Source organism: Hanstruepera marina (genome assembly GCF_019880635.1).
GTDB classification, from domain to species: Bacteria; Bacteroidota; Bacteroidia; order Flavobacteriales; family Flavobacteriaceae; genus Hanstruepera; species Hanstruepera marina.
The window spans coordinates 288,358-346,028 of record NZ_JAINVX010000004.1; the positions used below are offsets into that span (position 1 = coordinate 288,358).

Sequence of the window (57,671 nt, forward strand, 5' to 3'; positions counted from 1 at the left end):
TAAGAAAGTATTATTGGTAGAAACAGATATTAGAGTACCAAAAGCTACAAATTACTTAAATGTTAAAAATGAAATTGGTCTAACAAACTATATTAGTGATCCACATTTAACCCTAAAGGATGTTATAAAAAATCTAGAAGGCAACGAGTTTCTTGATGTTATTCCATCAGGTGTTATACCTCCAAACCCAGCAGAATTGCTCATGAGTGACCGTATGCAGGAATTATTTGATGAGGTTAAGAACAAGTACGATTATATTATTGTAGATACTGCTGCAGTAGGTTTAGTAACCGATACAATGCTTATTGGCCATCATGCCGATTTATTTATTTACGTAGTACGTGCCAATTATATTGATAAGCGTCAATTACACCTGGCGGAAAACATTTATAATGAAAAACGCCTTCCAAATATGACCATACTTTTAAATGCCGTTAATCACAAAAAAGGAAATGGATATGGCTATGGCTACGGAAAGAATCCGAATAAAAGAAAATGGTGGAAATTTTCTTAACCCTACTTAAGCTTGCGTCTTTCTTTTTCTCGTTTAATCAAAGCCAGTTCTCTTCCTGTTTGTCCAGCCACAGATGTGTTTTCTTCTGCTCTCCTAATTAAATAGGGCATAACATCCTTTACAGGGCCAAAAGGGACATATTTTGCAACATTATAACCGTAGTGTGCTAAATTAAAGCTAATATTATCACTCATACCGAACAATTGACCAAACCAAACACGATTGTCATTTTTTGCTATTCCTTTTTCATCCATCATATCCATTATGAGATAACTACTTTCTTCATTATGAGTGCCAGCAAAAAGTGAAATAGTATCTAAATGATCTAAAATATATTTAGCTGCAGCATTGAAGTTAATATCAGTAGCTTGTTTAGATTCACAAATTGGAGTTGGATAACCTTTTTCAAGTGCCCTGTCGTTTTCCTTTTCCATATAGGCTCCTCTAACAATTTTATAACCTAATGAAAAACTTTCTTTCTTTGCTAACTCGTGCTGCTGTTTTAAAAAGTCCATACGGTCATGCCTATACATTTGTAGCGTATTATACACTATAGTTTGATCTGTATTATACTTTCTCATCATATCGGTAACCAAATCATCTGCGGCATCTTGCATCCAGCTTTCTTCAGCATCAATTAAAATCTCAACATCGTTTTCTTTAGCTAACTTACAAACCGCATCATATCGCGCTACTACTCTGTCCCATTCTACTTGTTCAGCTTCGGTAAATGGCTTGCCTTCTCCTTTCTTCTCATACAAATAAAACCGTCCAAAACCAGTAGGTTTAAACACAGCAATTGGCATAGCGTCTTTTTCAGCAGCAAAACGAATGATCTTTAAAGTCGTTTCCATTGCAGCATCAAAATGCGATTCCGTTTCCTTACCTTCAACTGAAAAATCTAATACAGAACTTACACCTTTTGAATACATGGCATCAATAACATCCAAACAATCTTCTTCATTTACGCCACCACAAAAATGATCAAAAACCGTAGAACGGATAAGTCCTTCAACAGGTAAACTAGCCTTAATAGCAAAATTGGTAACTGCAGTTCCTATACGAACAAGTGGTTCTATTGAAATCATTTTAAATAAAAAATGAGCTCTTTCTAACTCGGTATCACTCTTTAACTCAAAAGCGATTTCAGTATTGTCAAATATTTTTTCACTTGCCATTAGCACTAGGTTTATTGTTACAAATATAATTATGATTCAGCTACTTTTTTATAAAAAAAACCTCTTATTTTTACATCGATATTTAAAATATTTAATGGACTCTATACGAACTTCAGATTACGACATTCATTTTAATTCCACATGCTATAAAAAGCTCAATATACATTTAGCCGAACGCAACTATTCCATAATTTTTGTTTTAGTAGATGAAAACACACATAACTATTGTCTTCCTTCTTTTTTAAGTCAAGTTGTAACAAACTCTCATATCGAGATAATTGAAATTGAGCCAGGAGAACACCATAAAAACATTGATACTTGTGTTGGGGTTTGGAATGCTTTATCTGAATTGGGTGCTGATAGAAAAAGCTTACTTATTAATTTAGGCGGTGGTGTTATAACTGATATTGGAGGTTTTATAGCCTCTACTTTTAAACGCGGAATTAATTACATTAACGTTCCCACATCCTTATTAGCCATGGTTGATGCCTCTGTTGGAGGTAAAACTGGAATAGATTTAGGGCATTTAAAAAATCAAATTGGTGTAATAAACACTAGTGAAATGGTATTGATTGATACAGCCTATTTACAAACACTTCCACAAAACCAACTAAACTCTGGAATGGCCGAAATGCTAAAACACGGTTTAATAGCAGATAAATCCTATTGGGATGAGTTTAAAAACCCTAATGAAATAAATGCCAATAATTTAAATTCATTAATCTATGATTCGGTTTTAATCAAAAAAAATATAGTAGAAGAAGACCCTAATGAAAATGGATTGAGAAAAACGCTTAATTACGGCCATACTTTAGGACATGCTATTGAATCCTATTGTCTATCTCATCCAGATAAAAATAGTTTGCTGCACGGAGAAGCTATTGCTATTGGTATGATTTTAGCTACTTATATATCAGTTAAAATTAGTAGGTTTTCAATGGAACAATGTGAAAACGTTAAGCGAACCATACTAAACTACTTCCCTAAAGAAACCATTCAGGATTCTGATTACCTACCAATCATTGAGCTTTTAAAATTTGACAAGAAAAACGAGCATGGTAATATAAATTTTGTTTTACTTGAAGAAATAGGTAAACCCAAAGTTGATTGTAAAGTTTCCAATGAAATAATAATAGAGGCATTTAATTATTATAAAGCATAAATTAAATTAAGAATTAATTTGTAACTTTAAGACATTGCATGAAAGGAAATAATTAAGGGATTATTACAATCAAATAGTTATGAATCATGAAACGCGTTATAGTTGACTACAAAAAACTAACTCCTAACCTGTTACAACTTCTTACCGAAAAATATCCTGATGGGTATGGAGATGATGATATCATTGTTTTTGACAATCATAAAAATGAAACCATTGAAGCTGTTGAAATTAAAACAGAAGAAGCCATATATCTGGTTAAAGTAAGTAGTAAATTACATTATACAATGGCTAATTTTGATGTTAATGATGATTTAGAACTAAACGACCTTGGCCATATTATTGTAAATGAAGATATAAGAAGTGAAAAACTAACAGATGAAGAAGAATAATTAAAGATAACGCTCTTTAATAATTTCAACATGATGTTTTTCATGACCTATAATTACAAAGCCTATTGCACGTACAGACATATCAGAACCACTAGCCTTACCTACCTGTAGCAACATATCAGTTGTAAAACTTTCAAACAAACTAATGGTTGATACCCTTAATGCTTTATAAGATTTCAACAATGCTTCCATATTAAGACTATTAGCATTACTATAACGAACATAATCATTCTCATCAAAACCGGGTAGTGCAGTGAGATCTTGACGCGCAAAGCGCAATGCCCTGTAAGCAAAAACACGTTCAGCATCAATTAAATGGAGTAAAAGCTCTTTAATAGTCCATTTATCCTTTAAATATGCATATTCAAGTTTTTCATTTGGAACAGCCTTAAAAAATGTCAAAGTGTCTTCGCCACTTTGCTTTAATCCTGTTAGAAGATTCAAATCATTTGCCCTATTTATGTAACCACTGTAATAGTCTGCAAACTCATTGGTCTTTAAATCAGAAATTGTCATAATATATGGATATAAAAAAAACCTTAATTTTTTAAGGCTTTACAGTATTTTAAGTTACATATTATTGAATATGGAATGCATTAAACGTTTCTTATCATTAATGCTTTCCTCTAATGAAATCATGGTTTCAGTTCTGTAAACACCCTCTATATCATCAATCATAAAAATCACGTCTTTAGCATGTTCTGTATTGCGAGCTCTAATTTTACAAAACACATTAAACTTACCTGTAGTTATATGGGCAACAGTAACAAATGGTATTTCATTAATCCTTTCGATTACAAATTTAGTTTGAGAAGTTTTATTTAAAAACACACCTACGTAAGCAATGAAAGAATACCCTAACTTTTTATAGTCTAAAGTTAAAGAAGAGCCTTTTATAATTCCAGCCTCTTCCATTTTCTTTACTCTTACATGTACAGTGCCTGCTGAAATCACCAACTTTTTGGCTATATCTGTAAAAGGAACTCGTGTATTATCAATCAGCATATCAAGGATTTGGTGATCAATCTCGTCTAATTTAAACTTTCCCATTTGTTAATTTTATTTAGATAAAAATCAAAAATAATACAATTTTGTTGAATTATATCTATCTAAAATCAAGATTCACTCAATAAAAGTGAATATTTTTCATTGTTTATTAAAACGAAATCGTTTGCGAAACCCAATTTTATCTCCTGTGAATTTGGCGACGAAACAAGACTACCATTGGCGTTGTATTCCTTGTGCCCAAAAAAATCATCTAATTTTTCAATTTTTTCTAAAATGGGCTTGAAAATTATGGTATTATCAACCAATTGTTCCTGATATTGAAAAGCCAAATCCACAACATGTTCATTTTCAATGACTTTAGCATTCCGAATTATAATATCAAAAAAACATTTTTCATTTTGAGGAATATCAAAGTATAACTCATAATTATTACCACTAACCTCTTTTGTCGCTATGTTATGCAAGGCAACCATTAAAGATTGGTAAATAAGTTCACGCGTATATTCCCTGGCATAATCATTTGGGAAATGTCCAGCCTCATAAAGGATTGTTGGCACGTTTAGGCTTTGAAATGTGTCTCCAACACAGTTTTCGTTATAAGTGTCGTCATATCGCCCTATTTGATTTGGAATAACTTGTTGCATATAATTATTTACAAGAGAAATGACTTCCATGGCTTTTTTACGTGTATCTGTAACCAATCTAGATGTTTCTTCTGCTGGTGACAAAAATGATAGTGTAGCGACGTTATCGTCATTACCTGCCGAAAATATAGTGCGTTGCCCGTGTAAATTAAAACAGAAATGTGGTTTAAACTCATCAAATAACTCCCGTAATACAACACTTTCTGGCTGCGACAAAGCTTTTGCATCACGATTTAAATCAACTGAATTGGCATTAACACGCGTATAAGCGTGTGCACCGTCAGGATTAAGAATAGGCACAAACAACAATGTACACGTGTTCAATATATCAAAACAAGCACGATCTGAACTTTGAATGGCATTAAAAACGTCAAAAATGGCTTTTGTTGTTGTTGATTCGTTTCCATGCATTTGAGACCATAACAAAACGCGTTTATTTCCATGACCTATTTTAACAGTATAAATCGGTCTATCCAAAACGGATTTCCCAATACTATTTAGATCAAAGTTTTTAGGTAGGTTTTTTAACAAAGGAAGTATCATTTCATTATGAATATACCTATGAAATAATTGACTTTCCTTATAATTTTTATAGGCTGAAAAAAGCGTATGTAATGCCATAGTTTTTGTTTGCAGTTACAAAGGTAAACAAATCAATATTTACAAATGTAAACATGAAATTGTATTCGAAAATACACATTTGTATACCGCAGATCATGAAATAGTTGTAAAGCAATCGATGAATTAACCCTCTGCTTTTGAATTTAAATTTAATTATTTATTTTTCAGTCTATTACATCGTATAGTGTAAACTATATATTTAAATAAATAATAGCAATTTATTTGTTTTTTTAAATTAATAATATATTTTATTTACATTTGTAACATTAATAACGCCTGCTTTTAGTTTACAATGATAAACGCCGAAGATTTCTCCAAACGCCTACAAAAAGTGATTAAATTCTACGATGAATCTGCTGCATCTTTTGCAGAAAAAATTGGTGTGCAACGCTCTAGTATTTCTCATATTCTTTCAGGAAGAAATAAACCCAGTTTAGACTTTGTTTTAAAAGTACTTTCTGCCTACCCTGAAGTTGAATTGTATTGGTTACTAAATGGCAAAGGAACTTTTCCTAAACAAAAGGAAACCGTAAAAACTATCAATCCTGAGCTTACTATTCCAAATAGTCCAGAAAATACTTCTACACATAAGGAAATTGACAGAATTGTTGTTTTTTATAAAGATGGAACTTTTAAAAATTATAACGAGACTTAATATTTAGACAAAAAATTATGACGGCAACTATATGTTAGAGTTTTAGTTTATTAATTTTGTAAAAATTAATTTATTCAATGAGAGTTATTTTTGTGTGTGTTATTTTGTTCATGTTTGTTGGCTGTTATGAAGTTGAACGTAATTGTAAAGATTACCAAACTGGAACATTTAAAAGCGAAATAAAGATTAACGATTCCACATATATCTCACTTTTTGTTAGAACGAACAACCTTCAAATTGAAACATATAACAATAAAGTTGATAGCTCTGAAGTACGATGGATAAACGATTGTGAGGTTGTTTTTAAAACCATAAATCCTAAAAACAGAATAGAACGAAAAGATATTCACTTAAAAATTTTAACTACTACAGATTCATCGTATACCTTTGAATACTCTTATGTAGGCGACAAAACAAAACAAAAAGGTATTGCTAAAAAAATAGATTAACATGCTAGATTTTTTACTTACTAGCGACGCAATAATGGCATTGCTAACATTGACCTTTCTTGAAATAATTTTAGGGATTGACAATATTGTATTCATATCTATAGCAGCCAACAAACTCCCTGAATCACAACGCAGCAAAGCCACTAATATTGGTTTATTGTTAGCAATGGTACAGCGCATAATATTATTATTTTTTGTATCATTCTTAATAAGTCTCAAGGATCCTTTTTATACCATTGAAACAGAATGGCTATATGTTGGTGTTAGCTGGCAAGCTTTAATACTATTTTCTGGTGGCTTATTTTTAATTTACAAAAGCACTTCAGAAATTCGTGAGAAAGTTGAGGAGCCTACTCATGATGAGGATTCTGTAAAACAGAAAAAAATTAAATCGTTTTCACAAGCTATTACTCAAATTCTAATTATCGATTTTATTTTTTCAATAGACTCTATATTGACAGCTGTTGGAATGACAAATGGTTTACACGAAAATCACAATTATAATCTTTTACTTATGATAATAGCTGTGGTAATATCTATTGCGATTATGATTGGTTTTGCTAACCCAATACGCAAATTTATTGATACACACCCCAGCATTCAAATGCTTGGCTTGGCGTTTTTAATTCTTATTGGCTTTATGCTAGTTACAGAGGCTGCGCACTTATCTGAAACTGAATTATTTGGTAAATCTGTAGGCGCTATTCCTAAAGGATATTTATACTTTGCAATAGCATTTTCACTATTTGTTGAATTTTTAAATTATAGAATAACTAGAAAACAAAAATAGCTAGAGCTAGTTCTTTAGAAATTCTATCATTTTGGCATTTACTGCATCTGCTTGGTCTATTGAAAGAAAATGGCCTGCATTAGAGATCACTTCAGCTTGCCCACTTCCAATAAGTTCTTTTGTCAGCCGTATTGACTTATCGTTATTAATCATATCATCATCGCCAATTAAAACCAAAACCGGCATTTTTAAAGACTTTAAATCGTTTTTGCTAAATGGTGTCATGTCTAAAGTAAATTCGTTTAAAGAGTCTCGTTTAGTTGCTAGATAGTATTGATCCAGATATTTTTTTTCAATATTGGCTGGGTTTATAGACATTGTTTTCAAACTGGTTTCAAATTGTTTGTCATCTGAAGAAAACAAACTCACAATGTTTTCAAATAAATTGGCACTGGGCCTAATCCAAATAAACGTTTGGGCAGGACTTAATAATACCATTTTTTTAATCTTATCCTGATTGTATAAAGCTAAATTAACAGCCATCCACCCGCCTTTTGATGCACCAATAATACTATATTCTTTAAGCTTTAATTTTTTAATAACTTCAAAATACCAAGCAGAAATCTGCTCTATTTCATTAATCTCGGCTTCTTTATACGATTTCCCTGGCTCTAACAGAAAGTCTATGGCAAATACCTGAAAATCTTCAGATAGCGCTTTTATATTTGGATACCACATAGTACTACTAGCATTCATACCATGCAACAATACCAGTGATTCTGAATTTCCTATGCCACTAGCTACAACATGAGCAGTACCATATTGAGTGGGAATATACAATTCTTGATAAGCAACATCCCAAAGCTCAAGGGCATCATTATAAGCATCAAAATATTTTTTGTCTGCAGGCGGCATATTGTTGACATATTTTGGTACTTGGCTGTATTTTGAATAGTCTTCATTGCAACTAACAAAAACAGATATTAGCAAAATAGAGATGATTAATTTATATAGTTTCATAATTTAATCTATAAAATTCCAAATCTACATATTATAAAAATATCAAAACAATAAATTAGCCATTTTACTTTAAGTATTATACTTAAATTTGTACGTTAGTAAGAAGCAATACATGATAAACATTCATAAAAAAACACTTCAAGATTTAGAGTTTGCTACTGTTTTAGAACAAGTAAGCGAACTTTGCATTACAAATCTTGGCCATCAAAAAGCACTACAAATAACACCTTATAAATCTAAACATGAGGTTATTGATGCTTTGAGCTTAACCAATGAATACGTCTCCTCTTTTTTTAATGACAACCGCATACCAAATCATGGTTTTGAAAGCATTGCCAAGGAATTACAACTTTTAAAAATAGAAAACACATTTTTAGAAACCCATAGTCTTAAAAAAATTGCTTCAACTTCTTTGACCGTAAACGAAATCCTTCAGTTTTTTAAGAAGTTTAAAGAATATTATCCAAACTTACAAGCTTATTCTGAAACAGTAGATTACACCAAAGTTATTATTGAAAAAATAGATAGTATTGTCGATAGGTTTGGAGATGTAAAGGATGAAGCATCTGTCTTGCTTTCTGAACTGCGCTTACAGATAAACAAACTTAAAGGCAAAATAAATCAAAGTTTTGCAACAGCATTGAATATGTACCATGGCCTAGAATACCTAGATGATATCCGGGAGTCTGTTGTAGACAACAAACGTGTTTTAGCCGTAAAAGCTATGTACAGGCGTAAAGTTAAAGGCGCTATCATGGGTGGCAGTAAAACTGGAAGTATAGTTTATATTGAACCGGAAACTACGTTACAACACACTCGAGAACTTAACAATTTAGAGTATGAAGAGCACGAAGAAGTAATTCGGATCCTCAAAGAAGTTACTAATTTTATTCGTCCATATCGCAATTTATTGATACAGTATCAAGATTTTTTAACTGAATTGGATGTCATTTCATCAAAAGCCAAATATGCAAAAGCCCTGAATGCTATACTGCCAGAATTCACAGACGATAGATCAATGTATTTGCGGGATGCCTTTCATCCGCTGTTGTTATTAAGCAATCAAAAGAAAAAAGAAAAAACATACCCGCAGACTATAGAACTTAACCAAGACAATAGAATTATTGTTATTTCCGGTCCTAATGCTGGCGGAAAGAGTATTACACTAAAAACTGTTGGCCTATTGCAACTTATGCTTCAGGCCGGCTTTTTAATACCGGTTCATGAGCGTAGTAAAGTGTTTTTGTTTGATAGGGTTATATCAGATATTGGCGATAACCAATCAATTGAAAATCATTTAAGCACGTATAGCTATCGTTTAAAACAAATGAACTATTTTTTAAAAAAGTGTAATAAAAACACCTTGTTTCTAATTGATGAATTTGGAACTGGAAGTGACCCAGAATTGGGTGGGGCTTTAGCTGAAACCTTTTTAGAAGAATTTTACCACAGAGAAGCTTTTGGCATTATAACAACGCACTACTCCAATCTTAAGATTTTGGCTAATGAGCTGCCCTACATGCAAAATGCCAATATGATGTTTGATGAAAAAACATTAGAGCCTATGTATAAACTGGCTTTAGGTCAAGCAGGTAGCTCTTTCACTTTTGAAGTGGCACAAAAAAACGGCATTCCCTATAGCTTAATTAATCGCGCTAAAAAGAAAATTGAACGTGGTAAAGTGCGTTTCGACAGAACAATTGCCAAGCTGCAAAAAGAACGCTCAAAGCTTGAAAAAACAGAACAATCCCTAAAAGTCAATGAGCGTAAAAAACAAGATGAAGCAGAAAAACTTGAAGAGATTAACAACAAAATTCAAAAAAAATTGGAAAGCTACCAGGAATTGTACGATAGCAACCAACGATTAATTTATTTGGGACAAAAAGTAAACGATTTAGCAGAAAGATACTTTAACAACAAACAGAAACGTGAGTTAATGAACGAACTATTTAAATTAGTTCAAATTGAAAACTCTAAACGCAAAAAAGTTTCAATAAAACAACAAAAGGCAGAAAAAGCGAAAGTTCAACAAGTCAAACAAGAAGCAGAAAAAAAGGTAGACGTAATTAGAAAAAAGAAAAAAGAAGCCAAAAGAAAAGAAGCTTTAAAGCCTCCTGCGCCAAAACCAACACTCAAAATTGGAGATCGGGTTCGTTTAGAAGATGGACGTGCCATAGGTAGCATTGACAAAATTGAGAAAAACAAAGCCACAGTTAACTATGGCTTGTTTACCACAAATGTAAGCTTAGAACAGTTAGAACTGGTTGAAGCGAAAAAGTAAATTGCCATTTAACGAAATTTTTAAATTCCATTAAAGTTTATAGCTTATTTTTGTTATATGCTAAACCTGATACCAACAGAAAAAAGTCTTATTTTATTTGATGGTGTTTGCAATTTATGCAACTCGAGTGTTCAGTATGTTATAAAACATGATAAAAAAGACCATTTTCTATTCGCACCACTACAAAGTGAGATTGGGCAAAATATAATAAACCATTATAATCTAGACACTTCAAAAGTCGATTCTATCCTAGTTTATTCTGAAGAAAAGGGAATTTCTTATAAGTCGACAGCAGCGCTTAAAATAGCTTCAAAATTAGGTTTTCCAATTAACACCTTATCAATATTTTTTATTGTGCCTCTATTTATTAGAAATTGGGTATACGATTTTATAGCCAAGAACCGCTATAAATGGTTTGGCAAACAAAATGAATGCATGATACCCACACCTGAATTAAAATCGAAATTTTTGAACTAGCCCTAAAAATATTTCTTATTTTTATACTACATTTGAATATATATGAAAACTACAATCAACCTATTGTTATTCGTTCTTGTTTTATTCATGTCCTTTTCATCTTTTGGACAGGAATTAGAAGATGATAATACAACTCGAAATGTAAAGAATGAATTTTCTTTTGAACTTTTACAAATAGTTAATGGTGTTTATCAAGTTTCATACGAACGCCATATTTGGAACAATTTTTCTGCCGCAATTGCATTTGGCTATAAAGGAAAAGAAGGGTTGATAAAACTTTCAGGAATTGATGGGGAAAAAATAAAAACTGGTGATGTTTACTATACAGGCTTTCAAATTGTACCAGAAATTCGCTATTATATAAATGGTACCAATAAGTTTAACCAAAAGCTTAATGGGTTTTATTTAGGCCTCTATTACAAATATTCGAGTTATACATCTGAATTAACAGGTAGGTATATTGCTTCAGACAATACCAATTACGACTTGGCTTTTGATATGGATTTAGACATATCTTCTGTTGGCTTGCTTATTGGTTATAAATTAGCCATTACTAAACGATTTACTATAGATTTTATGATTGCTGGACCTGGAAGTGGTGATTATAAATTCAAAATTGTCAATAAAAAAGATTTACCTGAAGAGTTTTATGATGACTTAAATGAAGCTTTAGAGAATTATAATTTACTGGATTTTATTAATGGCGACTTTAGGTTTTCTGATGTTAATAACAAATCTCAATTTAATGCCTTTTCATTTCGATATGGCATAGCTGTAGGATATACTTTTTAATCAATAAATAACAATAAAATTAATTATGAAAAAAACTTTTAAATTATTCACTTTATTATTCATGGTGCTATTTGCATTTGGTTGCTCCGGTGTCAAAGTACTAGATTCATGGAAATCAGATAATCTTGCCGATATAAAAGATAATAATATTTTGGTTATAGCCAGAACAGAAAATAAGCAAGCGAGAATTGCTTTTGAACAACAAATATCAGAACAGTTAAGAGCAAATGGTGTTAAAGCCACTGAAAGTTTTAGAGAGTTACCGGATTTTAATCATGACAATAAGGAAATAACTGAACAGCAAAAGAAAAACTTTCAAGATTTTCTAAAAAATGAAGGTTACAATGGTATAATATTGACTGTTCTTAAGGATTACCAAGAACGTACTGAAACAACTCAAGATGGTGGTTATTATGCTGGTGCTACCTATATGCCAGCTTACTATCCTGGGTATTATGGTGGTTTTTACGGTTATTATTACCATCCATTGTCGTATTCAACGTATGGGAGCTATGTGCCAACTTCAACTACTACACGAACTGTAAAAACTTTCATACTAGAAACTGTTATCTACGATTTAACTAAAGATGAAAAACAACAATTAGCAGCAGTGGTTACAACACAAATTGAAGACCCTCAAGATGTTACTAAAAATGCTACAGAATACACACAAAAGGTTACTAAAGCTTTAACTGAATAAAAACACACACTTTGTATATACAAAAAAAGGTCTTGATTTTCTCAAGACCTTTTTTCATAACTTAACTAACCAAAAAAATTAAACAAACAAAATTTGTGCTGATATTTAAGCATTTAGCACTTTATTTTGATATTTAAATTTAGTAATACTTATTAATCAATCCCCTTTTAATCGATAAACAGGTAAAATTAATTGTTAACCTATAATTTTTTGTAAAAAAACTCCATGAAATACATAAATAACTCATATTTAATAGGTTACAAAAAAATAGTATTGATTATTTTAAGCTCTTTAGAATAAAATCTAAATTCTTATTAACGTTGGCATCATTACGATAAGAATCCGTATAATATTTCGAAACATTTGCAAGCCCTAAATTTTGCAGCTTGTCTATGGTTTTTATATACTCCAGAGACACCTTTCCTGTTAACAACGGATTTAGATCCTTACCTTTTTGGGCGTATTTATAAACCTTTTTTAAACCTGAAAGGTATAAATGGTCTTTTGTGAATCCGCCTCCTCTATGCACGCGTAATGTTATTGCAAAAGCTTTATCACGATCTAACTTATATTGGCTGTATAGCAAATCAAATGTATCTGAAAATGTATATCCTTTTATCAAGCTATCTACAGCTATAACACGGTATGATAATTCTTTTAAACGTGATAAGGTTAAACAACCCGACATATATTCAGAATAAACCGCTAACCCCTCTTGAGTTTCAACATTATTAGGAAAACCATTTGAAAAAATATGCAATGGTTGATTTGCCGCATTAAAAGTTGTAACCAAATGAACACCTATTTCATGATTGGCAAGAACTTGCAATTGATTCCTACTGTATTTATGATTTTTTCTTAAAACTAATGTTCTAGCGTGGTTTTGAACCATTGCTGCTGCAGAAATATTGGTTGAAAACTTGATATTATAATCAAAATCATAACGTTTTGAAAAGTCTTCAAAATATGCTTTTGCATCTTGCGCGTTATATAATGGCAACATATCCTGATCAAAATCACCATCATCAAAACGCAAAATAAATTTGGCGTTATCTAAACTTTTCTCTGTTGGAGTTCCAAAACTTTTTAAGCTATTATAATAAAACTTTCTCCCTTGATTAATGGTTTCAATACACTCTATCAATCCAGAGTATTCATAAATTATATCTTCATACAAATTTCGAATATCCTCATCCTCAATTCGTTCAAGACGTTGGGAAAAAAATAGCCTATGTAATTTATAACCGTTGAATTTTAACTTTGGATAATGAAAATTAGGCTCATAATTAAACTTCGAAGTATAAAATTGTTTTTTCTCACTTTCAATATTAAGCGGATTAATATAATTAAGCAATTCTATTTTTTTTACCAGTCGGTTTAAATTCGCATCAATATCAAATAGGTCTTGATATTTATTCGTTAACTTTTCTGAAATCATTTACCTTGAAATGTTTTATAAAATGCATTAGCATGTTGTGGCAATCGCTGCTTTAGTTCATATTCAACTGCAGCAACTACTTCTGGATATATAACTTGTTTGTATTCATCGCAGTAAACTTTAGCAATTTCTGTTGCCAAAACTAATGTATTTTTAAAGGTATTGGTTATGTATCTTAAAAAATAGCCGTTACCGTAAAATGTGTCGTTAATTTTAGCTGTTGATTTAATACCATTAGGTAATTTAATCTCTTCAAGATTTTGTCTCCAAGACTCAATAATATCTGCAAACCGCTCGTTGTCAACATTGCTCGTGCCTAAATTCCAAGTTGGAACTTCCCTATCCCAACGCTGCCAATTGTAACTATGCATATCATAAACAATACACACGCCAAACTTTTCTTCAATTTTTGATATTAATGCATGAACAACCTTATAAAAATCTCTATGCTTTTTTAAGCTTCTTTGTTTTTCTCCTTCCATTAAAGGCTCTCTCCATAATTGTTTTCCCCAAGCAGTGTCAAAAATAGCATCTTCAGGAAAACGGTTTAAATCGTATTCAAAACGAGAATCACATCCAGCAATTACAATGGGATGCGAGCATACCATGTTTTTTGTTTCCGGATCTTCCTCATACCATCTATCATACTCACTGTGCAAACAATTACCCCATAATTCTTTTCGAAACTGATGGCCATCATGAACAGCACCACATACATAATGCACATAACTGTCAATTTTTAACGTAAAGCTATAATCATCAGAAACAGCATGAAAAATCTCTTCCGCCTCTATTTTTTCAATAATTTTACTAACGGATAACTTTATCATGCTGCATCGTTTATAATTCGTTTTAACCAATTGAATACAACATGCTCTACCTGATCAAATTCACCATCGGCAAAAAATAGAATTTTTATATCCAAAAACAGTTGTTTTAGATCTAATTTCGAATAATCATGTGTTTCGAGACCTTTAATAATTTTTTGAATGCATTGATAATCATTGTCATTTTTAAACTCATCATAAACCATTTGATACGTATCCATGTCTACTTTAGATAAAATAACATTACGCTCCATATTTGTTTCTGATAAATTTGAATTTGCAGCATAAAACAAAATATATACTAACAATTCCTCTTTCGACCAACTTTGAACACTATCCATATCTTTTTGTTAAGTTAAAGTGCCATATTCAGTCCATGAGCCATCATAAACAGACACATTGTTTTCTCCTATTAATTCTGCTCCCAATGCCAAAACGCAAGCTGTAATTCCAGAACCGCACGAAAAAACCATTGGTTTTTTTGCGATTTGAAAGCCTTGAAAAATATCGCGAATTTCATTTTCTGACTTCATCTTTCCATCATTCAACACATGTTTAAATGGCAAATTTTTTGAATTAGGGATGCTTCCACTTCTTAAACCTTCACGTGGCTCTGCTTCCATACCCCTAAAACGTGATTCAGAACGTGCATCTATAATTAGATGTGACTTTTCTTCAATGTTTTTTTGTATGTCATCGAAAAAGAACATGTTACCCTGTCTTTCTAAAGCTGAAAAATTTCCATTTGGGCCATTATAAGTTGTTTTTCTGCTAACTGGGTAAAACGCTTCTATCCATGCTGGCAAGCCTCCATCCAGAACCGCAACATTATTAAAACCAAACGATTTAAACAGCCACCAAGCTCTTGGGCTTGAATAAATTCCCTTATCATCATAAACAACAATAAAACTATCATTGTTGATGCCTAAATTTTGAGCTTCTTTTTCAAATTGTTCTTTAGATGGGTATGTTGTAGGAAAAGGCGCTGATGTATTACTAAACTTGTTTTTTAAATCAAAAAAACGTGCTTCAGGAATACATAAATCGCTAATTTTATTATCTATCTCAGTAACTTTTGGAATAGAGGCGTCTAGTACTATTAAATTGGTTGCGTCTAAATTTTGATTTAACCATTCCACAGAAACAATGGGCTTATGGAATTTTGTTATCACCATGGTACATATCTAGTTAGGCATCTTCAACAGTTTTTCGTAATCTAGAACGTCTGTTAAAAGCTTCTAAATTATCTAAAACCTTACTTTCAAGAAAATCAATAACCCGCTCTTCTACCCTGTATTTATTCTTATAAACCTTATTGATATAGGTTATACCGCCAGGCGACATAACATTTACCTCTACAAGCTTACCACCAATAACATCAATACCCACAAAGTACAATCCGTCTTTCACTAATTTTGGCCCAATTTGTTTACAAAGGGCCTTTTCAGCTTTTGTTAGCGAATGTTTTTGAACCGACCCTCCTGCCGAAACATTAGAGCGATGATCATCAGTGCCAGGAACACGCTTCATAGCTCCAATTGGCTCGCCATTAAGCATTAAAATTCTAACATCACCTTCATCTGCACCTTCTATATAATCTTGTAGAATAACATAATTTGATGTGCCATCACCGCTGTTAATATAGAAATCCAACAGTGAATTAATATTACTCATCGCAGATTTTTCAATTAAAATAACTCCGGAACCACCAAAACCATTTAATGGCTTTAGTATCATTCTATCGGCTTTAGACTCTTTTATCTGCCTAATAAGGTAGTTCTTGTTTTTAGAAACATGCGTATTCGGAATTATATTACTGTGGGCATCGCCAAAAGCTGCAGTATATAGCTTATTATTTGCCTCACGCATACCTTGCAAAGAGTTGATAATAAACACATCATCTTTTACAGAATCTAAAAAATTAAGCATTAACGGGTCTAAAGGTGGATTAGCTCTAAAAAAGATAGCATCAAAGCCCGCTAAAGGCAGCATTTCTTCTCGCAATTGAGCTTTTTTATAAAATGCTTTTAATGAAGAAGGTACTTTTTCCATACGCCCAATAACTGTACAAAACGCATTTGTAACGCTATCTCTAATGGTTAAATTTGCTGGCGTGCAAATGGCAACACCATGGCCTCTTTTAACACACTCTTTTATCAGCGCTAAACTCGTATCGTTTTCAGGATCAATATTCTCCCACGGATACATTAAAAAACAAACATTCATACTATAGGGTTTTGTACGATTACTATACTACTAAAAGTAATTATTTTATTTGACTTCATCATAGTGGTCATCCCAATTCTTAACTTTTGGATCCCCTAACTTACCTACAGATTTTGCTACTAACATAGATACTGTAGCATCTCCTGTAACATTAACAACAGTTCTACACATATCCAAAGGTCTATCTACTGCAAAAATCAAAGCTAAACCAATAGGCAATAATTCTGCAGGCATCCCAACAGATTCAAGAACAATAACTAGCATAACCATACCTGCTCCAGGTACGGCAGCACTTCCTATTGAAGCTAATAATGCAGTTAAAACAATGGTAATCTGGTCGGCAAAAGTTAATTCTAATCCCAAAGCTTGAAAAATAAAAACAGCGGCTACAGCTTGATATAAGCTAGTGCCATCCATATTTATGGTAGCACCAACGGGTAAAACAAAACTTGAAACTTCCTTATCAACACCTATGTGTTCTTCAACACGCTCCATAGTTACAGGCAATGTTGCTGCACTACTACTTGTTGAAAAGGCCAGTAACTGCGCTGGGCTAATCTGTTGCAAAAACCAAAATGGATTCTTCTTTGTTATGGTGCCAACCAAAACACAATAAAAAACTATCATTAAAACCAAACCTAATAACACCACACCAGCATATTTTATTAAAGCCAATAAAATATCTGGATCATCTGAACTCACAACAACATTAGCCAATAACGCAAAAACAGCTACTGGTGCTGTTAGCATAATTAAATCGACCATTTTGAGTACGACATCATTTAGGGAATCAAATATATCCTTTAGCGGTTTTGATTTCTCTTCTCCAATCAACAGCATAGAAATACCAAGAAAAATTGAAAAGAAAATTACTTGAAGCATTAATCCATTATCACTTAATGCTGAAAATGCATTATCTGGAACCATATCCTCTAAAAACTGTAATGGCCCACTCTCTTTTTGTTTCGAAGCTTCTGCAATTTTACCTTGAACACTACTATTCGTCGAGTAAGTTTGTGTTAACTTCTCAATTGTTTCGTCAGAAACACCATTACCTGGGTTAAAAGTATTAACCAAAAGTAAACCGATACTTATGGCTATTACAGTGGTAAATACATAAGTCACTATGGTTCTTAAGCCAATATTCTTGAACTTCGAAATATCTTTTAAATCTGAAATCCCTTTAATTAAAGAGGCAAGAATTAAAGGAATGGCAATTAACTTCAAAAGCTTTACAAAAATACTTCCTATTGGCTTTATCCAATCAACTGTAAAATCTTTTCCTCCAACTTGAAGCATGATAAATCCGAAAACCAGACCTAAAACCATGCCTATCAATATTTGCCAATGTAATGCGAGTTTTTTCATAATCTTATATTACAATCCTAAAGGATTTATATTAGTTATATATTTTGTTTAACAGATAAAAATCAGCTAAAACCAAAGCGGCCATAGCTTCCACTATTGGGATAGCTCTTGGAACCACACAAGGGTCATGACGTCCTTTTCCTTGCATTTCTACAATGTTTCCAAATTTATCCAATGTATTTTGTTTTTGAATAACTGTAGCTACTGGTTTAAAAGCTACACGGAAGTAAATATCCATTCCATTGCTTATACCGCCTTGAATACCTCCTGATAAATTGGTTTTGGTACTGCCATCTTCATTAAACAAATCATTATGCTCACTACCCATCATTTTAGCACCACAAAATCCACTGCCATATTCAAACCCTTTAACGGCGTTTATAGACAACATAGCTTTTCCTAATTCGGCGTGCAACTTATCAAAAACCGGCTCACCTAGCCCTACTGGTACATTTTGAAGTGCACAGGTAACGGTTCCGCCAATTGTGTCACCAGCTTTACGAACATCTTTGATGCGATTTATCATTTCATCAGCCACTTCAGCATCAGGGCAACGTACGATGTTGGATTCTATTTTTGAAAAATCTAAATCTTGATACGGTCTTTCTAAAAATATATCTCCTACCGAAGACGTATAAGCGTTTATTTTAATGTCAGAAATTATTTGCTTGGCTAATGCCCCAGCAACTACGCGACATGCTGTTTCACGTGCCGAACTACGGCCACCACCTCTATAATCGCGAATTCCATATTTTTCTTCATAAGTATAATCTGCATGGCTAGGCCTATAGACATCTTTTATATGCGAATAATCTTTTGACTTCTGATTCGTATTTTTAATTACAAAACCAATTGGAGTACCTGTAGTAACACCTTCAAAAATACCAGACAAGAATTCAACCGTATCGGGTTCTTTGCGTTGAGTTACAATTTCAGATTGACCAGGTTTTCGTCTATTTAGCTCATTTTGAATAGCTTGAAAATCAACTTTTAAACCCGAAGGGCAACCGTCAATAACGCCTCCTATTGCAATACCATGCGATTCTCCAAATGTGGTTAATTTAAAAATGTTTCCAAAGCTATTTCCAGCCATACTTTTGATTTTAATGCTAATGTAATTGTAATATTACAGAAACAAAAATAGAATTCTTTCAACTCATACTATTTATCACTGTTTCTAGTAACAATTAATTAACAAACTCCTCACAGTTAATTAATTAGTCCTTAATGTTCAAATAACATTAGCAAGCGACTTTTGTATCGATAAATTATGTCTTATTTGAAAAATAAAAGAAAAATAGAGATTGCCGTAATCTCAGATGTCCATTTAGGAACCTATGGTTGCCATGCCAAACCGCTACTAACTTACTTAAACAGTATTCAGCCCAAAAAACTGATTTTAAATGGTGATATCATTGATATTTGGCAATTTAGCAAACGGTATTTCCCCAAATCACATATGAAAGTTATTAAACGTATCATGGATATGGCTTCAAACGGTGTTGAAGTCATTTACATTACCGGAAACCACGACGAGATGCTACGAAAATTTAGTGATACTTCTATTGGTAATATTTCAATTGTAGATAAAGCGGTTATTGAATTGCATGGCAAGCGTGCCTGGTTCTTTCATGGTGATGTTTTTGATTTATCAATCCAAAACGCAAAATGGCTGGCCAAATTAGGAGGTTACGGTTACGACACGCTTATTCTTTTAAACCGAATGGTTAATTGGTGTTTGGAAAAATTAGGACGTGAGCGTTATTCGTTGGCCAAACGCATTAAAAACCGTGTAAAAGGTGCTGTGAAATATATAAGTGATTTTGAAAATGTTATAACAGATTTAGCCATAGAAAATGGCTACGATTATGTGGTTTGTGGACATATACATCAGCCAAAAATGCTTATAAAGTCTAACAAACACGGTAAAACCCAATATTTGAATTCAGGTGATTGGGTTGAAAACTTTACGGCTTTAGAATATCAATTTAAACGTTGGAAATTATACCGCTATAGTGAAGACAAGCTCTCTCCATTTTTTGCAGACGAAGATATAAAGGAAATGGAAATGAAAGACCTCATTGCCGCTATTACTATTGTCGACCAAAAGAAATCAAAGTAAAGCTTCTTTTAAAATACTAATTGGATGTTTAGCCTCATGTCCAGTTCCATCTTTTATTTGATGTCTGCAACTGGTTCCATTGGCTGCAATAGTAACCGCCGTATCTGCTTTTCTAATTGCTGGAAACAAGGTTTGCTCACCAATGGTCATACTTATATCATAATGTTCTTTTTCGTATCCAAAACTACCAGCCATTCCACAACAGCCGCTTGGTATAATGGTAACTTTGTAGTTTTTAGGGAGGTTTAAAATATCAAAAGTGGATTTTTGATTGCTCAAAGCTTTTTGATGGCAATGTCCATGAAATTTAATAGTTTTAGATTCTGAAGTGAATTGTTCTGCACGAATGTTACCTAATTCTATTTCACTCTGAATAAATTCTTCAATAAGATATGTGTGAGCTGCTATTGACCGCGCTGCATTTTTATCATCTACTAATTTTAAATATTCATCCTTAAAAGTTAATATTGCAGAAGGCTCAATACCTATTAAAGGTGATTCGCTTGATATTAAACCTTTATAAATCCAAACATTCTCATTAGCAACTCGCTTGGCTTGTTCTAAAAAGCCTTTAGACAAAAACGCCCGACCAGACTCCTTATTAGGCAACACATTTATCTTATAGTTTAGTTGTTCTAAAAGGTTAATTGTATCCTGACCAATATCATTATCTAAATAGTTAGTAAACTCATCAACAAATAAATACACTTCTTTTATATATTTGTTTCTAACTAATTGTTTTTCTTTTGATTTGAACCAATTATATAAACTATTACTTGATAAATTGGGTATTGTCCGTTTTGATGCAATTCCCAGTGTTTTTTTTATTAGAGATCCAAAAAAAGGATTGGAAAACATAAAGTTGGTCAAACCAGAAAAAGAGCTTCCTATAGCATTTAGTTTATTATTGTATGCAAATACTTTGGTACGCAAATTCGTGCCGTTTGCTTTTTGGTATTGATATTCAAATTCTGCTTTTAATGCTGAAATATTCACACTACTTGGACATTCACTAGCACATGCTTTACAACTTAAGCACAAATCGAAAACCTCAACTAATTCCTGATGATTGAATTTGTTAATCTTATCAGATTGAGTTAAAAACTCCCGCAAAGCATTTGCCCTAGCTCGTGTTGTGTCCTTTTCGTTTCTTGTAGCTCGATAACTTGGACACATAGTCCCTCCAAATTCAGGCAGCTTCCTGCAATCCCCAGAACCATTACATTTTTCTGCTTCACGCAAAATGCCCAATGATTCTGAAAAATCCAAAAGCGTTTCTATTTCAGGCTCCACTCTATCTGACACATATCGCAAGGATTCATCCATGGGGAGTGCATCTACAATTTTTCCTGGATTGAAAATATTGTTAGGGTCAAAGGCTTTTTTTATTTGCTTAACAATTTCATAATTTTTTTCACCAATCATTAACGGAATAAATTCGGCTCGTACAATACCATCGCCATGTTCGCCACTCATAGAGCCGCCATACTTTTTAACTAAATGCGCGACATCGGTTGTTATTTTTCGAAATAATTCAACATCTGCTTTCTTTTTTAAATTCAGAATCGGTCGTAAGTGCAGCTCACCAGCTCCAGCATGTGCATAATAAACTGCCTTTTGTTGGTAACCATCCATAATTACCGTAAAGTCATTGATGTAATTACTTAAGTCGGGTATAGCTACCGCAGTGTCTTCAATACAAGGGGCTGTTTTTTTATCTCCAATCATATTACCTAATAAACCCAAGCCTGCTTTTCGCAAATCCATAGCCTTTTCTATATCGTCATCAATCAATATTGGATGGGCATAACTCAAACCATTAGACTTCAACGTTTGCACCAATGCAATAGCTTTTGTATTTGCCGCATCAAAGCTAACATCGCGAACTTCACACATTAAAATCGCTTTAGGATCACCTTGTATAAACTGTCGGTTTGCCTCTTGTGTTTTATTGTGTTTCGTAAGGTCCAAAATGGTTTTATCCATCATTTCACAAGTATATAAATCATGTTGCATAACCGACTGAACAGTATTTAAGCAATCATCAATACTTGAAAAATGCGCAGCGACCATAATACTGTAATTTGGCGGTAAACTATCTAACTTTAAAGTGATTTCAGTTGTAAAAGCTAGAGTCCCTTCACTACCGGATAAGAGTTTACACACGTTTAAAGGTGTGTCAAAGTCTGAAAACGGCTCTGTTTTAATGATTTCATCAATGGCGTATCCTGTATTACGCCTATGAATCGTTTCTTTTGGAAATTGGGTTCTAATTTCGCTTTGAACATCTTCTGAATGCAACTCTTGATAAATTGCCCTATATATACTACCCTCTAAACTTTTTAAGTTTAATTTTTCTTGAAATTCTAACTTGTTGATATTACTAAAGGCAACCTGACTACCGTCAGACAACAGGGTTTTTAAAGCCAAAACTTTATCACGTGTCACACCATACTTAATAGATGTTGTTCCTGACGAATTATTGCCTACCATACCACCAATCATACAGCGGTTCGAGGTTGAAGTATTTGGTCCAAAAAACAGTCCGTATGGCTTTAAAAAGTTATTAAGTTCGTCACGAACCACACCTGGTTGTACAGTTATAGTTTTGTTGACTTCATCAAAACTTAAAATCCTATTAAAATACTTTGAAACATCAACAATAATACCTTTACCAACACATTGCCCTGCCAACGAGGTCCCTGCAGTTCTAGGAATTAAAGACGTATTATGTTGGTTTGCAAAATCTATAAGACATTTTAAATCGTTTTCGTTTTTTGGAACGGCAACAGCCAGCGGCAACATTCTATAAACTGAAGCATCCGTAGCATAGAGTGTTTTCATTAAATCATCATAATGAAATTCACCTTCTAATAATTCGTTCAGTTTATTTAAGTATTTTAACTCCATACTAGCTTCAAACGCATATGCATTAAAAAAATAAAAGTAATATTAATAACGTTATCACTTTCAAGTAAATTCAATTAATTTGTTATTATTATAATCTATTTACAGGTGAATTTACGTATATAACATGAAATCAAAAAAACTATAAGTATGAAGAAAATAATCTTATCAGCGATTGCTGGATTAGGTTGTATTACATTAGCAAATGCCCAAGAAATCAGTAAAAATGCTATTGGTTTGCGTTTAGGAGACAGTGATGGATTTGGAGCTGAAATATCCTATCAACGTGCTATAGGACAAAACAACAATCGATTGGAATTTGACTTTGGATGGCGAGATGGCAAAAATTACGATGGTATTAAACTCATTGGACTCTACCAATGGGTATGGAATATTGAAGGTGGTTTCAATTGGTATGCAGGACCTGGTGCTGGATTTGCCGCATTTAGACATAAGTACGAGAGGTACGTTCCAGGTCAGAATGACTACTATTATGAGGAAAACAGAGACGCCTTCCCTATTATAACCGGAACTATTGGTATTGAATACAACTTTGATTTCCCGTTACTTTTATCTTTAGATGTTAGACCTGAATTAGGGTTTGGTGATGATGTATATGATAATAACGATTTAGATTTCGATATTGGATTAGGCGTTAGATATCAATTCTAAAATTCTTTTATGATAAATTATAAACCACCACTTGTTGGTGGTTTTTTTGTTTAGATTTGTATTATGTCAGAAAAGGCGTTATGCATAATGGCTGCAGGCCTAGGTACCCGGTTTGGTGGGTTGAAACAGCTATATCCCTTAATAGATGACTTTTCAATTATTGACTTCTCAATTTATGATGCGTATTGTGCTGGATTCAATAAAATAATATTAATTATAAGAGAGCAAACACAGGCTTTATTCGAAGAACATTTTTCTAGATTAGATACGTCTCTAATCCAAATAAGCTATATCCACCAGTCCTTCGAGCTTCCTGTGAATTATAATGACAAGATTATTCGTCAAAAACCATGGGGAACAGGGCATGCCCTTTTAGAGCTAGAGGGTCATGTTTCAAGTAATTTTGCTTTAATAAATGCTGATGATTTTTATGGTAAAGATGCCTTTAAATTGATGCATGACAACCTATACAACAACAGATCAGACTGCAATTATTTAATTGGTTACAATATTACCAATACATTATCAACAAATGGTTCAGTCTCGAGAGGTGAATGCATAATAGACAATAACAATAATTTAAAACATATTATTGAGCGCCATAATATTAGATTTAAAAATAATGAACTCATCTATGGCGAAAATAACCCTATTTCAAATGAAACAACCGTTTCAATGAATTTTTGGGGGTTTACAACATCAATTTTCAATACTGGAAAAGAGGCTTTCAATGATTTCCTTAAGGAGGCAACAAATTTTGTTTCTGATGAATTCTACATAACAACCATAGTAGATAAGGCCATTGATCAACATCAGCATTTTAAAGTCCTTAACAACAATGCACAATGGCACGGTATAACTTACAAAAAAGATGAGGAAGCAATTAAGCATTACCTTGAATCACTTATCGAAACAAATCACTATCGTAAACGGCTATGCAATCACAAGATCAACTCTTTTTAATTTGTGCACATTTTTTAGAATCGGAATGCATAAAACGCATTGAGCCTTTAACTTCGGGTCATATTAACGATACGTACCATATAGTTAGTGAAAAAGACGAGTATGTTTTACAAAGGTTAAACACTCATGTTTTTAACAATTATATAAGTCTTATTCAAAATAAGGTAACCATCAGCAACTATATAAAAAAATTTTATAATAAGAATGGTTCTCCATACAAAACCATAACGGTCATAAAAACCAAAGGGGATTCGTTTTACCTAGAAAACAATGATTCTATTTGGATACTCATGCATTACATAAGAGAATCACAAGTTTTTTATAAAGCCCCAAATAAGGATGTAGTTTTTGAGGCAGGAAAGCTCTATGGCAATTTTACATATGCTACAACATCTGTTGATTGTTCAAAAATAAGTGAAATATTGCCTGATTTTCACAGCGTGCCTTTGCGCTTAAAGCAATTTGAAAAAGCTCTAAAACTTGCTAGCAATAAGCGTAGAAAAGCTTCTCAATCTTGGATTGACTTAATAAATAACTACCGTAGGTCTATGTGTGAATTATGGAAATTGAAAGAAAACAATACTCTTCCTAGACGAATCACGCATAATGACACAAAATTATCCAATATCCTATTTAGCAAAACGGATCCGGTTAAAGGTTTGGCAGTAATAGATTTAGATACCGTAATGCCAGGACTTGTGCATTTTGATTTTGGAGACTCCATACGTTCAATTTGCTCCACCGCTACTGAAGATGATGACAACCTTAACAAGGTATCCATAAACTTGGACTACTACAATGCATTTTGCATGGGATATGCCAACGAGACTAAAAATATCCTTACTCCATTAGAGATTTCGTATTTGCCTCTTGGTGTTCAAACCCTGATTTTTATTATGGGGCTACGTTTTCTAACCGATTTTTTAAACAATGACACCTACTACAAAACGGATTACCAATTGCACAACCTTGTAAGAGCGAGCAATCAGTTTACATTGTTTAATAGCGTAATAGAAAATTTAGATAGCATAAAAACCATCACAAAACAAAACTTTCAATTATAGAATATCGCGAAGCACTTCATTTTTTCGAGGTTTTTGCCAAGAACCCCCAGTAAAATCTGGAACAACAGTTGGCGCACTCTTATTAGCTACTGATAATTCTGAAAGCGGAGTAATAGCACTCCATAGTACACTATCGTAAGCATTGATATCTAGTGGCAAACCTTCATTTAAGCAGCGTATTAAACGATAAACCATAACAAAATCCATTCCTCCATGCCCCACCGCATTGGCGTCTATTTGCTCTCGCAATTTTTTCCAGAGTGGATGGTCATAACGCTCTCTATAATCTTGATACTCCTCTGCTTTTAGCCAAGAATGTCCCCATTGTAATTCTTCATGCCCTATATAAAGCCTCGACGGATAACCTTGATGTACTGCTTTTGTTCCTGTAACCGTATTGAGCCTTGAATATGGCCTACCAGTATGCGTATCAAATTGCAGCATAATGGTCTTTCCATTCTTCGTTTTTATTAGTGATGTATTCATATCACCACACGCAAATTGAGTGGTTTCAAAATTTTCCATTTTTGCGGCACTGCTTAAACTCTGTTCACGAGAACTCATGCTTACCAAAAAATCATACGCATCACCTCGACCAATATCCATATAAAAACTAACGGGTCCTAAACCATGCCCTGTATAAAAGTTACCATTTTTAGTCTCATGATGTTTAATACGCCATTGGTTTTCATAATACGTTTCATGCATCATATGTTTACGTAAATCGTGGATATAAGCGCCTTCAGCATGGTTAATTTCCCCAAAAACACCTTCGTTTATCATATTTAAAACCCAAAGTTCTTCACCATTAAAACAACAATTTTCCATGTAAAAACAATGCCTTTGGGTTCTTTCTGCTACCTCTACCAACTTCCAACAGTCATCTAAAGTCATAGCCATAGGTTGCTCACAAGCTACGTGCTTACCTTTTTCCATACCGTAAACAGACATTTCTGTATGATACTCCCAGGGTGTAGCAATAATAACTAAATCAACATCATCGCGATCTACTAATTTTTTCCATTCTTTATCATTACCATAATATAAATCGGCTTTAGATGTTTGGATAGTCTTTAGGTAATCATTATTCTTTTTTACCTTGTCTTCTTTTAAATCAGAAAGCGCAACTATTTCAGCGTGATTATTCTTTATGAGATACTCAAACATTTGAATTAGCACACTACCTCTATTCCCCATACCAATCATACCAACCCTAACTTTAGAAATCGGTTTTGAGGTTAAACCAACTAGGTTGCCTTTAGCTTTTTGTTTTAAAAGCATTTCATTCAATTCATCTGTATCTATCGTATTCTTTTCTGTATTTTGTGCTAGCAATGACGGTGTTAGACCCAAAAAAAGTCCAGCTCTTGCAGTTAAGTTTAAAAAGGATTTTCTATTCATGATTGGTATATTTTACGTAAGAAAGATATAAATATATAATCAATTAAAACTATTCTATTATCTTTCACTAATGAAATTTCAAATATTGAATACTGCTAGATTACAACTACGTCCATTAACTATTGAAGATGCTCCTCAAATTCAGTTTTTGAGATCAAATGCAATTGTCAATCAATTTGTAAAGCGGCAAAAAACAGAAACCATAGAGGATGCTTTAAATTTTATAAAACGTATAAGCTCATCGGTTTCAAAACAAGAAGTTTATTATTGGAGTATTACTTTAAAAAACAATCCAGAGCTTAAAGGGACCATTTGTCTGTGGAATTTTTCAAAAGATTTAAAAACTGCTGAAGTTGGTTATGATTTACACCCTGACTTACACGGTCAAGGCATCATGAATGAATCGCTTACTGCTGTGGTAAATTATGGTTTTAAAACCCTAAATCTGGATACTATTGAAGCTTATACCCAACAAGACAACTTAAGCTCTGTTTATCTTTTAAAAAAACTAGGGTTTCAGCACCAACCCAATCGTATTGATGAAGAAAATGTAAAAAACATGATATTCGTTTTAGAAAACAAAGCCTAGAAGCAATCTAAATTTACAATTGCATACATTTTGACAATGTGTTTTCGTAAATAGCTTCATACTTGGGAACAATGTTATGAATATTAAACTTTTGTGCCTGTTGTCTTGCTTGTTGCTTAAACTGCCTTAAAACTTCAGGATTACTTAATATAGAAATAGCATTATGACTCATATCCTCTACATCTCCAACATTACTTAAATAACCCGAGAAACCATGTGTATTAACCTCAGGGATTCCACCAGAATTACTTGATATAACAGGCACTCCAGATGCCATAGCCTCTAATGCAGCCAAACCAAAGCTTTCGGTTTCAGATGGAAGTATAAATAAATCTGAAAAGCATAAAATACGATCTATTTCGTTACTGTTGCCAAAGAATACAACCTTGTCTTCAATACCTAAATTTGCACAGAGGTCTTCGGCTGCTTCCTTTTCTGGGCCCTCTCCTACCATCATGAGTTTTGCTGGAATGCTTTTTTGAACATTATAAAACACTTTAATAACATCCTGTATGCGTTTAACTGGTCTAAAATTACTGATGTGGGTTATAATTCTTTCATCGTCATTAGCCATCATTGAACGTTGACAATCTGTAAAACCATAGTTATGCTTTTCTAAATCTATAAAGTTTGTAACAACATGAATATCATTTGTAATATCAAACAATCTTAAGGTGTCTTGTTTCAAGCTTTCTGAAACCGATGTCACTGCATCTGATTTATTAATACTAAATTCAACAGCAGTTTTATAAAACGGATGACTACCAACTAAAGTAATATCTGTACCATGAAGTGTAGTAACTACAGGTAAATACACACCTGCTTCATGAAGCATTTTTTTTGCCATATATGCCGCATAGGCGTGTGGAATAGCATAATGTACATGCACAATTTCAATTTGATGTAATTTAACCATATCTACCAACTTACTGGAAAGTGCCAGTTCATATGGTTGGTAATGAAACAAGGGATACTCCTGAACAACTACTTCATGAAAATGCACATGGCTTCCAAGCAGTTCCAATCTTACGGGTTGCTTATATGTGATAAAATGTACTTCATGACCCCGTTTAGACAATTCTATTCCTAATTCCGTAGCTACTACACCACTACCTCCAAAGGTTGGATAACAAACTATACCTATTTTCATTTAATTAAATTTATTACTCTTTGGTCGTAAGAAACGAGATTTCTGTACACAAAAGTTACATATCTTTTTTTAATCTATTATCGACTCGTAAATAAGTCGTTGTATTTCTGTCCTAATATTTTCTCGAAGCAATGTATTAGTGTCCGAGCTTGGAAATGTTCTATTGGCCAAAAACACATATACAATTTCTTCTTCAGGATCTGCCCAAGCATAGGTGCCAGTAAATCCAGAATGACCAAAACTGGTCATGGATATACAACCACATGTTGGACCAGAATCACCTAATTGAGGCTTGTCAAACCCAATACCTCTTCTATTATCGTTATCACAATAATAGCAGGTATTAAACTTATCTAGGGTCTCTGTTTTGAAATAACGCTTGCCTCCATAATATCCTTTTTGCAAGTACATTTGCATAATTTTTGCGACATCGTTTGCATTACTAAAAACTCCTGCATGACCACCAACACCGCCTTGCATTGCAGCTCCCATATCATGAACATAACCTTGTACTATTTGGTATCGATAATACTTATCATCTTCTGAAGGCACTATATTTTTATTGCTAAACTTACTACTTGGGTTGTAGGTTGTATAGTTGGCGCCTAAAGATTTATAAAAATGGTCCTGTACCAACTCGCTTAATGATTTATTGTAATGCCCTTCAATGTACTTTTTTAAGATATAGTAAGGCAAATCGCTGTAACGATAACGCAAACGATTTAATAATTCTGAATCCTTTATAATAACCTGCATGCTATCAACATAATCCTTACGCAAATATAACTCATTGGCAACCTTAATATTAAAATCTTCTGTTGGTGCTTTTCTATAATATTTAATGCTTGGGTGTTTTGTTGAGTCAAGAGTGGCAAAATAAAATGGAATCCAAGGTTTTAACTTGGCATAATGTGACAGCATTTCCTTTAGGGTAACATTGGCTTTATTAGAATTGGCATAATCAGGGAGGATTTCGGATAATTTAGTATCTAAACTTACAACCCCTTTTTCTTCCATTTCCATTAACAAAGGTAACGTTGCCAAAATTTTTGTTAATGAAGCCACATCATAAATATCATTAAACTTAACCGGTTCTGCATTTTCACCATAGGTATGTCGCCCAAAGTTCTTGTTATATATAACTTTACCTTTTCTTGCAACAAGCAATTGAATTCCCGGAGTCATTTCTTTATCTACAGCATATTGAGCAACAGAATCAATTTTACTTAATCGATTAGAATCCATTCCAACACGTTCAGGAATACTGTAACTTAAGTTTGATAGCATATTATACGTTATTCCATCTCCAAATTTATAAACATCCTGTATAGAAACCGGCAACACACCTTTCGCCGGAACTGAACCAAAAATAATTTGAGCCGACTTTTCTTGGGCTGTCTTGCTATTTTGATAGCTAACCACTAATCCTTCTATATTTTCAAAAGTATCAATGTCAATAAGTGCATATGGTTTAACGAAGACATCCAAAATAACCGTATTGTTGCGCGCAATCTCATACAGCCATACCAATTCAGTATCTGTAAATTTATAATCTTTCCAAGGGTGATCGTTAGAACGATGGAAACCTACAACCACAGTATTGTATGATTTTAACTTTGTAATTAACTCGTCAAGATTTTCGGCTGAAACTTCATGTACTTTAGTGTATTTCTGAAGTTCCTTAAAAAAAGGCGAGCTATCATCATCGCCCAATTTCACATAAGCAACTTGTTTAGACTCTAATTTTCTAATAGGAAGGATACTGTTTTTGTTTTTAACAACAGTAATCGCATTTTCAATGGCAGTTTCATACAGTAACTGATCTGAAATACGATTTAAATCTTCAACTAGATTTTCTGTTTCAATAGGCTTAAAGTCATGTAAGTCTACTTTGTATTTTGCCATCAGTATTTTTTTTACTGAATACGCCAACCGTTCTTCAGTTATAACTTCATTTTCATAAGCTTCTTTAATTTTTTCGACTGCTTTAGGCACATCTTCAGAGATTAACAACACATCATTCCCAGCCAAAAAGGCCGCCAAATCAATGTCTCCAGGTTCACTGAATTCTGAAACGCCTTTCATTTCTAAAGCATCAGTATAAATAAGTCCTTTAAATCCCAAACTGTCTTTTAAAATATCTGTGACGATATGTTCAGAAATTGACGATGGGTATCCAGAACGTGATTCTAAAGCAGGAACATTTAAATGTGCAACCATAACACTAGATAAACCATGCTTAATAAGTTCACGATAAGGGTATAGTTCAACAGAATCAATACGTTTTTCATCAAAACTTATAGTTGGCAACGTTTTATGTGAATCGGTTTCGGTATCGCCATGCCCAGGAAAATGTTTTGCATTTGCCAAAACTCCTGCATCTTGCATACCCTTCATAAAAGCCAAAGCTTTTTCTGTTACATTGTCTTTATCTTCCCCAAAGGACCTATTGCCAATTATTGGATTTAATGGATTGGTGTTGATATCAACCACTGGAGCAAAGTTAAAATGTACGCCTATTCGCTTGCAATGTTCGCCTATGTGATAACCAACTTGCTCAACTATTTTATTATCTTTAATAGCTCCTAATGTCATATTCCACGGAAAAGCAAAAGTAGAATCCAAACGCATACTTAAACCCCATTCTGCATCCATTCCTATCAACAATGGTGTTTTAGATAACTCTTGCAATCTATTGTTTAATTTTGCCTGCGCGACTGGGCCTCCTGTAGAATAAATAATCCCGCCTATATGCTGATTCATTATAAGCTGACTAATAATGTTTTCATGCTTTAAACCTTGATTAGAAAATGCTCGAACCATGAAAAGTTGTCCAATTTTTTCGTCAACAGACATACTATTATATACACTATCAACCCATTGTTCTTGTTTGGCTTCATTATCTGCCAACAAAGGATTGTTTGTGTTTTGAGCAATATTAAAATTAAAGGTTAGGATAATGGTCAAAAGGACTAATATCTTGCGCATAAATTAAGGGCTAAATTTTTAAAGTTAAATAACGCTACCAATTTAAAGTATTTTGTAGACAGAATGCGAAACTTTAAGATAGATTTATAAAGAAGGTAATTAACAATTTACTTTATGAATCGCGAATGCCAGCTTTCACTCGCAGGTACTTCCCAATGTTCTTCAAACTCTGCTTTGTTAGCCACTAAATTATTGAAGACTATAGTATTTTTAGAAACGGCACGGTCTTTTGCCATTTGCCTGAAGTCGGACAATGACTTGTAAGCTACATATTCCCCTTGCTTGTAGGATACGTTCATTTTGTCCATTAAATCAACATTGTAATCGTTCTCCAATTGCTGAATAAAATGCACAGACGCATCAATAGAACAGCCTGTAGCCTTATTTAAGTTTTGGTTTAATCCAATAACTATAAAACGCTTATATTTAATAGTATATCCTGATTGTAAATCGCTACCATGTGCTGTCCAATTATCAATGAATATATTTAACTTATCTTCAATTTCCGAAATTTCATCATCTGTAAATGTACGGTTGGCTTGATATATCCAAACGCGTGACTCTTCGGGTAAATTTTTAAAATCTACTAGCATTATTTCTTTTCTTTAACAACTTTATATCTAAACATCCAAGACATTAAAAGAGGAAACCCAACTCCTTGAAAAACATACCTTCCATATTGTAATTCGTCTCCTTTAAAGTAATCCCAAAGGCCTATACCAACAGTTAAGGCAATGGCTTGAATAATTCCGACAATAATTCTAGCTTTTAGAGGTATTTTCTCTCGCTTATAATTCACTTTTTTTCTTTTTTTACTTTATACCTAAATGTTAAAGTCATAAAAAAACCAAAAAAAGTACCATGAAATAAAAAGCGCCATATTGAAAATGAGTCGTCATCAAAGTAATACCAAGCTTCCATAGCAATGGCAAAAAACAAACCTTGTATTGCCCCTTGCTTAATACGTGTCTTCAATGATAACTTCTCTTTTGTCATTTATAAATCTTCAGCGTTTGCTATTAGTTCGGCAATATCCATAACCTGAACACTAGCTTCTTTTTCTTTGGCTTTTACACCATCTGTCATCATAGTATTGCAAAATGGGCATCCAGCAGCTATTATTTCAGGTTGTGTCTCTAAAGCCTGTTCTGTGCGCTCAACGTTAATGTCCTTATCACCTTTTTCAGGCTCTTTAAACATTTGGGCCCCTCCTGCTCCACAACATAAACCACGACTTTTACAACTTTTCATTTCTACCAATTCGGCATCCAACTTTCGAATTAAATCTCGTGGTGCTTCGTACACATTATTCGCACGACCTAAATAACACGGATCATGAAACGTAATTCTCTTACCTTTAAACTCACCGCCTTCAATAGTTAATCTACCATCAGATAGCAATGATTTTAGGAATTGCGTATGGTGCATGACTTCATATTGACCACCAAGTCCAGGGTATTCATTTTTTAAAGTATTAAAACAATGCGGACAGGTAGTAACTATCTTCTTTATTTCGTAAGCATTAAGAACCTCAATATTAGTTACAGCCTGCATTTGAAATAAAAACTCATTACCAGCACGCTTTGCAGGATCACCTGTACAACTTTCTTCAGTTCCCAGGACTGCAAAATCAACATTGGCTTTATTTAATAACTTTACAAAAGCTTTGGTTATTTTTTTTGCTCTATCATCAAAACTTCCCGCACAACCAACCCAGAATAAAACTTCAGGTTGTTTGCCTTCAGCCATATATTCTGCCATTGTTGGCACTTTTAATACTTCGCTCATAACTTTCTAATCATCTTGACCATCATCAAATACTTGGATGGTTACGTTTTTATCAACTAAATCTGTAAATTTTCCTTTGTATCGGGTAGCCTTAACCAGGTGGTTATCAATCCAATGATAATTTCCGCCACGTGGCTTCCCCATTAATAAGCTGTGGAATTTAAAACCATGCTTATTTAACCACTTTTCGGTTACTTCTCTATGCTCCTCCGTTCTAGATGTGAAATAGCATATTAAATGCCCTTCATCATACCATTTATTACATGTAGCCAATGCATCTGGGTATGGTTCGCAAGTTGCCATACGCTCTGGCTCTTCGTTAGGAACATCATCTGTTATTGTGCCATCAATATCTATTAAATAGTTTTTAACACCTTCAGGTAAAATTGGACTAACTTTTTCTCCTGCCTCTACTTTTTCATGTAATAATTTATCTGCGTCTTCTCTTTTCATAATACCTCGTGTTAAATAATTTATATTGAATCGTTTTCTATTTCTTTGAAATCGTCTTTAGAAATACGGATTATAATTGCCAATTTTTTCGTCCCGTTTTCCAGTACATTTTCAGGGTAGTAACGTTCGGTATGTGCACGCCTTAAAGCGCCATACCCAATTTTGCTTATTTGCGCATCTGTACAGTAATCGCAAAACACTTTAAGCAATCTTATATCTTTGGCCTCTCGGTTTACATAATCTATTTCGGTGTACACTTTTATTTGTAAAGAATCTTTACTGTAACCCGTATTATAAGTTTGTGCTTCAATAGTATTGAGCCCAAAACCTAAAATCATAAAAAACAGATATGTAATTCCTAATTTACTCATTTTTCCAATTCAATCTATCCATTTGATTGTATGGCCATGGCGCTCCATTGTTTTCAATGTTTGTCATCATATTATTCAATTCTACAGGTGCTGCAGACTGCTCCATGACTAAATAACGACGCATGTCTAAAATTATAGATAATGGATCTATACTAACCGGACACGCCTCAACACAGGCGTTACATGATGTACAAGCCCATAATTCCTCACGTGTAATGTAATCATCCAAAAGCTGTTTACCATCTTCCTTGAACTCACCTTTATTAGCATCAATGTTTTTGCCTACTTCTTCCAATCTATCACGAGTATCCATCATGATTTTTCGAGGCGACAATTTTTTTCCAGTTTGGTTTGCAGGACATTCGCTAGTACAACGCCCACATTCTGTACAGGTATAGGCATTTAACAATTGAACCCAGTTTAAATCTTTAACATCACTAGCTCCAAACTTTTCTGGCATGACGCTTTCTGTACCTTCTGCTGGTGCGGCAAATGGATCTACGTTAGGATCCATCATCATTTTAACTTCGTTTGTTACTGCTTCTAGATTATCAAATTCTCCTTTGTGATTGACACGACCATAATATGTATTTGGAAATGCCAATAGAATATGTAAGTGCTTTGAAAAATACAAATAGTTTAAAAACACTAGTATACCCAATATATGCAACCACCAAGCGCTTCTTTCAATAAAATGCAAAGTGGAATCTGACAAGCCATTAAATAATGGTACTAAATACTGACTAATTACATTTCCCGAATCCATGGCTTGAAACGAAACATCAGTAGCATTCATTACCAAAAACAAGGTCATTAAAACCATTTCGAAGTACAAAATATAGTTGGCATCATTTTTTGGCCAGCTTGTCATTTCGGCGTTCCAAAACCGTTTGAGTTTGATTACATTTCTTCTTAACCAGAAAATTATAACCGAAACAAAAACCAATGCTGCAAGTATTTCAAATGAACCAATTAAAACTCCATATAAAGGCCCTATTGATGAAAATATACGATGTGTACCAAAGAGGCCATCTATTATTATTTCTAAAACTTCTATATTAATAATTACAAAACCAACATAAACTACAACATGTAAAATTCCGGCAATGGGTCTTTTTACCATTTTGCTTTGCCCTAAAGCTATCATGGTCATGTTTTTCCAACGTTGGGATTTATTGTCACTAACGTCTTTGCCTCTCCCCAACTTAATATTTCTGATAAGCTTCTTTACATTTCTGGCAAAATATCCTATACCTATAATTAAGGCTATAGCAAAAACAATATTTGGAATGAAATTCATGATTGGTTGGTTTTATTGACGTTCGTCTTCAGGTTTCTGGTAGTCATCTTTATTTTTCCCACCAAAGACAGAGACTTTTACATAACGGCTTGGATTTAATTTGAAATCCTGAAGCAGTTCTTTTAATTGATGGCTTGCTACTTCTAAATTATTATATAATTTTTCGTCCTTTAAAAGCAGACCCAAACTTCCTTCTCCATTTTCTAAATCTTCAAGTAAGCCATTAAAACTCAATAACGCTTGATCTAAATCGTTAATAGTTTTAGAAATTTCTACCTCTTTTAAATCTTTAGAAAGGCTCGCTAAATCTGCGCTAATAGAATCAAAATTATTGATAACCGCCGTTAGTCCCTCTTGATTTTTAGCCACTAAATTATTTACAGAATTAGACATCGACCTAAATGAGATTAATGTTTTATTGAGTTCTGCTATGGCTTGTTTAAGTCCATTTTCCGATTCGTCTTCAACCAAACTATTCAAGTTGAGCAACAATGAATCGGCTGATTTTAGTGTTGTGTCTAAACCTGTACTTAAACCCGAAAAGTTATTCGTTAAACTATTTACCAATCCCGTTTCAACTTCAGACTCCAAAACATCACCACTTTTTGCTAGCTCGTTATCGTTGGCTGGAATAATAGCCAAACCATTACCTCCCATTAAACTGGTTTCGTACAATCTTATCTTACTGTTTTTTGAGAATTTAAGCTTATTATCTACCGTAAAAGACACACGTGTTTTTCCAGTATTAAAATCGTATTTAATCTCTTTTATTTTTCCAACAGTATTACCCTTTATTGTAACTGGAGATGCTTCAGTTAGTGCATTATAGTCAAATTCAGTATAAAAAGTACTATTTGAGTCTAATAAATCGATGCCCTTTAAATAATTGATACCATAAATTAGAAAGACAATTCCTAAAATGACTAAAATTGCAGTTTTTACTTCGTTAGATATTTTCAAAAGCCTTTTTTTTGGTTACTAAACAAAATTAGAAATAAATTTATTAAGAATAACTTTAATTAACGGTAGATTTCAGTGCTTCATCCATACTTATTTGCCTACCATCCTTATAAGCCACAATAAAACAACTGTTATAACCTTTAGATTTGGCTTGCTCCTGCATTTGTTTAATTTTGGTGTAATCTGATGTATTTCCGTAATAGTACTTATAAAGGTTGTCAAACTGCTCTCTAGACATATCATCTAGTCCTTTAAAGTTATAAGGTTTAGGTTCTAATTTTCTGGAACTTGCTGCTATTTGAACCTTAAAGACTACACCATCATAAATTTCAGATTTATCGACTTCATTATTTATGTCTTCTAAAGATGGGCTAGAGACTAATCCAACATTTAAGTCTAAATTATGCTTGTAAGAAAGAATAGCATCTTTAATAGCATTGGCCATATCAGTTTGCCCTTTATTTGAGTTTAAATAAACACCTTCAGGTTTGTAGGTCAAAAATCCAGTTTCTACTAAAACACTGGGCATAGCTGTTTGATGAAGAACTATAAAACCTGCTTGTTTTACACCTCTACTTTTTCTTTTAAGCCTTCCTTTGAAGTTTTTTTCAATTAAATCTGCTAGTTGAATGCTCTGATCCAAATACTCTTCTTGCATCAAAGTTAAACCAATATATGACTCAGGCGAACTAGGGTTAAATCCCGCGTAATTCTTCTCATAATTTTCCTCCAAATAGATAACTTCATTTTCAGCTTTTGCGACTTTAAAATTTCGTTCGTTCGCATGCAATCCAAGCACAAAAGTTTCAGTACCGTGAGCACTGTTACTAAAAGAATTACAATGAACAGATACAAACAAATCAGCTTCAGCATTGTTAGCAATCTTCCCTCTTACAAATAAATCTATAAAAACATCCTTCTTTCTTGTGTAAACCACTTTTATATTAGGGTGTTTTTCGAGTTCTTTCCCAACTTTTAAAACAATATTTAAGGCGATATCTTTTTCTTTAAACCCATTTCCTAAATTTCCTGGGTCGTGTCCACCATGGCCAGCATCCAAAACAACAACAAATTTATCTGATTTGCCTTGAGCAAAAAGACTATTATTAGACACTACTGTTAAAAGTATCGCAAAACAAAAGAAAAGTAATATTTGGTTCGTTTTCATATAAATGTATAACAACTTTTTCGAGGGTTTATTTTAAATTTCAAATTTTTGCCTTTATTAAATTAATCACAAAAAATATATGTAATTTTGGCAATTCAAAAACCGAGCCATACTTTTACAAAAATACATTTAAAAGCGTTGCGTACAAACAACTTGAACATACTTTTTTTCTTAAGTTTTACAGTGTTTATCAACACTTTTGGCTTCGCTCAAGATATTCCCAAACAAGGTGGAACTGTTAAGCCTGAAAAGCAAAATGACACCTTAAACTTAAATACAAACGACCTCATAAAACCTGAAATTTCAGAAAAAGGTCAGGACTCTATTTTAACCGATTCAGTTAAGCCTATTAAAGAAACCTTAACAGGCCCAGTTACTTACAAAGCTACAGATTACACATCCTTCAATAATAAAGAGCAAAAATTGTATTTATATAATGAAGCAGAAGTGTATTATGAAGACATGGAGATTAAAGCTGGGGTAATCATAATAGATTACAATACACAAACAGTTTTTGCCACTGGAATAGTGGATACTTCTGGTGTATACACCCAAGCTCCTATTTTTAAACAAGCAAACAATGTAGTTGAACCGGATTCTATTAAATTTAATTACGACAACCAAAAAGCTCTAGTTTTTAATTCCAAAACAGAACAGGCAGGCATGCAAATTTTTGCACCTGTTACCAAAAAAATTAACGATTCCACTGTTTTCTTATACAAAGGTCGCTTTACCACATCAAAAGATATTGAGGATCCTGAGTATTACTTTAAAGCCAATAAAATAAAGGTTGTACCTGGTGAGAAAATTGTTGTTGGACCAACCAATATGGTTATACAGGATGTCCCAACCATTATTGGTTTGCCTTTTGGTTTTTTTCCATTAACAGACAAACAAACTTCTGGTGTTATTATACCAACATTTGGAGAGGACAATAATCGCGGTTATTTTATTCAAAACGGTGGGTATTATTTTGCTCTAAGTGATTATTTTGATCTTGCCGTATTAGGAGATTACTATACCAATGGTAGTTATGGCCTCCGCTTTGAAAGTTCATATGCCAAACGTTATCGCTTTAGTGGTAATGCAGGTTTTAGGTATGAAAATCTTATTAATAGCGAACGTGGTTTTCCAGATTATAGTAGATCAACAATTTACAATATAAGGTGGTCGCATACTCAAGACGCTAAAGCAAATCCGAGTTCTAGATTTACTGCTTCTGTTAACTTGGGTAGTAGTAGATATTATCAACAATCCGTTAATCAGGTTAACACGCCTAATTTTTTAAATAATACTTTGGCTTCGTCTATATCATATTCTAAAACATTTTCTGGTGAACCTGAAGTCAACTTAAGTGTTGCGGCCACGCACTCCCAAAACACGAATACCGAAGTTATTAATATGACTTTGCCTACTATTCAGGCGAGTGTTAACCGTATTTTTCCTTTTGAGCCCAAATCGGGTATAAAAAAAGGGGTAATTCAAAATATAAATTTTCAATATAACGTAAGAGCTGAAAATCGAATTCAAACTACAGATTCATTGTTCTTTAAAAAAGAAATGTGGGATGATGCAGAAAATGGAATAAAACACAGTATTCCAATAGCAACAAACTTCAAGCTTTTAAAATATTTAAGCTTAAGTGCTAATGCCGCTTATGATGAAACTTGGGTTTTTGAAACAGTTAACAAATATTACGATGTTAATGAAGATATTGTGGTAACCGATCCTGTAAAAGGCTTCGATGCCTTTAGAACCTATAATTTTAGCACTAATTTAGGTACTACACTATACGGCATGTTTGATTTTAGAAAAGAAGGTAAAGACCCAAAAATTCAACGTATTAGGCATATTATGAGACCTTCAATTAGCTATAGTATCAATCCAGCTTTCAATAACTATTATGAAACCTTTAATGTTATTGATGCGGATGGAAACACCCAAGAAGTTGAATATACCCGATTTGAGTCTAGTATCTATGGCGCTCCAAACAACCGCTATTCAAGTTCTATGGGTATTGCTATATCAAATAATATTGAGGCTAAAGTTAGAGATCGTGATTCTACAAAAACAGAAGCCAAAACCATAAAATTATTAGACAATTTAAATTTTGCAACTTCTTATAATTTTGCTGCTGACTCTTTAAAATGGAGTCCACTGCGCGTAAGTGGTAATACACAAATACTGCAAAACAAAATGAATATCAATTTTGGTATGACATTAGACCCCTATGCACTTGATAATGAAAATAGAAAAATAGACATGTACAATATTGATAATGGTGGTAGCTTATTTAGGCTTACCAGTGCCAATATTACAATGAACTATACCATTAATAGTGATATTTTTAGTGATAATGCCAGTGAAACCAGTAGACAAGAAACATTACAAAGCGGTGGTCGTGCTGATGATTTATTTGGTCGTGCCCAAGATTTTTCTGACTCTCGATTTAATGAGGATTCTGAAAAAGAAGAGCAAACAAGTCCTAGCGCATTATATACCTCTAAAATTCCTTGGAATTTAAAACTGGCCTATGCTGTAAATTATACCAACATTGCCAGAGAAGATGAAATTTCGTCCCACTCTTTAATGTTTTCAGGTGATATTGAATTTTCACCGAGATGGACAGTTGGTGCTTCGTCTGGTTACGATTTTAAAAACAAAGGTTTTACCTACACCCAATTACGATTTGAACGTGATTTATTAAGTTGGCGAATGAGTTTTAGTTGGGTGCCTTTTAGTTCACGTACATCATGGTATTTCTTTATAGGAATAAAATCAAACATCCTAAAAGACATTAAGTACGATAAGCGTAGACAACCCGATCAACAGTTATAATTAAAAACATAAGGTTTATGAAAAAAATTATACAAACGCCAAAAGCACCAGCTCCAATAGGGCCATACAATCAAGCGATTTTAAGTGGTAACACCTTGTATACTTCAGGACAAATAGCCATAAATCCTACAACTGGCGAATTGGTTTTAGATAATATTAAATCTGAAACCAAACAAGTTATGGAAAACATGAAAGCCGTTTTAGAAGCTGCAAACATGACGTTTGACCATGTTATAAAAACTTCAATTTTTATAAGTGATATGCATAATTTTTCGCAAATCAATGATGTTTATGCAACCTATTTTAATGAAGAAACAGCACCTGCACGCGAAACCGTAGAAGTGGCAAACTTACCAAAATTTGTTAATGTTGAAATCAGCATGATAGCGGTAAAATAATTGAATTAAAACATTACTGAATAACCAAAGCCTATAGAATTTGTATCGGAGCCGATTGATTTAACAGATTCTGAATGCAAATAAAAAACCTTCACACTCTGCCTTTTTGTTATAGGTGCTCCCAGAGCTAGAGACGATAAAAAATCTCCTCGCTCATCATTATTAGGTTGACTATTAACAATTGACTGACCGCCTAGTCCGTATCCTGCACTGATAGATGCCCACATTCTATTTTTAAATCGTTTAATCAAATGGGTTTGGATTGCAAAAGTGGGATCTTGTTTTCTTTCTTGGTTATTGAAAAAATCAGAATTTATAGTATAGAAAAATACTGAAGCCGTAAGTTCATAGGACCATAAGCCCCAATTATGGACAAATCCAATTTGTGGTCTAATTACAAATCTATTCTGACCCAAATTCAACAATCTGTCTTCAGCATATTGTCCTAAAGGAAACGTAACAGAAACCGATGCGCCTAACATTGTGCTATTAGGATTCTCCTTATAATAATCAAGCATCCCTTTTGCATCTAATGCTTGCGGGCCAATTAAATTAATTGAAAAACGCACTCTTGGATCACTAAAACCTGTTCGCCGAATGGCAGTGGGAACACCTCGCAATAACCCATCCCACTTTGCGTCAGCATAAGGCAACAAAACATCTATTCGGCCTAACTTATTTCCAACTTTTAACGGCTGTACAAAAGACAATGCTGCAGCATGTATTGCTATGGTAACATCTTCAGCCTGAAGCACAGGATCAAAAATCAAATCGCCAAACGTATGAACATAACCACCTCCAATTACGTGAACTCCCAACGGTATTGGTGTCCATCGTCGCGGCTCTATGTCTTGGGCATTCAATGTCGCAAAACAGCTAAATAAAAAGGTGAATACTACTAAAAAACTATAAGATTTAGAAACTAAAAACTTATGATTATACATATTGATAACAGGCGTTAAAAAAACAAATGTAATGAAAAAATATATGCGTTTTTCTGTTAATAAAATTGCTCTTCAATGGCCATCCATATTATTAATTAAATATATGAAAAACGTATATTTGAGTATAAAAGGCTAAATAATAAACTATGCGCATAGAGTACGATATAAAATTAGGTTTTAAGAATGTGATGATTCGTCCAAAACGATCGACTTTAAAAAGCCGATCTGAAGTAAATTTAGAACGTGATTTTAGTTTTATGCACAGTCCGCTTAAATGGAATGGTATACCCATAATGGCTGCAAATATGGACACAGTAGGCACTTTTAAAATGGCTCAAGCACTTTATAGGCAAAAACTGTTTACAACAATACACAAACATTATTCAGTTAAAGATTGGACTGATTTTTTAAAAAATACACCAAATGATTTAACCAATTATATAGCGGTTAGTACTGGTACAAGCCCTAAAGATGCAAAAAAACTAAAAGAAGTCTTTTTGGCTTGTCCACAGCTTAACTTTATATGCATTGATGTAGCCAATGGTTATTCAGAATATTTTGTGGCATTTGTAAATAAAACTCGTGAGCAATATCCTGATAAAGTCATTATTGCTGGAAACGTGGTTACTGGTGAAATGGTTGAAGAATTGCTTTTGGCCGGGGCTGATATCATTAAAGTTGGTATTGGACCTGGTAGTGTATGTACCACTCGTGTAAAAACAGGAGTTGGCTATCCGCAATTGTCAGCCATTATTGAGTGTGCAGATGCCGCTCATGGTTTGGGAGGACAGATTATTAGTGATGGTGGCTGCACAACTCCAGGTGATGTTGCAAAAGCATTTGGAGCTGGAGCCGACTTTGTTATGCTTGGCGGTATGTTTTCTGGTCATGAGGAAAGTGACGGAGAATTAATTGAACGCGATGGTAAAACCTTCAAAAAGTTTTATGGAATGAGTTCTGAAACTGCGATGAAAAAATATGTTGGTGGTGTTGCCGAATATCGAGCAAGCGAAGGTAAAACTGTTGAAGTACCATATAAAGGCCCTGTTGAAAATACCATACAGGACATTCTAGGAGGTTTAAGAAGTACCTGTACTTATGTTGGGGCACGACGTTTAAAAGAACTTACAAAACGAACTACCTTTATTCGAGTTGAAGAACAGGAAAATAAAGTTTATAAAGAATAATTATAACTAAAGTGCTTTCATAAGCAATTCAGCTGTAGCAGGGTTTGTAGCTAAAGGCACATCATGCACATCACATAAACGCATAAGCATTAAAACATCGGGTTCATGCGGGTGTTTCTCTAATGGATCTCTAAAAAACAACACCATATTACATTGCCCTTCTGCTACCCTAGCTGCAATTTGAGCGTCTCCTCCGAGTGGTCCTGACAATAATCTCAAAACTTCAAAACCAGCTTTTTTTACTTTTTTACCAGTGGTTCCTGTGGAAACCAACGCTATCTTCTTTTGTAAAAGAATGTTTTTATGTTCATTTAAAAATTGAACCATTTCAGCTTTTTTACCATCATGTGCAATTATAGCTATTTCCATTACTTAGAATTTGTATGATAATTTACCAAACCCTCAATTGGGCGACGCACAATGTTACCTAAGGTAAAATTAAATTCTTTTGCAACCTCTTCAATTTCTTCACGTGAAAAATAGGCAATTGATCCCGCAAAGTGGACGGGAACAGATTTGATTTCTGGTTTAAATTGAAGGATCATGTTTTGAGTAAATATGCGTAACCCTTTTTTAATAAGTTCTCTTATATATTCTGAATCCTTATTTAAAAACATAAATTCTGCAAAAGATGCCAAATAGGCATTTGGGTTAGGTTTTTTATATAGATTTAGTTTAATAAAATCTGCGTCTAAATTATATTTATGAGCAAATGCAACATGAATATTTTCTGGCATGTGGTTAAAATAATAATCTCGAATTAATTGCTTACCATAATAGTTCCCGGAAGCATCATCCATTAACGTGTACCCCAAAGAATACACTCGTTGGTGTAAGTCCTTACCATCAAAATAGCTACAATTTGAACCTGTACCGAGTATACAAACCACAGCTGCTTCATCTGGTTGATTTAATGTAGCCCTAACAGCAGCAAAGGTATCTTCTTGAACTTCACATTCTGCGTTAGTAAAAATGGACTCTAAAACACCTTTGAGCATTAATCGTGGCTTTTTTGTGCCACAACCCGCTCCATAGAAGTAAACTTTTTTTACTTCGTCCTTATATTTGTTTAGGTCTTTATGACTAGTTATAATTTCAAACAATTTATCTTCATCCAAAATAGCTGGATTAAGCCCATCTGTTCGCATTTTATCTAAAAGCTGGCTTCCATTTTCATCAACTGAAATCCAATCACACTTTGTGGAACCACTGTCAACAATTAAAATCATATATTATTATAAAAAAATCCGTAGTTTAAATAGAATGGAAAACTACAGATTTATATTCATTTTTAAATCATTATAACGTATTAATGTGTAACGCTAAATCTACCAATTTACTAGAATAACCATACTCATTATCATACCAAGATACGACCTTAAAGAACTTAGAGTTTAATTCAATTGCAGCATCAGCATCAAAAATTGAAGTACGCGTATCTCCAACAAAATCCTGAGATACTACCAACTCGTCTGTATAGCCAAGTACGCCTTTCATTGTGGTTTCTGAAGCTGTTTTAAACGCTTGTTTAATTTCTTCTAATGATGTCTCTTTTTTAGTTCTTACAGTTAAATCTACTACTGAAACATCTGCTGTTGGCACACGAAAAGCCATTCCGGTTAACTTACCATTTAAATGCGGTATTACCTTACCTACTGCTTTTGCAGCTCCTGTTGAAGCTGGAATTATATTTATTAGCGCACTTCTACCGCCTCTATAATCTTTTCTTGAAGGCCCATCGACAGTTAATTGTGTGGCAGTTGTAGCATGAACAGTGGTCATTAAAGCCTCTTCAATACCAAAATTATCATCCATCACTTTAGCAACTGGTGCCAAACAATTAGTAGTGCAAGAAGCATTTGACACAATAGTGTCACTAGGTTTTACTTGGGTGTGGTTAACACCCATAACAAACATAGGAGCATCATTACTTGGCGCAGATATAACAACTTTTTTTGCACCAGCATCTATATGGTATTGAGCCGTTTCCAATGACTTAAAAATACCGGTACAATCAGCAACTACATCTGTATTAAGTTCATCCCATTTTAGGTTTTTAGGATCTCTTTCAGCCGTGATTCTAATATATTTTCCGTTAACAATAAGATTCCCATCTTTTACTTCAACTGTTCCATCAAAACGACCATGAACAGAATCGTATTTTAACATGTAGGCCAAATGCTCTACATCTAACAAATCATTAATTCCAACAACCTCAACATTTGATCGTTTAACAGACTCTCTGAAAACTAATCTTCCTATTCTACCGAATCCGTTTATTCCTAATTTTAAACTTGACATATATTTTTCGTTAATTTAATTTATTGATTTAAGTTGTCATGATATCTGACACTCGTAATAACTCTTTATTTATTTCTGTTTTTCCTTTTACAGCTTGGTCTAAAGGTGTTAACTCCATTTTGTTATCTAAAATACCAACCATATAATTGGTTTTTCCATCTAACAGTGCTTCAACAGCTTTCACACCCATTCTAGATGCTAAAACACGATCGAAACACGATGGTGAGCCTCCACGCTGCATATGACCTAAAACTGAAACCCGCACTTCATACTCGGACATGTTTTCTTCAACATAATCCTTTAATTCAAATACATTTTTTCCAATTTTATCGCCTTCTGCTACAACAACAATACTTGATGATTTTCCTGATTGCTTACTTCTACGTAAGGATTCCAATAATCTATCTAGACCTAAATCTTCTTCTGGAATTAATATTTCTTCAGCACCAGCTCCTACTCCAGCATTCAAAGCAATATGGCCCACATCGCGTCCCATTACTTCAACAAAAAACAATCTTTTATGAGAGCTCGCCGTGTCTCTAATTTTATCTATGGCATCAACTACTGTATTTAACGCCGTATCATAACCTAAAGTAAAGTTTGTTCCAAAAATGTCATTATCAATAGTTCCTGGAATTCCAATTACAGGAAAGTTAAATTCTTCATTAAAAAACATTCCTCCTGTAAAAGTTCCATCACCTCCTATTACAACCAAGGCATCAATACCAACACTTTTTAATTGCAAATAAGCTTCTTGCCTACCTTCCTTGGTTCTAAATGCTTCAGATCGTGCTGATTTTAAAATGGTTCCTCCAGTATGAATAATATTGTTTACACTGCGGGCAGACAAAATTTTAAAATCACCTTCAATCAATCCCTCATAACCACGATAAACACCTATACATTCAACATTATGAAATGCACAAGTTCGAACCACCGAACGAATAGCTGCATTCATTCCAGGAGCATCTCCCCCAGAAGTTAAAACACCTATTTTTTTTATAATTTTCGCCATAAAATTTACTTTAGCAAAGTAAAGCTACTAAAGAAAAACAATATAAAACAAGGTATTTGGGATAATTTATGAGACAAACAAAAACTCAAACGTTTTCGTTAATAAATAAATTAAAAAAAGGGAAGTAATGGCTCAAAAAAGTATAAAATTAATCTTCTTTTTTCTTTTTGAAGCCTACATATTCTGGATATAGATTATCGGAATTATCAGCTTTCTCTTCATCTTCTTCATTCAATTCTTTCTCCTTTCTTTTTTTGCCTTTAAAAATAATATCTATTAATTCTCCAAACCTATCGAAATCCACATTCCAAGCAATACCAACACCTTGAGTATACCCAATTTCTTCTCCAAAATTTCGTATACTATTTTCTCTATTAAAAACTTTGGCAGTTAAAGTACCCTCTTCGTTTAATAGAAAGTCTATTTGAACATCTCCAGCAATTACGGTTTCACTAACACCTCCAACTGGCACACCAACTTTTCCGTTAATTAATATACGATCGCTAATATTAGTTTGAAGGGTAACACCCAACCTATCATCGGTATTGTATTCTGGTGTGTTTTCACCAGCTTCAAAATTTAGACCAATATTTACCTTATTGTCACTAGATGCAAATAAACCGTTAATAATACCATTTAAACGCTCTGTAATTGTACCTGTAAAACTTATGTTATTCAATTGGCTCGAAAAGGCTCCTGTAGCCAACAAATACAAAGCCTGGTTATCCCTGTCTTCTTTTGAGTCTAGTCTATAAGCTAATTCTGACCGAATTGTAGAGTTAACAGATGGAAATTGAAAATTAAAATCGATTTCCGGTTTTTCTAAAGGCCCACTTAAGCTGGTTTCTACCAAAACAGGTATGCTTCTATTTATTGGATTGTCCAATAACGGAGAAGGATTGGCTTGTGTTTTATAAATAGCTTTTATCTCTAACTGTGCATTAAATGGATCACCTTCCCATGCTAATGTTCCACCTGGTTGTACTGTGAATTTTTTCTCAACTATCCCTGCATATTTAAAATTATAAATTCCTTCGAACACAGAAAAGTCACCATAAATATTAAATTTACCATTTGTGTTTATATCTATCAACAAGTTTCCAACACCATTACCTTCAATAGTACTTCCTGAAACTTTATCTATAACAATTTTTATATTAGCATCTCGAGTAATATCCAATTCAAAATCAAGCTCAAGTCCAGATACCCTTTTGGTTTCTAATTCTGTTCCTGCCAATTTTGCTCTTTTCTCTTCAGGAGTTAAAAAGTGAATAAATGAATTATCCCCAAAAGTTTCAGCATCAGTTAGTGGAATAACAAAATTGGTCCCTTGTTTAGTTTCTCCAACTACATTAATAACCAATTCATCTGCAGGTCCTTTAATTGACGCGACACCACCAATAAAACCTGTACCATAATAAGGAGCATCTTCAGTTTCTTCTTGAGTATTGAGAACCAACAATCTATTTGTAGAAAGATCTAAATCTAAACTCCAATCAGAGAAATTTACATGATTAATAGATCCGTCTAACTGGCCTTTAGTATTGAATGCTGTATCTGTAATTTGTATATTGTTAAATATAAAACTTTGGTTCTCTAAAGTAACTGATGAGCGTGGATCAAAATCGAAATCTACATTTAGGTACGGAACCGTCAATCCAGCATTATTTAGTGCCAAATCACCATTTATTTCAGGCTTTCTCAAACTACCTTGAACTTTTGCAACACCATCAACATAACCCCGTATGTTTGATAAAACATCGGCTAAAAATGGGTTTAATGGTTCTATACTAAACTTATTAAAATTCAAATCAACATCAATTGAGGAGGTGTTTGAAGCCACATTAATTTTACCAACTGCACTGAAAGATTCAGAAACATCGTCTTTTATTTTAGCATTTACCTGATAATTTGTTAGAGATTCGTCACCAATAATATTGGCCTCAAAGGAACCCAACGCAAGATGATTAACTTTTAAATCGTCTATGGTTATTTCTGAATTGGGTAAGTATTGCCCTTTACGTTGCGTGATTACAAGCTTACCGTTAACATTTCCGGCCAAATCTAAACTATCAATTGAAGGGGTGATTTTCGCCAAATCAACATCTTTAAAACTCAAATTAATATCTTTATAGGTAGAGTCCCGTAAAACACCTGACAGCTTAATTTCTTCATTGTGATGGTTCATCCTAAATGAATCAATTTTCATATTCTTTAACCCCTTGTCAAATACTATTTTGTTATTAAAATCACGTCTTTCATTAATAACCCATTTATTCCCCTTAAACGTGGCATCAGATCGTTTAAAACCTATAACGCTTTTATTATCTTCATTAATGGTATGGTATAAACTTAAATCGAAATTATCATTGTTGTTCTTTCCCCCACGGAATTCGGAACGCATAAACAATGTATCATTTAACGTAACATTAATTAATTTTAATTCCGATAAGTTATAGAAATTAGTATTAAGGCTATCTACCTCTACATAAGTATTGTACAGTGGATTATTGTTATCCAATTGCAATGTAATTTGATCGGCAAAATAATCGAACAGCTTTATCTTTGGTGATTTAAATGTGAGCTTAAACTCTTTTTCATCAGACTCTACCCTACCACGTATATAAGTATTCTTTCCCAATTGAATATCAGGTACAAATACCTCAACAATTTTATTGTAGATAGTAAAATTAAAATCTATATACTCGTTCTCTGCAACTTTATACGGAATGTAATTGGTATATATATTGCCTAATGCATTTTCGAATAATTTTTCTATATCCTCAAAAAGAAAAACACCACTTAATTTACCAGTGATTATATCGGGCGAATTTACGTGAACATGTCTAACTCCATCTCTAAATGATGATGTTACTTGAAAATCCTCAAAGTAATAATCATCATATTCATTCTTGTACAAGGTGTTTTCAAAATTGATAAAACCAACAGCGTCATTAATGGTTTTTCCCTTCATTTTTGTAGTTACAAGACCTCTGAATGTTGCCAGGCTATCGTTTTTAACAAACTTCATAGCCTTTAAATTGGCATATTCAATATCTGCAATAAAATCTACTTCATTAACTTCGTTAGAAAAATCTGCCAAACCATCAAAGCTAAACTTAAAGTTTTCATCGTTAGACACTAATTTACCGTCGTAGACATTATCTCCTAAATTACCCGACAACTCTAAATCGTTATACTCGTAACCTCTATATGTAATTTTATGTACATCGCCCAACAATTTAGTATCCAGACTTTTTACCGAAAATCCTTTCCCATCAACATCTAAATCCAAAGATGTTAATCCCCATTTAGGGTTATTCATAAACTCGCCCAAGTTGAAATCAACAAAAACAATGTTACCAACATACGATGCATTATCAATCTCATTAATTTTATCCAGCTCTAGATTAGAATTAATAAACCCTAGTTCTGTATTTATATCTATATTGGCTTTAATATTGGTGGTTGTAATTTCTGAATTACCCACTATGGTAAATTCACCCAATTTATCAAAAGCGCTTGGTATAGACTCACCTAAAACGTTAGGCAATAAAGCCTTTAAATCTCTATAATTGGAAGATAAGTTTTGAAACTCCCCATTCATGTAAAAATTATCGTCTTCAGCATTGAATAGATTTACAAAATTTATATCGCCATAAATTTTACTATTAGAACTTGTTCTAAGTTTTAAGTCATTAACATACATATTGTTTAATGTACCTGTAATACTTGCTGAAAGTTCTGCACGTTGGTTAACACCAAATTCATCGTAAAATGTGTTCAACTCATTAAGCGATATATTAGCATCTGTAAAGTTGGCTTCTACCTGGACTTTATCTGTAAAATATTGTAAGTCTTCACGCTTGTAATTAAACTTAACCGAACCTTCCAATTTAGATTGGGCCGTATTGATTTTAAGATTATCTAAAAATATTTGTTCTCGTGTATATGAAAAATCTGTAACTAGATTTTTCATCTGTAACCCTCTACTATCCTGAAAAGCAAGAGTATTTACCCTTGTACTGACATTTGGGCCATTAATCAATAAATTGGTTGTATTAGTAAATAATTCTGTAAACTCAAGAATTAAAGGGGTTTCCTTATTGTAGTCAATAAGCCTAAAGGTACCATCTGATATGGTAACATCACTTGAAGACAATAAAAAATCACTTGGATCTTGTTTTTGCTCATCATCATCAAAACGTGCAACAAAAACATCTAAATTAGTATCTGTTTCTCCCTTGTAGGTAACAATATTAAAAACCAACCCATACAAATCAATATCTCCAAAAACCAGATTGCCTTGATATAAGTTTCTAAAATTTAAAATTGAAGTGTTTATTTCTGTTGCCTGTATTAGTGTGTTCTTTTTATAATCTTTAACATGAACACCTTTAAGCTCTACATCGCCATTAAACTGTAAACCAATTTTTTCAATATTTATGTTGGTTTTAAAATCTTCATTTAGACGTTTAGTTACATAGTTTCCAATACCAGATTGCACAAATGGTAATGAAAGTATCAAAACCAAAATAATGAATAGCATCACAAGCGTGGCTACAATTCTCTTTAGTATTTTTAAAAATTTTTTGATACGTATTAAAGTTATAACTTTGAAACCAAAATTAACAATAATTATGCCTAATTTTCAGTAATGGCTTCAGAAAATATTTACATATTAGGAATTGAATCTTCTTGTGATGATACTGCGGCTTCAATAATTAACAACGGTACTGTTTTAAGCAATGTTGTAGCCAATCAAAAAATACATGAAGAATATGGTGGCGTAGTTCCTGAATTGGCTTCCAGAGCACATCAGCAAAATATTGTTCCCGTAGTACATGAAGCCTTAAAAAAGGCTGGGATTTCTAAAGACCAACTTCATGCTGTAGCATTTACCAGAGGTCCTGGATTAATGGGGTCGCTTTTAGTGGGAACTTCCTTTGCTAAATCGCTAGCCTTTGGTCTAGGTATTCCTCTAATTGAAGTCAATCATATGCAAGCCCATATTCTAGCACATTTTATTAATGAAGATGGTTTCAACAAACCTTCTTTTCCCTTTTTGGCTATGACTATCTCTGGAGGACACACACAAATCGTTAAGGTTTCTAGTTATTTTGATATGGAAGTTATAGGAGAAACCATTGATGACGCCGTAGGAGAAGCTTACGACAAAAGTGGCAAAATATTAGGTTTGGGTTACCCAGCAGGACCAGAAATAGACAAACGTGCACAATTGGGAAACCCTAAAGCTTTTTCGTTTACCAAACCTAAAGTAGATGGTTTAAACTTTAGCTTTTCTGGATTAAAAACAGCCATTATGTATTTTATTCAGCGAGAAACAAAAAACAATCCAAATTTTATAACAGAAAATTTAAATGATATTTGTGCATCCATTCAATATACAATAATTGGCATTTTAATGGATAAACTAAAACTAGCCGTTAAAGAAACCGGAATTAAACATATTGCAATTGGTGGTGGTGTTTCAGCTAATTCGGGTATTCGAAAAGCCTTGAAAATAGGGGAACAAAAATTTGGTTGGACCACATATGTTCCAAAATTTGAGTTTACAACAGATAATGCAGCCATGATAGCCATTGTTGGCTATTTAAAATATTTAGAAGGTACTTTTTCTGAAAGTGATGTTACAGCTTCGGCTAGACTAAAAATTTAGTGCTTAAATTGCTTAAAATATTTATAGTATTGTATTTTTAAAGTGTTATTAATCACATCTTATGAATAAACTTCAATTTTTTATCATCATTTTACTACCCCTATTTAACGTTTTTGGTCAAGAAGATTTTACTGAACAAGAATTGGATTCCATTTTAAATTTAAACCAAGCCGAACGGTTTTTAGAAACTCACCCTCAAAAGGGTAATGAAATAATAACTTTTAATGAAGAAAACCATCAAACCAATATGGTTCGCGATCTTTTTAGTAGAGGTCGTGTAACTATCGAATCTGGAACTTATAATACACACTATAAAGTTGTAGAACGCAATTCAATTCCACACTACCGTGCTAGTTATATTTATTTAGATGGCTCAAAAATGAATGACTCTGAAATAAATACAACTCGAAATCGAATTATTGAAAAATTTAAGGAAGGTACTCCTTTTAGTCAATTGGCCTTGCAATATTCCATGGATAAAAACGCCAAGAAAGGCGGTGATTTAGGATGGTTTACAAAAGGAACATATTATCCTGAATTTGAGTATGTCATTACCAGTGGCAATCATCAATTAAATGATATTTTCACTTTAGACATTGATGAAAAAAATTGGCATTATGTAATACTTATAACATACGATGTTAAAGAAATTAGAGAAGTGAAAGCATTAAAAATAGTAACGCCAAAAAATTAATGCAACTGTTTTATAATCCAGATTTAACCAAAGAATCCCATCAATTTATTTTTGATAAAGACGAAAGTAGGCACATAGCTAAAGTCTTAAGAAAAAATATAAATGATGAATTACATATTACCAACGGTAATGGTCTGCTCTTTACTGCAACTATTTTAGAAAACCATGTTAAGCAATGTATTGTGCAAGTTATAAATGTAGAAACTAAAACTAAACCAATATACAACCTACATCTTGCCGTTGCACCAACTAAAATGAATGATCGTTATGAGTGGTTTTTAGAAAAAGTAACCGAAATTGGTGTTTCTGAAATTACACCTATAATATGTGACCATAGCGAGCGTAAGTTAATAAAACAAGAACGTTTTGAGCGTATTATTCAATCTGCATTAAAGCAATCTTTACAGTGTTATATACCAAAGCTTAATCATGCGGTTAGTTTTAATGATTTCATACGTCAAAAACATTCCAATCAATTATTCATTGCTCATTGCGAGGAAACAAAAAAGCAATCCTTAAAGCAACTTATTCAACCCAAAAAGGATGTAACCATTTTAATTGGACCCGAAGGCGATTTTAGTGTTAAAGAAATTGAAACTGCAATAAAAAATAATTTTATTCCTGTAACTTTGGGAGAAACACGTTTACGAACTGAAACAGCTGCCATTGTTGCTTGCCATAGCGTGGCCTTTGTTAATGAATAATCTATGAAATACTCATGTATCTTTTTAATTGTTTTATTGTCGGGACTTACCTACTCACAAGAGATTGCCGTTTTAAAATATAAAGGTGGTGGCGATTGGTATAGTAATCCAACTGCAGTGCCAAACCTTATTGCCTTTTGCAATAACAGTATCAATACTAAAATAAATCCAAAACCTGAAACTGTAGAAACCAATAGTATCGATATCTTTCAGTATCCCTTTATACACATGACAGGACATGGCAATGTATTTTTCAATGATGAAGATGCCAATAATTTAAGAAACTACCTTATTTCTGGAGGCTTTTTACATATAGACGATAACTATGGTATGAAACCATATGTAGTTGAAGAGCTCAAAAAAGTATTTCCCAATACGGATTTAGTTGAACTCCCTGCAACACACCCTATTTTTAGTTCAGCTTATAGTTTTCCACAAGGATTACCCAAAATCCATGAGCATGATGGTAAACGTCCTCAAGCTCTTGGTATTTTTTATGAAGGTAGATTAGTTTTACTATTTACAGTTGAAAGTGATTTAGGTGATGGTTGGGAAGATCAAGGCGTACACAACGATCCATCAGATGTACGAGAAAAAGCTCTAAAAATGGGTGCAAACATTGTTAAATATGCTTTTGAAAATTAAACAATGAAATTAAGCTACTATTGTAATTATTGCAGGAAGGAAAATTACCTAAAAACAAAATCGCATGACAGACATGGCTTGTTATTGGAATTAGGTACAAATGAAATTGAAAATACCTGTACAAATTGCAACAAAACAACAACCAAACACATAAATCGTTTACACGCTGAACCAAGCTATAAAATAATAATAGGTAGTCTTATTGCGGCAGCTATAGGAACTGTATTACTTTGGAATTATGGTTTTGTAAGTGTTTTAAGTGGTACTATTCCCATAGCTGTTTGGGTAGACCAAAATAAAAAGATCAGCATTTTTAATAAATCTCGTGTAAAGTAAGTTCTGTTTTGCAATTAACTCATTACAACTCCAAATTCAAAGAACATGTGTTTCCCATAACCATAATTTGTGATAATATCTCTAATGCACCCAATGTTGGTAGTTTATTTCGTATAGCTGATGCCTTTGGTGTTAAAAAAATTATATTCTGTGGCAATAACATTACTATGGGTCGCAAAATGACCAAGACATCAAGAGCTACAGAACAATATGTTAGTTATCAAGTTCAAGATTCAGCTTTTACAGAAACTATGGCCTTAAAAGAAAAAGGCTATCAAATAATCGCTTTAGAAATTACCGATAATAGCACTCCCATTGGAGATATATTGTTTTCCAACAGCCAACCTATTGCGCTTTTAATAGGTGATGAAAACTTTGGGGTTTCTGAAAATGTATTGAAGTTATCTGATAAAATTGTTCACATTGAAATGTTTGGAAAAAATAGCAGCATGAATGTTGTTCAAGCCACAAATATTGCGCTCTATGAAATTACCAAACAATTAAATGTAAATAGCAACCTCATTAAAGAGTAATACGTATATTTACTTTATGAATTCTAAAATTATTGCCAACGGAATATTAAGAGCTCTAGCCATAATCTTTGGTCTATTTATCATCTGCTTTTTTTTGTACAAAATACAATCTGTAATTGTCTATATTGTTTTAGCAGCAGTTATTTCATTAATAGGACGCCCCATTGTGTATTTTTTAACCAATAAATTAAAGCTTAAAACTGTTTTTTCTGTAGCAATTACCATGGCGTTACTTTTAGGATTAGTACTAGGACTAATTGGTCTTTTTATTCCTTTAGTGGCCGAACAAGGCCAAAATTTATCCCTTTTGAATATTGAGCAGCTAGAACTTAATGTTAAAAATTTATATATAGAGGCGACCAAACATTTTGGCATAACAACTATGGAAGTTGAAGAATCTCTAAAAGAGAGTCATATTCTATCTAGAATCGATTACAGTATAATTCCTGATTTTCTGAATACTTTTTTAAGTGGTCTTGGTAATTTCAGTATAGGCTTGTTTTCAGTACTATTTATTTCATTCTTTTTTTTAAAGGACAGCAAACTATTAGAAAGCAGTGTTTTAACGCTTTTTCCAGATAACAAAGAAGAACGGATAAAAAAATCTTTTTATAAAATTAAAGATTTGTTATCTCGTTATTTTGTTGGACTAATATTACAAATTACCGTTTTGTTTATTATTTATACTATTGGCTTATTAATTATTGGTGTTGAGAATGCTGTAGTAATTGCTTTTCTATGTGCATTAATTAATTTAATACCATACATCGGCCCACTAATTGGTGGAGTACTTATGGTGTTTTTAACTATGACAAGTAATTTAGGGAATAGCTTTAGCCTTGTTATACTTCCTACAACATTAAAAGTTTTAAGTGTTATTGTTATAGGTCAATTGTTTGATAATTTTATAAGTCAACCTGTAATTTTTTCAAAAAGTGTCAAATCGCATCCATTAGAAATTTTTCTTGTTATCATAATTGGCGGCATTCTTTTTGGAATTGTAGGAATGGTTATAGCAGTGCCAACTTACACAGCTATAAAAGTTATTTTAAAAGAGTTTCTTTCAGAGAACAAAATTGTTCAAAAACTTACCAAAAATCTTTAAGTTAAAAGTTGAATAACGCTTTATTAAATAAAGAATATCAAGATTACATTAATGCGAATTTAAATTCTGATATTCAAAGCTTAATTTTAAATCCAAGAATAAATCCCCCTTTTGATTTTAAGGATTTAATTCTACAAATTGAATCTAAAAAAAAGTGTGAAAAAAAATTGCCAACCTGGTTTAATTCTGAAAACATATATTATCCCAATAAACTCAATATTGAACAGACCTCTTCCGAAATTACCGCAAAATACAAAAGTCAATTAGTATCAGGAAAGCGGTTAATTGATATTACGGGAGGTTTTGGCGTAGACGCTTTTTATTTTTCAAAAGTTATAGATCAGGTGATTCATTGTGAAATATCAAACTCTTTAACTGAAATTGTAGCTCACAATTTTAAGGTATTACAAGTCAAAAACATCAAAACTGTATCTACAGATGGGCTAAAGTTTCTAGAAGAAAGTGATTTGGTTTTCAATTGGGTTTACATTGACCCATCTAGACGTCATGACACAAAAGGAAAAGTATTTTACATGAAAGATTGTTTGCCCAATGTGCCTGAAAACCTAGATGGAATATTTAGTAAATGTTCTAACATACTTATCAAAACATCACCATTATTAGATTTATCTGTAGGTCAAAACGAATTAAAGCACATAAAAGAAATCCATATTGTCGCTCTTGACAATGAGGTTAAGGAGCTACTTTGGGTTTTGCAAAAGGATTATTCAGGACATGTAGAAATAAAAACTATAAATTGCTTAAGAAACGAAAATCAATTATTCCGTTTTAACTATGATCAAGAAAAAGATGCTACAGCAAACTATTCAATACCACAAAAATACTTGTACGAACCTAATTCTGCTATATTAAAATCTGGCGCTTTCAATTTAATAAGTACTGAATTAAACCTTTA

At 33.1% G+C, this 57,671-nt stretch carries 57 protein-coding genes (2 of these 57 only partly in view); 26 read left to right on the forward strand and 31 right to left on the reverse strand.

What is annotated here, in order from left to right; genetic code table 11:
* On the forward strand, positions 1–514 hold the 3' end of the coding sequence (locus K7G76_RS12165) for a GumC family protein (protein ID WP_223034499.1). 1,805 nt of this gene lie to the left of the window's left edge; the window shows 514 of its 2,319 coding nt (coding positions 1,806–2,319); its start codon lies beyond the left edge, outside the window; it ends in the stop codon at positions 512–514.
* 2 nt (positions 515–516) lie between these two features.
* On the opposite strand, the gene K7G76_RS12170 is transcribed toward K7G76_RS12165, so the two are convergent.
* Entirely contained in the window at positions 517–1,692 is a 1,176-nt protein-coding gene (locus tag K7G76_RS12170) for a proline dehydrogenase family protein (protein ID WP_223034500.1), read from the reverse strand.
* 94 nt (positions 1,693–1,786) lie between these two features.
* On the opposite strand from K7G76_RS12170, the gene aroB reads away from it, so the two are divergent.
* Both aroB and K7G76_RS12180 read left to right on the forward strand, forming a co-directional pair.
* Positions 1,787–2,854: a 3-dehydroquinate synthase gene (gene aroB, locus K7G76_RS12175; RefSeq protein ID WP_223034501.1), complete on the forward strand. Its 1,068-nt coding sequence runs from the start codon at positions 1,787–1,789 to the stop codon at positions 2,852–2,854.
* A gap of 86 nt (positions 2,855–2,940) precedes the next feature.
* Positions 2,941–3,243, forward strand: coding sequence for a hypothetical protein (locus tag K7G76_RS12180; RefSeq protein WP_223034502.1), 303 nt, complete (start codon positions 2,941–2,943; stop codon positions 3,241–3,243).
* Here the strand turns inward: K7G76_RS12180 and K7G76_RS12185 are convergent, their stop codons facing one another.
* The 3 genes from K7G76_RS12185 to K7G76_RS12195 all read right to left on the reverse strand — a co-directional run bounded on the left by K7G76_RS12185 (position 3,244) and on the right by K7G76_RS12195 (position 5,516).
* Positions 3,244–3,759 carry a DinB family protein gene (locus K7G76_RS12185; RefSeq protein ID WP_223034503.1) on the reverse strand — a complete coding sequence of 172 codons (516 nt, stop codon included), beginning with the start codon at positions 3,757–3,759 and terminating at the stop codon, positions 3,244–3,246.
* A gap of 54 nt (positions 3,760–3,813) precedes the next feature.
* Entirely contained in the window at positions 3,814–4,293 is a 480-nt protein-coding gene (locus K7G76_RS12190; protein WP_223034504.1) for an Lrp/AsnC family transcriptional regulator, read from the reverse strand.
* Between the two features lie 65 nt (positions 4,294–4,358).
* The gene (locus tag K7G76_RS12195) at positions 4,359–5,516 is read right to left on the reverse strand and encodes a M14 family zinc carboxypeptidase (RefSeq protein WP_223034505.1); all 1,158 of its coding nucleotides are present in this window, start codon (positions 5,514–5,516) and stop codon (positions 4,359–4,361) included.
* Positions 5,517–5,808: 292 nt separating this feature from the next.
* Between K7G76_RS12195 and K7G76_RS12200 the strand changes: the two genes are divergently transcribed.
* The 3 genes from K7G76_RS12200 (at position 5,809) to K7G76_RS12210 (ending at position 7,410) form a co-directional block, all read left to right on the forward strand.
* A complete protein-coding gene (locus tag K7G76_RS12200) occupies positions 5,809–6,171 on the forward strand; it encodes a helix-turn-helix domain-containing protein (RefSeq protein ID WP_223034506.1) in 363 nt (120 codons plus the stop codon).
* Between the two features lie 77 nt (positions 6,172–6,248).
* Positions 6,249–6,620 (forward strand): DNA topoisomerase IV, encoded by a 372-nt coding sequence (locus K7G76_RS12205; RefSeq protein WP_223034507.1) that lies wholly within the window; start codon positions 6,249–6,251, stop codon positions 6,618–6,620.
* Between the two features lies 1 nt (position 6,621).
* The gene (locus K7G76_RS12210) at positions 6,622–7,410 is read left to right on the forward strand and encodes a TerC family protein (RefSeq protein WP_223034508.1); all 789 of its coding nucleotides are present in this window, start codon (positions 6,622–6,624) and stop codon (positions 7,408–7,410) included.
* Between the two features lie 6 nt (positions 7,411–7,416).
* On the opposite strand, the gene K7G76_RS12215 is transcribed toward K7G76_RS12210, so the two are convergent.
* Entirely contained in the window at positions 7,417–8,370 is a 954-nt protein-coding gene (locus K7G76_RS12215; protein WP_223034509.1) for an alpha/beta fold hydrolase, read from the reverse strand.
* A gap of 112 nt (positions 8,371–8,482) precedes the next feature.
* Between K7G76_RS12215 and K7G76_RS12220 the strand changes: the two genes are divergently transcribed.
* Genes K7G76_RS12220 through K7G76_RS12235 form a run of 4 tightly spaced genes read left to right on the forward strand, consistent with a single transcriptional unit; the run spans position 8,483 to position 12,620 of the window.
* A complete protein-coding gene (locus tag K7G76_RS12220) occupies positions 8,483–10,651 on the forward strand; it encodes an endonuclease MutS2 (RefSeq protein WP_223034510.1) in 2,169 nt (722 codons plus the stop codon).
* A 57-nt stretch (positions 10,652–10,708) separates the two neighbouring features.
* Positions 10,709–11,128, forward strand: a complete 420-nt coding sequence (locus K7G76_RS12225) for a thiol-disulfide oxidoreductase DCC family protein (protein WP_223034511.1) — start codon at positions 10,709–10,711, stop codon at positions 11,126–11,128.
* Between the two features lie 42 nt (positions 11,129–11,170).
* Positions 11,171–11,920, forward strand: coding sequence for a DUF3575 domain-containing protein (locus K7G76_RS12230; RefSeq protein ID WP_223034512.1), 750 nt, complete (start codon positions 11,171–11,173; stop codon positions 11,918–11,920).
* 25 nt (positions 11,921–11,945) lie between these two features.
* A complete protein-coding gene (locus K7G76_RS12235) occupies positions 11,946–12,620 on the forward strand; it encodes a hypothetical protein (RefSeq protein WP_223034513.1) in 675 nt (224 codons plus the stop codon).
* Between the two features lie 277 nt (positions 12,621–12,897).
* Here the strand turns inward: K7G76_RS12235 and K7G76_RS12240 are convergent, their stop codons facing one another.
* Genes K7G76_RS12240 through aroC form a run of 7 tightly spaced genes read right to left on the reverse strand, consistent with a single transcriptional unit; the run spans position 12,898 to position 19,572 of the window.
* Positions 12,898–14,058, reverse strand: coding sequence for a flavohemoglobin expression-modulating QEGLA motif protein (locus tag K7G76_RS12240; RefSeq protein ID WP_223034514.1), 1,161 nt, complete (start codon positions 14,056–14,058; stop codon positions 12,898–12,900).
* On the reverse strand, positions 14,055–14,888 hold the full coding sequence (locus K7G76_RS12245) for an N-formylglutamate amidohydrolase (protein WP_223034515.1): 834 nt from the start codon (positions 14,886–14,888) through the stop codon (positions 14,055–14,057). The genes K7G76_RS12240 and K7G76_RS12245 overlap by 4 nt, the downstream gene beginning before the upstream one ends.
* Positions 14,885–15,226 carry a hypothetical protein gene (locus K7G76_RS12250; protein WP_223034516.1) on the reverse strand — a complete coding sequence of 114 codons (342 nt, stop codon included), beginning with the start codon at positions 15,224–15,226 and terminating at the stop codon, positions 14,885–14,887. The genes K7G76_RS12245 and K7G76_RS12250 overlap by 4 nt, the downstream gene beginning before the upstream one ends.
* A gap of 9 nt (positions 15,227–15,235) precedes the next feature.
* The gene (locus tag K7G76_RS12255) at positions 15,236–16,060 is read right to left on the reverse strand and encodes a sulfurtransferase (protein WP_223034517.1); all 825 of its coding nucleotides are present in this window, start codon (positions 16,058–16,060) and stop codon (positions 15,236–15,238) included.
* A 13-nt stretch (positions 16,061–16,073) separates the two neighbouring features.
* Positions 16,074–17,111, reverse strand: coding sequence for a glutathione synthase (gshB, locus tag K7G76_RS12260; RefSeq protein WP_223034518.1), 1,038 nt, complete (start codon positions 17,109–17,111; stop codon positions 16,074–16,076).
* 45 nt (positions 17,112–17,156) lie between these two features.
* Positions 17,157–18,479, reverse strand: coding sequence for a dicarboxylate/amino acid:cation symporter (locus tag K7G76_RS12265; RefSeq protein ID WP_223034519.1), 1,323 nt, complete (start codon positions 18,477–18,479; stop codon positions 17,157–17,159).
* Between the two features lie 31 nt (positions 18,480–18,510).
* Positions 18,511–19,572, reverse strand: coding sequence for a chorismate synthase (gene aroC, locus K7G76_RS12270; RefSeq protein ID WP_223034520.1), 1,062 nt, complete (start codon positions 19,570–19,572; stop codon positions 18,511–18,513).
* A 177-nt stretch (positions 19,573–19,749) separates the two neighbouring features.
* On the opposite strand from aroC, the gene K7G76_RS12275 reads away from it, so the two are divergent.
* On the forward strand, positions 19,750–20,601 hold the full coding sequence (locus K7G76_RS12275; protein ID WP_223034521.1) for a UDP-2,3-diacylglucosamine diphosphatase: 852 nt from the start codon (positions 19,750–19,752) through the stop codon (positions 20,599–20,601).
* On the opposite strand, the gene K7G76_RS12280 is transcribed toward K7G76_RS12275, so the two are convergent.
* The gene (locus K7G76_RS12280) at positions 20,593–23,511 is read right to left on the reverse strand and encodes an FAD-binding and (Fe-S)-binding domain-containing protein (protein ID WP_223034522.1); all 2,919 of its coding nucleotides are present in this window, start codon (positions 23,509–23,511) and stop codon (positions 20,593–20,595) included. The genes K7G76_RS12275 and K7G76_RS12280 overlap by 9 nt on opposite strands.
* A 147-nt stretch (positions 23,512–23,658) precedes the next feature.
* Between K7G76_RS12280 and K7G76_RS12285 the strand changes: the two genes are divergently transcribed.
* The 3 genes from K7G76_RS12285 to K7G76_RS12295 all read left to right on the forward strand — a co-directional run bounded on the left by K7G76_RS12285 (position 23,659) and on the right by K7G76_RS12295 (position 26,207).
* The gene (locus K7G76_RS12285; protein ID WP_223034523.1) at positions 23,659–24,180 is read left to right on the forward strand and encodes a hypothetical protein; all 522 of its coding nucleotides are present in this window, start codon (positions 23,659–23,661) and stop codon (positions 24,178–24,180) included.
* Positions 24,181–24,243: 63 nt separating this feature from the next.
* Positions 24,244–25,143 (forward strand): sugar phosphate nucleotidyltransferase, encoded by a 900-nt coding sequence (locus K7G76_RS12290; protein ID WP_223034524.1) that lies wholly within the window; start codon positions 24,244–24,246, stop codon positions 25,141–25,143.
* Positions 25,116–26,207, forward strand: a complete 1,092-nt coding sequence (locus K7G76_RS12295) for a phosphotransferase enzyme family protein (protein ID WP_223034525.1) — start codon at positions 25,116–25,118, stop codon at positions 26,205–26,207. The genes K7G76_RS12290 and K7G76_RS12295 overlap by 28 nt, the downstream gene beginning before the upstream one ends.
* On the opposite strand, the gene K7G76_RS12300 is transcribed toward K7G76_RS12295, so the two are convergent.
* Positions 26,202–27,608 (reverse strand): Gfo/Idh/MocA family protein, encoded by a 1,407-nt coding sequence (locus tag K7G76_RS12300; protein ID WP_223034526.1) that lies wholly within the window; start codon positions 27,606–27,608, stop codon positions 26,202–26,204. The two genes, K7G76_RS12295 and K7G76_RS12300, sit on opposite strands and share 6 nt — an antisense overlap.
* Before the next feature lie 70 nt (positions 27,609–27,678).
* Between K7G76_RS12300 and K7G76_RS12305 the strand changes: the two genes are divergently transcribed.
* A complete protein-coding gene (locus tag K7G76_RS12305) occupies positions 27,679–28,197 on the forward strand; it encodes a GNAT family N-acetyltransferase (protein ID WP_223034527.1) in 519 nt (172 codons plus the stop codon).
* Between the two features lie 13 nt (positions 28,198–28,210).
* On the opposite strand, the gene bshA is transcribed toward K7G76_RS12305, so the two are convergent.
* From bshA to K7G76_RS12360, 11 genes are all read right to left on the reverse strand, one after another.
* Positions 28,211–29,347, reverse strand: coding sequence for an N-acetyl-alpha-D-glucosaminyl L-malate synthase BshA (gene bshA / locus K7G76_RS12310; RefSeq protein WP_223034528.1), 1,137 nt, complete (start codon positions 29,345–29,347; stop codon positions 28,211–28,213).
* Between the two features lie 69 nt (positions 29,348–29,416).
* Positions 29,417–32,335 carry a glycoside hydrolase family 3 N-terminal domain-containing protein gene (locus tag K7G76_RS12315; RefSeq protein ID WP_223034529.1) on the reverse strand — a complete coding sequence of 973 codons (2,919 nt, stop codon included), beginning with the start codon at positions 32,333–32,335 and terminating at the stop codon, positions 29,417–29,419.
* Positions 32,336–32,442: 107 nt separating this feature from the next.
* Positions 32,443–32,928 (reverse strand): ABC transporter ATPase, encoded by a 486-nt coding sequence (locus K7G76_RS12320; protein ID WP_223034530.1) that lies wholly within the window; start codon positions 32,926–32,928, stop codon positions 32,443–32,445.
* Complete coding sequence (locus K7G76_RS12325; protein ID WP_223034531.1) at positions 32,928–33,134, reverse strand: hypothetical protein; 207 nt, start codon at positions 33,132–33,134, stop codon at positions 32,928–32,930. Before K7G76_RS12325 ends, K7G76_RS12320 begins: the two co-directional genes overlap by 1 nt.
* Entirely contained in the window at positions 33,131–33,331 is a 201-nt protein-coding gene (locus K7G76_RS12330; RefSeq protein WP_223034532.1) for a hypothetical protein, read from the reverse strand. The genes K7G76_RS12325 and K7G76_RS12330 overlap by 4 nt, the downstream gene beginning before the upstream one ends.
* A complete protein-coding gene (locus tag K7G76_RS12335; RefSeq protein ID WP_223034533.1) occupies positions 33,332–34,123 on the reverse strand; it encodes a (Fe-S)-binding protein in 792 nt (263 codons plus the stop codon). It abuts the gene before it with no gap.
* 6 nt (positions 34,124–34,129) lie between these two features.
* Entirely contained in the window at positions 34,130–34,576 is a 447-nt protein-coding gene (locus tag K7G76_RS12340) for an LNS2 domain-containing protein (protein WP_223034534.1), read from the reverse strand.
* A 20-nt stretch (positions 34,577–34,596) separates the two neighbouring features.
* Complete coding sequence (locus K7G76_RS12345) at positions 34,597–34,947, reverse strand: hypothetical protein (RefSeq protein ID WP_255573014.1); 351 nt, start codon at positions 34,945–34,947, stop codon at positions 34,597–34,599.
* Positions 34,940–36,247, reverse strand: a complete 1,308-nt coding sequence (locus K7G76_RS12350) for a 4Fe-4S dicluster domain-containing protein (RefSeq protein ID WP_223034535.1) — start codon at positions 36,245–36,247, stop codon at positions 34,940–34,942. Before K7G76_RS12350 ends, K7G76_RS12345 begins: the two co-directional genes overlap by 8 nt.
* Before the next feature lie 12 nt (positions 36,248–36,259).
* Entirely contained in the window at positions 36,260–37,207 is a 948-nt protein-coding gene (locus K7G76_RS12355) for an MlaD family protein (RefSeq protein WP_223034536.1), read from the reverse strand.
* A 55-nt stretch (positions 37,208–37,262) separates the two neighbouring features.
* The gene (locus tag K7G76_RS12360) at positions 37,263–38,375 is read right to left on the reverse strand and encodes an N-acetylmuramoyl-L-alanine amidase family protein (RefSeq protein WP_223034537.1); all 1,113 of its coding nucleotides are present in this window, start codon (positions 38,373–38,375) and stop codon (positions 37,263–37,265) included.
* An 87-nt stretch (positions 38,376–38,462) separates the two neighbouring features.
* Between K7G76_RS12360 and K7G76_RS12365 the strand changes: the two genes are divergently transcribed.
* Both K7G76_RS12365 and K7G76_RS12370 read left to right on the forward strand, forming a co-directional pair.
* The gene (locus K7G76_RS12365; protein WP_223034538.1) at positions 38,463–41,213 is read left to right on the forward strand and encodes a putative LPS assembly protein LptD; all 2,751 of its coding nucleotides are present in this window, start codon (positions 38,463–38,465) and stop codon (positions 41,211–41,213) included.
* 17 nt (positions 41,214–41,230) lie between these two features.
* Complete coding sequence (locus tag K7G76_RS12370) at positions 41,231–41,611, forward strand: RidA family protein (protein ID WP_223034539.1); 381 nt, start codon at positions 41,231–41,233, stop codon at positions 41,609–41,611.
* Between the two features lie 5 nt (positions 41,612–41,616).
* Here K7G76_RS12370 and K7G76_RS12375 read toward each other — a convergent pair whose 3' ends face one another.
* On the reverse strand, positions 41,617–42,555 hold the full coding sequence (locus K7G76_RS12375) for a transporter (protein WP_255573015.1): 939 nt from the start codon (positions 42,553–42,555) through the stop codon (positions 41,617–41,619).
* Positions 42,556–42,701: 146 nt separating this feature from the next.
* Here K7G76_RS12375 and K7G76_RS12380 point away from each other — a divergent pair, with 146 nt between their 5' ends.
* Complete coding sequence (locus K7G76_RS12380; protein ID WP_223034540.1) at positions 42,702–43,742, forward strand: GMP reductase; 1,041 nt, start codon at positions 42,702–42,704, stop codon at positions 43,740–43,742.
* 6 nt (positions 43,743–43,748) lie between these two features.
* Here K7G76_RS12380 and K7G76_RS12385 read toward each other — a convergent pair whose 3' ends face one another.
* The 5 genes from K7G76_RS12385 to K7G76_RS12405 all read right to left on the reverse strand — a co-directional run bounded on the left by K7G76_RS12385 (position 43,749) and on the right by K7G76_RS12405 (position 51,607).
* Positions 43,749–44,111 (reverse strand): methylglyoxal synthase, encoded by a 363-nt coding sequence (locus tag K7G76_RS12385; RefSeq protein ID WP_223034541.1) that lies wholly within the window; start codon positions 44,109–44,111, stop codon positions 43,749–43,751.
* Positions 44,111–44,971, reverse strand: coding sequence for an N-acetylglucosamine kinase (locus tag K7G76_RS12390; RefSeq protein ID WP_223034542.1), 861 nt, complete (start codon positions 44,969–44,971; stop codon positions 44,111–44,113). Before K7G76_RS12390 ends, K7G76_RS12385 begins: the two co-directional genes overlap by 1 nt.
* A gap of 70 nt (positions 44,972–45,041) precedes the next feature.
* Entirely contained in the window at positions 45,042–46,043 is a 1,002-nt protein-coding gene (gene gap, locus K7G76_RS12395; RefSeq protein WP_223034543.1) for a type I glyceraldehyde-3-phosphate dehydrogenase, read from the reverse strand.
* Between the two features lie 28 nt (positions 46,044–46,071).
* Positions 46,072–47,058 (reverse strand): 6-phosphofructokinase, encoded by a 987-nt coding sequence (gene pfkA / locus K7G76_RS12400; RefSeq protein WP_223034544.1) that lies wholly within the window; start codon positions 47,056–47,058, stop codon positions 46,072–46,074.
* A gap of 148 nt (positions 47,059–47,206) precedes the next feature.
* Positions 47,207–51,607, reverse strand: coding sequence for a translocation/assembly module TamB domain-containing protein (locus K7G76_RS12405; RefSeq protein WP_223034545.1), 4,401 nt, complete (start codon positions 51,605–51,607; stop codon positions 47,207–47,209).
* Between the two features lie 108 nt (positions 51,608–51,715).
* Here K7G76_RS12405 and tsaD point away from each other — a divergent pair, with 108 nt between their 5' ends.
* The 8 genes from tsaD to K7G76_RS12445 form a co-directional block, all read left to right on the forward strand.
* The gene (tsaD, locus tag K7G76_RS12410; protein WP_223034546.1) at positions 51,716–52,738 is read left to right on the forward strand and encodes a tRNA (adenosine(37)-N6)-threonylcarbamoyltransferase complex transferase subunit TsaD; all 1,023 of its coding nucleotides are present in this window, start codon (positions 51,716–51,718) and stop codon (positions 52,736–52,738) included.
* A 61-nt stretch (positions 52,739–52,799) separates the two neighbouring features.
* Entirely contained in the window at positions 52,800–53,432 is a 633-nt protein-coding gene (locus K7G76_RS12415; protein WP_223034547.1) for a peptidylprolyl isomerase, read from the forward strand.
* Positions 53,432–54,136 (forward strand): 16S rRNA (uracil(1498)-N(3))-methyltransferase, encoded by a 705-nt coding sequence (locus K7G76_RS12420; protein ID WP_223034548.1) that lies wholly within the window; start codon positions 53,432–53,434, stop codon positions 54,134–54,136. The genes K7G76_RS12415 and K7G76_RS12420 overlap by 1 nt, the downstream gene beginning before the upstream one ends.
* Before the next feature lie 3 nt (positions 54,137–54,139).
* Positions 54,140–54,781: a DUF4159 domain-containing protein gene (locus K7G76_RS12425; protein WP_223034549.1), complete on the forward strand. Its 642-nt coding sequence runs from the start codon at positions 54,140–54,142 to the stop codon at positions 54,779–54,781.
* Between the two features lie 3 nt (positions 54,782–54,784).
* Entirely contained in the window at positions 54,785–55,117 is a 333-nt protein-coding gene (locus K7G76_RS12430) for a hypothetical protein (RefSeq protein ID WP_223034550.1), read from the forward strand.
* 8 nt (positions 55,118–55,125) lie between these two features.
* A complete protein-coding gene (locus K7G76_RS12435) occupies positions 55,126–55,650 on the forward strand; it encodes a TrmH family RNA methyltransferase (protein WP_223034551.1) in 525 nt (174 codons plus the stop codon).
* A gap of 16 nt (positions 55,651–55,666) precedes the next feature.
* The gene (locus tag K7G76_RS12440) at positions 55,667–56,755 is read left to right on the forward strand and encodes an AI-2E family transporter (RefSeq protein ID WP_223034552.1); all 1,089 of its coding nucleotides are present in this window, start codon (positions 55,667–55,669) and stop codon (positions 56,753–56,755) included.
* 8 nt (positions 56,756–56,763) lie between these two features.
* Positions 56,764–57,671 carry the 5' portion of a class I SAM-dependent methyltransferase gene (locus K7G76_RS12445; RefSeq protein ID WP_223034553.1) on the forward strand. It continues 274 nt past the right edge of the window, so only the first 908 of its 1,182 coding nucleotides appear in the window; the start codon lies at positions 56,764–56,766; its stop codon lies off the right edge, out of view.

Bases quoted from the DNA above. Each gene is read 5' to 3' on its own strand.
- K7G76_RS12430 (WP_223034550.1), top strand. From the start codon at position 54,785: ATGAAATTAAGCTACTATTGTAATTATTGCAGGAAGGAAAATTACCTA.
- K7G76_RS12380 (WP_223034540.1), top strand. From the start codon at position 42,702: ATGCGCATAGAGTACGATATAAAATTAGGTTTTAAGAATGTGATGATT.
- K7G76_RS12340 (WP_223034534.1), bottom strand. From the start codon at position 34,576: ATGAAAAGAGAAGACGCAGATAAATTATTACATGAAAAAGTAGAGGCA.
- bshA (WP_223034528.1), bottom strand. From the start codon at position 29,347: ATGAAAATAGGTATAGTTTGTTATCCAACCTTTGGAGGTAGTGGTGTA.
- K7G76_RS12330 (WP_223034532.1), bottom strand. From the start codon at position 33,331: ATGACAAAAGAGAAGTTATCATTGAAGACACGTATTAAGCAAGGGGCA.
- K7G76_RS12215 (WP_223034509.1), bottom strand. From the start codon at position 8,370: ATGAAACTATATAAATTAATCATCTCTATTTTGCTAATATCTGTTTTT.
- K7G76_RS12415 (WP_223034547.1), top strand. From the start codon at position 52,800: ATGAATAAACTTCAATTTTTTATCATCATTTTACTACCCCTATTTAAC.
- K7G76_RS12300 (WP_223034526.1), bottom strand. From the start codon at position 27,608: ATGAATAGAAAATCCTTTTTAAACTTAACTGCAAGAGCTGGACTTTTT.
- aroC (WP_223034520.1), bottom strand. From the start codon at position 19,572: ATGGCTGGAAATAGCTTTGGAAACATTTTTAAATTAACCACATTTGGA.
- K7G76_RS12275 (WP_223034521.1), top strand. From the start codon at position 19,750: ATGTCTTATTTGAAAAATAAAAGAAAAATAGAGATTGCCGTAATCTCA.
- K7G76_RS12185 (WP_223034503.1), bottom strand. From the start codon at position 3,759: ATGACAATTTCTGATTTAAAGACCAATGAGTTTGCAGACTATTACAGT.
- K7G76_RS12425 (WP_223034549.1), top strand. From the start codon at position 54,140: ATGAAATACTCATGTATCTTTTTAATTGTTTTATTGTCGGGACTTACC.
- gshB (WP_223034518.1), bottom strand. From the start codon at position 17,111: ATGAATGTTTGTTTTTTAATGTATCCGTGGGAGAATATTGATCCTGAA.
- K7G76_RS12240 (WP_223034514.1), bottom strand. From the start codon at position 14,058: ATGATTTCAGAAAAGTTAACGAATAAATATCAAGACCTATTTGATATT.
- K7G76_RS12180 (WP_223034502.1), top strand. From the start codon at position 2,941: ATGAAACGCGTTATAGTTGACTACAAAAAACTAACTCCTAACCTGTTA.
- K7G76_RS12225 (WP_223034511.1), top strand. From the start codon at position 10,709: ATGCTAAACCTGATACCAACAGAAAAAAGTCTTATTTTATTTGATGGT.
- K7G76_RS12370 (WP_223034539.1), top strand. From the start codon at position 41,231: ATGAAAAAAATTATACAAACGCCAAAAGCACCAGCTCCAATAGGGCCA.
- tsaD (WP_223034546.1), top strand. From the start codon at position 51,716: ATGGCTTCAGAAAATATTTACATATTAGGAATTGAATCTTCTTGTGAT.
- K7G76_RS12335 (WP_223034533.1), bottom strand. From the start codon at position 34,123: ATGAGCGAAGTATTAAAAGTGCCAACAATGGCAGAATATATGGCTGAA.
- K7G76_RS12390 (WP_223034542.1), bottom strand. From the start codon at position 44,971: ATGATTTTAATTGTTGACAGTGGTTCCACAAAGTGTGATTGGATTTCA.
- aroB (WP_223034501.1), top strand. From the start codon at position 1,787: ATGGACTCTATACGAACTTCAGATTACGACATTCATTTTAATTCCACA.
- K7G76_RS12320 (WP_223034530.1), bottom strand. From the start codon at position 32,928: ATGCTAGTAGATTTTAAAAATTTACCCGAAGAGTCACGCGTTTGGATA.
- K7G76_RS12200 (WP_223034506.1), top strand. From the start codon at position 5,809: ATGATAAACGCCGAAGATTTCTCCAAACGCCTACAAAAAGTGATTAAA.
- K7G76_RS12190 (WP_223034504.1), bottom strand. From the start codon at position 4,293: ATGGGAAAGTTTAAATTAGACGAGATTGATCACCAAATCCTTGATATG.
- K7G76_RS12265 (WP_223034519.1), bottom strand. From the start codon at position 18,479: ATGAAAAAACTCGCATTACATTGGCAAATATTGATAGGCATGGTTTTA.
- K7G76_RS12290 (WP_223034524.1), top strand. From the start codon at position 24,244: ATGTCAGAAAAGGCGTTATGCATAATGGCTGCAGGCCTAGGTACCCGG.
- K7G76_RS12385 (WP_223034541.1), bottom strand. From the start codon at position 44,111: ATGGAAATAGCTATAATTGCACATGATGGTAAAAAAGCTGAAATGGTT.
- K7G76_RS12250 (WP_223034516.1), bottom strand. From the start codon at position 15,226: ATGGATAGTGTTCAAAGTTGGTCGAAAGAGGAATTGTTAGTATATATT.
- K7G76_RS12315 (WP_223034529.1), bottom strand. From the start codon at position 32,335: ATGCGCAAGATATTAGTCCTTTTGACCATTATCCTAACCTTTAATTTT.
- K7G76_RS12375 (WP_255573015.1), bottom strand. From the start codon at position 42,555: ATGTATAATCATAAGTTTTTAGTTTCTAAATCTTATAGTTTTTTAGTA.
- K7G76_RS12245 (WP_223034515.1), bottom strand. From the start codon at position 14,888: ATGATAAAGTTATCCGTTAGTAAAATTATTGAAAAAATAGAGGCGGAA.
- K7G76_RS12170 (WP_223034500.1), bottom strand. From the start codon at position 1,692: ATGGCAAGTGAAAAAATATTTGACAATACTGAAATCGCTTTTGAGTTA.
- K7G76_RS12235 (WP_223034513.1), top strand. From the start codon at position 11,946: ATGAAAAAAACTTTTAAATTATTCACTTTATTATTCATGGTGCTATTT.
- K7G76_RS12405 (WP_223034545.1), bottom strand. From the start codon at position 51,607: ATGCTATTCATTATTTTGGTTTTGATACTTTCATTACCATTTGTGCAA.
- K7G76_RS12205 (WP_223034507.1), top strand. From the start codon at position 6,249: ATGAGAGTTATTTTTGTGTGTGTTATTTTGTTCATGTTTGTTGGCTGT.
- K7G76_RS12255 (WP_223034517.1), bottom strand. From the start codon at position 16,060: ATGGTGATAACAAAATTCCATAAGCCCATTGTTTCTGTGGAATGGTTA.
- K7G76_RS12285 (WP_223034523.1), top strand. From the start codon at position 23,659: ATGAAGAAAATAATCTTATCAGCGATTGCTGGATTAGGTTGTATTACA.
- K7G76_RS12350 (WP_223034535.1), bottom strand. From the start codon at position 36,247: ATGAATTTCATTCCAAATATTGTTTTTGCTATAGCCTTAATTATAGGT.
- K7G76_RS12345 (WP_255573014.1), bottom strand. From the start codon at position 34,947: ATGAGTAAATTAGGAATTACATATCTGTTTTTTATGATTTTAGGTTTT.
- K7G76_RS12195 (WP_223034505.1), bottom strand. From the start codon at position 5,516: ATGGCATTACATACGCTTTTTTCAGCCTATAAAAATTATAAGGAAAGT.
- K7G76_RS12360 (WP_223034537.1), bottom strand. From the start codon at position 38,375: ATGAAAACGAACCAAATATTACTTTTCTTTTGTTTTGCGATACTTTTA.
- K7G76_RS12305 (WP_223034527.1), top strand. From the start codon at position 27,679: ATGAAATTTCAAATATTGAATACTGCTAGATTACAACTACGTCCATTA.
- K7G76_RS12440 (WP_223034552.1), top strand. From the start codon at position 55,667: ATGAATTCTAAAATTATTGCCAACGGAATATTAAGAGCTCTAGCCATA.
- K7G76_RS12280 (WP_223034522.1), bottom strand. From the start codon at position 23,511: ATGGAGTTAAAATACTTAAATAAACTGAACGAATTATTAGAAGGTGAA.
- K7G76_RS12220 (WP_223034510.1), top strand. From the start codon at position 8,483: ATGATAAACATTCATAAAAAAACACTTCAAGATTTAGAGTTTGCTACT.
- K7G76_RS12230 (WP_223034512.1), top strand. From the start codon at position 11,171: ATGAAAACTACAATCAACCTATTGTTATTCGTTCTTGTTTTATTCATG.
- K7G76_RS12420 (WP_223034548.1), top strand. From the start codon at position 53,432: ATGCAACTGTTTTATAATCCAGATTTAACCAAAGAATCCCATCAATTT.
- K7G76_RS12210 (WP_223034508.1), top strand. From the start codon at position 6,622: ATGCTAGATTTTTTACTTACTAGCGACGCAATAATGGCATTGCTAACA.
- gap (WP_223034543.1), bottom strand. From the start codon at position 46,043: ATGTCAAGTTTAAAATTAGGAATAAACGGATTCGGTAGAATAGGAAGA.
- K7G76_RS12295 (WP_223034525.1), top strand. From the start codon at position 25,116: ATGCAATCACAAGATCAACTCTTTTTAATTTGTGCACATTTTTTAGAA.
- pfkA (WP_223034544.1), bottom strand. From the start codon at position 47,058: ATGGCGAAAATTATAAAAAAAATAGGTGTTTTAACTTCTGGGGGAGAT.